The organism is Nonomuraea turcica (assembly GCF_030718205.1).
GTDB lineage: Bacteria > Actinomycetota > Actinomycetes > Streptosporangiales > Streptosporangiaceae > Nonomuraea.
Map to the genome: position 1 here is coordinate 885,038 of NZ_JAUZQF010000001.1, position 54,918 is coordinate 939,955.

Below are 54,918 nucleotides of genomic sequence, written 5' to 3' on the forward strand. Positions count from 1 at the left end.
CGGTGACGTCGGCGAGGATGCGCTCGTCTGGTGTGGTGCCGAGGACGGCGGCGGCCCCGAGGATCTCCTGCGCGGCGTCGTCGAGGGTGGACAGGCGCTGCAGCACGACGTCCCGCAGCACGGTGGGGACCGCCAGGTCGGCCAGCATGTCAGGGCGGCCGGGGATCTCGCCGGCGGGCAGGCGCTCCAGGAGCGTGCGGAGGACCTCCTCCACGACGAACGGGATGCCGCCGGTCTTCTCATACAGGGAGGCTGCGAAGGTACGGGGGAGCTCGGCCTGCAGGATGGTCGCGGCGAGCTCCTCCACCTCGGGCGGGCCGAGCGGGCTGAGGCTGACGAACCGCGACGTGGCCCGGGCGAGCGCCCCGCGAAGCGGGAGCCGGCCGTGGTCGGTACGGGCGGTGAGGATCACCGAGAGGTCGCGCGGCTGGTGGGAGGCCAGGAAGGCGAGGAAGTCATGGGTGCCGCCGTCGGCCCAGTGCACGTCCTCCAGGACGAGGACCAGTGGGCTCAGGTGCTCCAGCAGGGCCACCGCCGCACGGAACACCCGGTGCCGCTCGGCCCGCTGGTCGGGCAGCGCGGGAAGGGGCGGCGGCAGGTGCTCGGCGAGTTCCGGCAGCAGCGGCGCCAGCGCGCCGGTCACCGGGTTGAGCGGACCGGATCCGGCCAGCTCGTCCCCGGCCAGGCGGAAGGAGTCGAGCAGCGGCGACAGCGGCAGCGGCTCCTGGAGCTGCTCGCACTGGCCCACGAGCCGGCGCTTTCCCTCCAGGCCCGATAACAGCTCTTCGACCAGGCGGCTCTTGCCGATGCCCGCCTCGCCCTCGATCAGGGTGAGCGACGGCGGAGCGGCGATGACCGTATGGAGGAGCGCGAGCTCCGTTCGGCGGCCGATGAGCACGTCGTCACGTTATCGGATGTCCTCAAAAATCCGTATGGGGTACGGATGCCGCCCTAAATGCGCGCCCTTAGCCTCGGTGATCAACCGCGTGATCCGCGGCATGTGCGAAGGGGCGACATGGTTGTGGGTAAATCTCCTGGTAGACGATGGTCGGCGGCGTTAGCCCTGACCGGACTAATGGCGACCGGAATAGGCGCCCCGGCAGCCGCGGAGAGCGGTGCCGAGGAACAGAAAACTTACATAGTTCAAATGGCCCTGGACCCCGTTGTGACCTACGACGGCGACATGGCCGGGCTGACGGCGACCAAGCCGAAGCGGGGCGAGAAGATCGATCCCCGGTCCGCCGAGGTGAGCAAGTACGTCGAACACGTCAAGGGCCGGCACGACGCGGCGTTGAAGAAGGTGGGCGGCGGCAAGAAGCTGTACGAGTACGTCTACTCCTACGAGGGCTTCGCGGCCAAGCTGACCAAGTCCCAGGCCGTGCGGCTGCGGGCGATGCCCGACGTCGTGGCCGTGACCGAGGACAAGAAGGTGTCGGCCGCGACCGACTCGACGCCGGCTTTCCTGGGCCTCGACGCGCGCGGCGGCCTGTGGGACCAGCTCGGCGGCACCAAGGACGCAGGCGAGGACCTGGTCATCGGCGTCATCGACAGCGGCATCTGGCCGGGCGGCAAGAGCTTCGCCGCCCCCGACGTCGACGGCAAGAAGTACCACTCCGTCCGGGGCTTCCGAGGCACGTGTGAGGCGGGCGCGGACGACTCGTGGAGTGCCGGCGCGTGCAACGGGAAGCTGGTGGCGGCCCGGCACTACAACGCCGGGTTCGGCGGGGACGAGGCCATCAAGGAGGCCCTGCCGTGGGAGTTCCTGTCGCCGCGTGACTACAACGGGCACGGGACGCATGTGGCCGCGACGGCGGCCGGCAACCACGGCGTGCCCGTGACCGGGGCGGCCAGTGCGTTCGGCACGGTCAGCGGCATCGCACCGCGGGCCAGGATCGCCGCCTACAAGGCGCTCTGGTCCGAACAGGACGGGAGCACCGCGTACGGCAACAACTCCGACCTGGTCGCCGCCATCGACCAGGCCGTGGCGGACGGCGTGGACGTCATCAACTACTCCGTCTCCGGAACGACCAGCGACTTCCTCGACCCGGTGGAGGTGGCGTTCCTGGCCGCGGCCGAGGCCGGCGTCTTCGTCGCGGCGGCAGGCGGCAACGACGGCCCGACCGCCTCCACCGTGGCGCACCCGTCGCCGTGGATCACCACGGTCGCCGCCGGCACGCACAATCGGGTCGCGCAGGGAACGGTCACGCTCGGCAACGGCGCCGCGTACACCGGTACGTCGGTGAGCGCGACGAAGGCCGGTCCCGCGCCGCTCGTGGACGCCACCGCCGTGGGGGTGGCCGGCGCCGACCCGGTGAAGGTGACGCAGTGCTGGGCCGCCAAGGACAACAATGGCAAGGCGGTGCTCGACCCTGCCAAGGTGAAGGGCAAGATCGTCATCTGTGACCGTGGCCAGACGCCCCGGGTCAACAAGAGCGCCGCGGTCGCCGAGGCAGGCGGCATCGGCATGGTCATGACGAACGTCGACGAGAACACCGTCGACACCGACCTGCACTCCGTGCCCACCGTGCACCTCGCCGTCAAGGACCGCCAGGCCGTGAAGGACTACGCGGCCGCCGGCGATGCGACGGCGACGATCGAGCAGGCGAAGATCGTCACTGACGCCCCGGCGCCGTACGTCGCCACCTTCTCCTCGCGCGGGCCGCTGACCGCGGGCAACGGCGCCGTGCTGAAGCCCGATGTGACCGCCCCCGGCCAGGACATCCTGGCGGCGGTGGCGCCGCCCGGTCGCGGCGGGCACGAGTTCGGCCTCTCCAGCGGCACGTCGATGGCGTCCCCGCACGTCGCCGGGCTGGCCGCGCTGCTGAAGGACCGGCATCGGGACTGGTCGCCGATGGCCATCAAGTCGGCCCTGATGACGACCGCGCGGGACGTGCTCGCCGGTGCCCACCCGTTCGCACAGGGCGCCGGCCACGTCGCCCCGAACAGCGCCGCCGATCCCGGGCTGGTCTATGACAGCGACATCAACGACTGGATCGCCTTCCTGTGCGGGACCACCAAGGGCGTCAAGAAGGAGAACTGCGACACGCTCGCCGGCACGGGGCACTCGCTCGCCCCGGGCGACCTGAACATCCCCTCGATCACCGTCAGCAGGATGAACGGCCCGGCAAAGGTGACCCGCGAGGTCACCAACGTCGGCCGCTCGACCACCACCTACACCGCCTCTGTCAGCGGGCTGGACGGGATCACGGCCAAGGTCACGCCGAGCAAGCTCACCCTGCGGCCGGGCGAGACCAAGTCGTTCACGGGCGAGTTCACGCGGGCCGCCGCGCCCATGGGCGCCTACCAGAGCGGGCAGCTCACCTGGAAGGACGATCGCCACACCGTACGCGTCCCAGTCCTGGTGCGCCCGGTGCCGGAGAAGTGGGCGGCCACGTACGGCGTCGCCATGGGCCGGGACTCCGCCGAGCTCATCGCCCTCGACCCGAAGGGCAAGCGGGTCTACGTGACCGGAATGAGCTACGGGCAGTCACCCGGCCAGCTCAAGCCGGTGATCGCCACCGTCGCCTACGACGCGGGCACCGGCGAAGAGCTGTGGAGCAAGACGTACACGGCGGCGGGGATCTGGGAGGAGGCGCACGCGCTGGAGGTGAGCCCCGACGGCGGCAAGCTCTTCGTCATCGGTGACAGCACCGGCACGGAGACCGGCAACGACGCCGTCACGATCGCCTACGACACCGCGACGGGTGATGAGGTCTGGGTCGCCCGGCACACCGGTACCGCCGACGCCTCCTCCGCCGGCGACAGCGGCAACGCGGCCGCGGTCAGCCCGGACGGCAAGAGCATTTACGTGGCCGGCATGACCACTCTTGGCGAGTCCGCCGATTCGGACTACTTCACGGTCGCGTACGACGTGAACACCGGTCAGCGCCAGTGGCTGGCGCACTACGACGCCGCGGGTCCGCACGTCGATACCGCGGGGGTGATCGCGGTGACCCCGGACGGGTCCAAGGTCTTCGTCAGCGGCCAGAGCAGCGGCGAGGAAAGCACCGGTCTGTCCGACTGGGGCACCGTCGCCTACGACGCGAGCACCGGCCGGCAGCTCTGGACGGCCCGGCACGACGGCCCCGCGCATGGGGGCGACGTCCCCTCCGCCATGGCCGTGTCCGGCACGAGCGTCTTCATCACGGGGAGCAGCGTCGACCCCGGCACACAGACCGACATGACGACCATCGCCTACGACATCGCCACAGGAAAGGAGGTGTGGGCCGACCGCTACGACGGCCCGGCACACGGCAGTGACAACGCGCAGGACATCACCGTGGTGTCCGGCAAGGTGTACGTCACCGGCAACACCGAGGGCGTGGGCACGGGATCGGACTTCACCACCATCGCCTACGACGCCGCGACCGGCCAGAGATCCTGGACGCAGCGCCACAACGGCAAGGCCGGCAACGAGGACACCGCCTGGGACGTGGCCGTGACCCCGGACGGTGGCAAGGTCGTCATCACCGGCCACGTCGGAAACGAGATGGCCGTGGGCACCGACTACGTGACCATGGCCTACGACGCGGCGACCGGCACGCCGGTCTGGACGGGGAACTACGACGGCGCGATAGGGGCGGCGGACAGCCCGTCCGCCCTCGCTGTGGACGCGGATGCCGAGGCCGGGGTGCGGATCTTCGTGACCGGGTCGACCGCGACCGGCGGGTTCCCGCCGGACATGCTGGACATGGACTTCGGCACGGTGGCGTACTTCGAACCCTGGAAGACCCCCTGACGTGAAACCCGGCGCCCCCGGCCCGCTCGTCCGGGCCGGGGGCGTCTGCGTGCTGTCAAAGCCAGCCCCATACCCGTTTCAAAGGCGACTACAGCGGGTAAGGCCGACGTTAAAATTCTGAGCTGCCTGATACTCAGGAGCCACAGATGTCCCGTATCACGCTCACGCTCGCCGCTCGTGAAGCGCTGCACGACGACGAAGTGGTGTTCTTCGACTGGCACGTGACCGGCCTGTGCTGCGCGGACGCCGGCGAATTCTCCGTCAGGCCGTTGCGCCGCTCCCGGTTGCCCAAGCGGGCGCGCAGCCTCGAAACCGATCTGGTGTACGCCCATCCGACCGCCTGGGTGCATCTTGCCGAGCTTCCGGTCACGATCGACTGCCGTCCGCTCTGGCACTGGCGGCGCTTCACCACCGATCTGCCGCCGGACGCCGGACTGCGTTGCTGCCTCGGGCGCCCTCTATATGGCTCTCAGCACGGGAGGTAACCGGTGAAGTTGCGCTCGATCATCATCTGGACGGTGGTCGCCGTCGTGGGCGCCACCGGGTGGGCGGTGCTCGCCCTGTCCAGAGGCGAGAACGTCAACGCGGTGTGGTTGCTTTGCGCCGCGCTCGGCTCGTACGCCATCGCCTACCGGTTCTATGCCCGCTTCATCGTCCGCAAGGTGCTGCGGGCCGACGACCGCAGGGCCACTCCGGCCGAGCGGCTCGACAACGGCATCGACTACCAGCCGACGGACCGGCGGATCCTGTTCGGGCACCACTTCGCCGCCATCGCCGGGGCGGGGCCGCTGGTCGGGCCCGTGCTGGCCGCTCAGATGGGTTATCTGCCCGGGACCATCTGGATCATCGCGGGCGTGATCTTCGCCGGGGCCGTGCAGGACATGGTGATCCTGTTCTTCTCCATGCGCCGCAACGGCCGCAGCCTCGGCCAGATGGCCCGCGAGGAGATCGGTCCCGTCGGCGGGGCGGCGGCGCTCGTCGCGGTGTTCGCCATCATGATCATCTTGCTGGCGGTGCTGGCGCTGGTCGTGGTCAACGCGCTCGCGCAGTCGCCGTGGGGCGTTTTCTCCATCGCGATGACCATCCCCATCGCCCTGTTCATGGGCTTCTACCTGCGGGTGATCCGGCCCGGCCGGGTCGTCGAGACCACGGTGATCGGGGTCGGGCTGCTGCTGCTGTCGATCGTGGCGGGCGGCTGGGTGCAGGAGTCCAGCTGGGCGCCGTTCTTCACGCTGAGCCCGTCGGCGCTGGCCCTGTGGCTGATCGCGTACGGCTTCGTCGCCGCCGTGCTGCCGGTGTGGATGTTGCTGGCGCCACGTGACTACCTGTCCACCTTCATGAAGATCGGCACGATCGTGCTGATCGCGATCGGCATCGCCATCACGATGCCGCCGATGCAGACCACCGCGTTCACCGACTTCGCCTTCAGCGGCAAGGGGCCGGTCTTCGCGGGTTCGTTGTTCCCGTTCGTGTTCATCATCATCGCCTGCGGGGCGTTGTCGGGGTTCCACTCCCTGATCTCCTCCGGCACGACGCCCAAGATGATCCAGAAGGAGACCCAGGTCCGGATGATCGGGTACGGCTCCATGCTCATGGAGTCGTTCGTCGCCATCATGGCGATCACCGCGGCCTGTGTGCTGACCCCCGGGCTCTACTTCGCGATGAACTCCCCGGCCGGCGTCGTCGGGGCCACCGTGGAGACCGCCGCCCAGGCGGTCACGAACATGGGCTTCGTGATCACGCCCCAGGAGCTGCAGGCCGCGGCGGCGGCCGTACAGGAGGAGACACTGATCGCCCGGACGGGCGGCGCGCCCACGCTGGCCGTGGGCATCTCGCAGATCTTCTCCGGGTTCCTCGGGGGAGCAGCGCTGCAGGCGTTCTGGTACCACTTCGCGATCATGTTCGAGGCGCTGTTCATCCTCACCACCGTGGACGCCGGCACCCGGGTGGGGCGGTTCATGCTGCAGGACACGATCGGCAACCTGTGGAAGCCGATGGCGCGGGTGAGCTGGTGGCCGGGGCTGGTGGCCTCCAGCGCGGTGGTCGTGGCGGCCTGGGGATACTTCCTCTACCAGGGCGTCAACGACCCGCTCGGCGGCATCAACCAGCTGTTCCCACTCTTCGGCATCGCCAACCAACTGCTCGCGGCGGTCGCGCTCACCGTGGCCACGACCCTGCTGATCAAGAGCGGGCGGCTCAAATGGGCCTGGGTGACGGCGGTGCCGCTGGCATGGGACGTCGCCGTGACGCTGACGGCCAGCTACCAGAAGGTGTTCTCGCCCGACCCCGGGCTCGGCTTCTTCGCCCAGCGGGACCGCTATCAGGCGGCGCTCGACCAGGGACAGGTACTCGCGCCCGCCAAGTCCATGGGCGCGATGCAGCAGATCGTGATCAACTCCACCGTGGACGGCATCCTGGCCGCGTTGTTCGCCATCATGATCATCATCGTGATCCTGGACGCGGCCCGCGTATGGGTGAAGGCGATCAGGACGCGGGAGCCGCTGCCGACGACTGAAGCGCCGTTCGAGGAGTCGAAGCTCCTGGCGCCGTCCGGGCTCATCCCCACCCGCGAGGAACGCGAGCTGATGGCTAAAACTCCTGGATGATGCGGCTCAGCGTGGCGTGCAGCTCGGCGAGGCCGTCCTCGCCGAGCAACGCCGCCACCCGGCGCTCCACCTCGTCGATGGCGGCGTAGCCGATCTTCAGCGCGTCGTCGCCCCGCTCGGTGAAGACGATCAGCTTGGCGCGGCGGTCGGCCGGGTCGGGCATCCGGCGCAGGTAGCCCAGCCGCTCCAGGTCGTCCACCAGAGCCCCCATGGCCTGAGGGGTCATCTGGGCCTTCTCGGCGAGCCTGCTCAAGCGGATGCCCTCGTGCTCCATGTGGAAGAACACCGCCGAGTGCGCGGGCCGGATGTTCGCGTCGTACGCGTGGCCGGCCTCCTGCACGATGTTCTGCAGGCGCAGGTACGCCTCGTACAGAAGGGCCACGACGTGCGGCGGATGAGTGGCGGCCACGGGTCTTCTCCAAACTGCTAAGGGTGCCTTATATTAAGGCCACCTTAGCAATTGGGGGTGTGCGATGCACCAGGAAGAGATCTGGGCTGCCCTCGAGATCGAGCGGCGTGGCCTGGCCGACCTGCTCGACTCGCTGCCGGAGCAGGACTGGGAGCGGCCGTCGCTGTGTGCCGGGTGGCAGGTGCGTGACGTGGCCGCCCACCTGGCGCTCGCCACTCGGATAAAGCTCGCGTCGGCGCTGGTCGAGTTCGTCAGGGCGCGCGGCAACTTCGACCGCATGGTCCGCGACTCGGCGGTGCGGCACGCCAGGCTGCCAATCGGCGAAATCGTCGCGCAGGTGCGCGAGTCGGCCGGCTCGCGCCACCGGGCTCCCTCGACCAAGCCGCTCGACCCGCTGTTCGACGCGCTCGTCCACGGCCAGGACATCACGGTGCCGCTCGGCATCGAGCGCGCCATGCCGCTCGGTCCGGCGCGAACCTGCGCCACCCACGTCTGGGAGCGCGGCTTCCCCTTCTACCCGCAGCGGCGGCTGCGCGGGCTCCGGCTCGTGGCCACCGACGTGGACTGGGCGGTCGGGGCGGGCGAGGTGGTGGAGGGTCCCATCCAGGCGCTGCTCCTGCTGCTGAGCGGGCGTACGGCCGCGCTGCCGAGCCTCACCGGGGCGGGCACGGCGGCGCTGACAGCGCGCCTGCCGTAGCGGTCAGCGGGCGAGCCACTCCGCCGTCGGCCAGGTCTCGCGCCGCCAGGCGCTGTCCCAGAACATCCACTCGTACGCCGCCGCCGTGCAGTAGGCCTCGGTCATGGCCTGTCTGGTCGCCGGGTCCGTGGCGGCGGCCAGCCGGTCGGCGATGGTCTTGGCCTGCTCGACGGAGGCCGCGAACCCCGGGTCCGAATAGGTGTCGATCCACTTCCGGTACGGATGGTCCGGCACGTCACCGGTGCGCCCCAGCAGCGCCGTCCCGACGTCCTGGTAGATCCAGAAGCACGGCAGCACCGCCGCGGCCAGCACAGGATAGGGCGCGGCGAGCGCCGTGGCCTGCAGGAACGACGCGTACGCCAGGCAGGTCGGCGACGTGGCGATGCCGGCCGCGTCGGCGTCCAGCTCCTGGACGTAGCCGGCGTGCAGCAGGCGCTCGGCCGCCAGCGCGGTGTGCGCGCTCTGGGCGAAGAACGCCGCGTCCGCCGGGTCGGTGGCTCGCGCCGACGCCGTGGCCAGCGCCTTGGAGAACGCCTCCAGGTAGCGGCCGTCCTGCACGATGTAGAACGCGAACCGGTCCCGGTCGAGCGTGCCGTCGCCGAGCGCGACGTTGAAGGGGTGGTCGTGGATGGCCTTCGTCAGCTCGGCCGTGCGCAGCCACATGTCATCGCAGAACATGACGTCCCTCCGCTAGTGCGAACTAGATCAGGTTCGACGGGTGTGATCTCAGCCCGGACGTCCGGGCACCCCGCGTCAACGGGCCCACTGTAACAAGGGCTCACTCGCGCAGCTCGGGCGGGAAGCCGGTCCAGCGGAGCGCGGCGGGCAGGTGTCGCATGTCGTTGAAGACGAGCACCGAGGACGGGCGGTCGGGTGCGTACCTGATGACGGTGAGGGCGGCATTGCACTGGTTGATGCCGAGCCAGCGCCATTCCGGTGCGTCGAGCGCGGCGCGGACGAGCCAGCCGATGAGGAAGTTGTGCGTGACCACCAGTTCATGCCGGGTTCCCTCCGTCACCGGACCCGTGAACGAACGCACGGCCTCGGCGGCGAGGACCGGGCCGCGCTCGCGTTCGTCCGCGGGGAACTGGGCCAGGAAGCCGAGGAGGCGGTCGGCGTACTGCGGGGCGAGCTCCTCCTCGCGCGGCACGTACGGGATGTAGTCGCCGGCGGCCTCGCAGGCGCGCAGGGGGACGCCGGGAAGGTGCTCGCCGATCAGCCGGGCGGTCTGTGTCGTCCGGGGGAGCGGGCCGTGGTGGATGGCGGCGAAGGGGACCTCCCGCAGGCGCGCACCGAGCAGCGCGGCCTGGCGGCGGCCATCGTCGGTCAGGGCGTGGCCGTTCGGCGTGGCTTCGCCATGGCGCGCGAGATACAGGTAACGGGTCATGGTCTGGCCCATTCTTCCCCGATATGGTGAGGCGGGTGAGCAGCGATGAGACGCGCGACGGGGTGGCCCTGAGCAACCTCGACCAGCCGCTGTTCGACGGGGCGGGCGCGACCAAGCGTGACCTGGTCGATTACCTCGACGCGGTCGCCGACCGGATCATCCCGGTCCTGCGCGACCGCGCGCTCTCCGTCATCCGGGTACGCCCGGGGCAGGAGCCCTTCATGCAGAAGAACCTGCCCAAATACGCCCCCGCATGGGTGAAGCGGTTCTCGGTCTGGGCCGAGGCGTCGCGTCGGCAGGTGACCTATGCCGTGTGCGACGACCGCCGGACGCTGGTGTGGTTCGCCAACCAGCGGGCGGTCGAGTATCACCCGTCGCTGTTCGCCGGCGACCAGCCCACGCACATGGTGCTCGACCTCGACCCGCCCGAGGGCAGCGAGTCCTTCCAGCTGGCCGTGCGGGCCGCTTTCCTGGTCCGCCAGGCGCTGGAGGACTGCGGGCTGGCGGGCGCGGTGAAGACCAGCGGGGCCAAGGGCGTGCACGTGTTCGTGCCCGTGGTGCCGGGGACCGCAGTGGACGACCTGGCCGCGGCCACCCGCGCGCTGGGGGCCCGTGCCGAGCGGGTGGATCCGGCGCTGGCCACGACGGCGTTCATCCGCGAGGATCGCGCGGGCAAGGTGTTCATCGACTCCACCAGGGCGGGCGGCGCCACGGTCGTGGCCGCCTACAGCCCGCGGGTGCGTCCCGGCGTGCCGGTGTCCTTCCCGGTGCCCTGGTCGGACCTCGACCGGGTGACGCCGGGCGATTTCACCGTGCACACCGCGGCCGGGCTGCTCAAGGACGCCGACCCGTGGGCGGAGGCCATGCCCGCGCCGCAGCGGCTGCCCGCCGATCTGATCGAGGAGGGGCACACGATCCCGATCGCCCGGGTGCAGGCGATGCACGAGGGCAAGCGCCGCGCCGAGCTCCGTCGCGCCCGCCGGGATGCGGAGTAATAGTCCCTGATTTTGGTTTATTGGTAGGCATTCCCGGCGGTGCGAAGCCGGGATAACCTCGCGTTCGGGCGAGGCTCGGGGGGACATTACTCGCCTTTCTGTCCACAGGGAGTACCCCGCATGCGCAGAATCGTCATCGCACTCATCACCGCGCTCGCTTTGCCGCTCGCCCTGGCGGCGCCCGCTAATGCCGGCGGGCTGGACGACGCGTTCGCCACTCTGCTCGTCAAGCAGGTCAAGGGCACGAACGTGCACAAGCATCTCCAGGCCCTGCAGGACATCGGCACCGCCAACGGCGGCAACCGTGCGGCCGGCACCAAAGGCTACGACGCCTCCCGCGACTACGTGGCGGACAAGCTACGCAAGGCCGGATACAAGGTCACGCTGAACCCGATCAACTTCGTCGAGAGCTGGAGCGAGAACACGCCGCCCACGCTGAACTTGACCGCGCCCAGCGCCAAGACCTACGTCCCCAACGAGGACTTCTTCTCCTTCCAGCCCTCCCCGTCCGGTGACGTGACCGCGCAGGTCCAGGGTGTGGACCTGACGCTGCCGCCCACCCCCACGCCGAGCTCGACCAGCGGCTGCGAGGCGGCCGACTTCGCCGGGTTCGTGGCGGGTCGCATCGCGCTCATCCAGCGCGGCACGTGCGCGTTCGTCAACAAGGTCCAGAACGCGGCCGCGGCCGGCGCGACCGGCATCATCGTGTTCAACGAGGGCCAGCCGGGGCGTACCGACGCGTTCGCGCTGGACATCGGCGAGTGGCGGGCCGGGATTCCTATGGTGTTCGCCGACTTCGCCGTGGGCAACGAGCTCGCCGGCACGCCCGGCGCGACCGTACGGCTCAAGGTCGACGCCAACCTCGTGCTCGGCACCGACGAGAACGTGATCGCCGAGAGCCGCTTCGGCGACCCGCGCAACGTCGTCATGGTCGGCGCCCACCTCGACAGCGTGCCCGAGGGGCCCGGCATCAACGACAACGGCTCGGGTACCGCGGCGATCCTGGAGGTCGCCGAGGAGATGGGGCGCTACCCGATCAAGAACAAGGTCCGTTTCGCCTTCTGGGCCGCCGAGGAGATCGGGCTGCTGGGCTCCGACCAGTACGTCGGGTCGCTGTCCCAGGGGGAGCGGGACCGCATCAAGCTCTACCTCAACTTCGACATGGTGGCCTCCCCGAACTACGCCTACAAGTTGTATGACGGGGACAACTCCGACAACGTGGGTTCCCCGGCGGGTCCGCCCGGCTCGGCCGAGATCGAGAAGCAGCTCGCGGCGTTCTACGGCTCCCGCAACCTGCCCACCGTCGGCACCGACTTCGACGGCCGCTCCGACTACGGGCCGTTCATCCAGATCGGCATCCCGGCCGGCGGCATCTTCACCGGCGCCGAAGGCCTCAAGACGGCCGAGGAGGCGGCGTTGTTCGGCGGCACGGCCGGCGTCGCGTACGACGCGTGCTACCACCAGGCGTGCGACACGATCACCAACGTGAACGCGACCGCGCTGGACGTGGACTCCGACGCCATCGCCGACTCCGTCGCCCGTTACGCCTTCAACCTCCGCTCCATCCCACCGAGGACGGCCGCCGCGGCCGCCGCTTTGTCGGCGGAATCGGCCGGCTGACCACACCCGCCCGCTGAGGGCATCTCGCCGGGCAGGCCATCCACCGCCTGCCCGGCCCCGCCGGCTACGAACGCACGGGGCGATCGGATCGCAGGGCGGCCACCACCGGCTCCGGCTGGTCGGCGAAGAAGCTGATCGTGGTGGCCTCCGCACGGCGGCCGAGCGGGCGGACGAACGCGGCCGGCTCCGTCAGCTCGATCGTCACGTTGGTCCGGGACCCGACCGCCACCCTCAGGTGCCCGTTCTTGACCGAGACCATGCTGCCCTCGTTGTCGTTGCGGCTCGAGCGCACCGAGGCGATGAGGTCGCGGGGCACGCGCACGTCGAAGTACGCGGCGTAGCGGATGCGCAGCTCGTCGGCCGTGACGACGTGCGGCCGGGTGACGCATCCCGCGGCCAGCATGACCCCGAACAGCAGCCCGTACACGTCGGCGATCAGCACCGTGAACCTGATCCATTCCGGCACGCCGGTCGCGACCAGCAGCAGGTCGATGACCACGGTCTCGACCGCCATGGCGAACAACATCAGCCACAACGTGAACGTCTGCTCCTTCGCGTACGACACGACGGTCGCGCCCGCGGGCACGCCGTGCCGGCGGCGAACGATCCACAGGCCGATGCTGACCAGTCCTTTGAGCTCAAATCCCAGGATCCGTATCGCGGCTCTGACCATCCCGTTCCTCTCCCATGGCGCCGATCGCTCCCCATTGCACACGTTGACGTCGCGTCAAGGTCAAGCCGGATGTGGTGGCCGACCGTCATGCCGCCAACCGAACGAACAAACTAGACGAGACGGTCCGTCTTGACACGGCGAAGAGGAACCGATAACGTCACCATTCGAGACGAGACGGATCGTCTCGAATGGAGTTCGCAACCGATCGGAGTTCTGCAGAATGCGCACCCCGAATACCGTCCCTTCCCGCACCTGGTTCATCACGGGAGCCAGCCGCGGCCTGGGCCGTGCGTTCGCTCTCGCCGCTCTGGAGCGCGGCGATCAAGTGGTCGCCGCCGCCCGCACCATCACGCGACAGGACTTCGACGAGCAGTACGGAGATCGGCTCCTTGCCCTTCCCCTGGACGTGACCGACCGCGACGCGGTGTTCGCCGCCGTGAACACCGCCGTCGAGCACTTCGGCCGGCTCGACATTGTGGTGAACAATGCCGGGACCATGTCCTCGGGCATGGTCGAGGAGTTCACCGAGGCCCAGGCACGCGCCCAGCTGGAGGTCAATCTCTTCGGGGCGATGTGGGTCTGCCAGGCCGTCCTGCCGCACCTGCGTGCCCAGGGATCCGGTCACATCGTGCAGGTCTCCAGCATCGCCGCCCTGGGCGGCTTCCCGAGCACCGGGATGTACAGCGCGAGCAAGTTCGCGCTGGAGGGCATGAGCGAGGCCCTGGCGATGGAGGCCGCGCCGTTCGGCGTTAAGCTCAGCATCGTCCAGCCCGGCGGCTACTGGACCGATCTCTACACCAGCATCGCGATGACGTCGCCGTTGGAGGAGTACGGTCCGTTGCGCGCCGAGCTGGAGAAGCAGTGGGCCGAAGGCTCGATCGACAGTGAGCCGCGTCTGGCCGCCGAGGCACTGCTGAAGCTGGTCGACAGCGAAGACCCGCCGCTGCGGCTGCTGCTCGGCAGCATGGTCTACGACCTGGCCTTCGACATCTCCCGCCGGCGGATGGAGACCTGGGCCGCCTGGGAGCAGGTCAGCCGCGCCGCCGAACACGCCGTACCCGCCCCCGGCACGGCCGGTTGACGCTTATATGCGCATCGGTCATCCCTCGTCCGACGCCCAAGTCGGCCTTGCTCAAACCCACGCAAACGTTGCCGGCGATCGGGCCGTGCGCGGACGCGACGAAAACCCGCGAGAGGAGCGGATTATGACGGACGCCGATGTGATCATTGTGGGTGCCGGTCCGGCCGGCCTGATGCTGGCCGCTGAACTGCGCCTGGCCGGAGTGCGGCCGCTGGTGCTGGAGCGGCAGCCGCGGCGCCGCGACACCCCGAAGGCGGGTGGTCTCGGCGGGCAGATCCTGGAGCTGCTGCGCTATCGAGGCTTGCTGGAGCGCTTCGAAGCAGCCTGCACCGGCCCTGCCCCGGCTCCCCGGTTCCCGTTCGGCGGTGTGCATCTGGACTTCACCCAGCTGGCGGATCCCCCGCTGCACGCCCTGCCGCTCCCGCAACCACGGCTTGAGCAGCTGCTCGACGAACGCGCCGGCGAACTCGGCGTCGAAATCCGCCGCGGCCACCAGGTGGTCGGGGTGAGCCAGGACGATGCCGCGGTGAGCGTGGACGTGCGCGGCCCGGACGGGCCGTACCGGATCAGCGCCCGCTACCTTGTGGGCTGTGACGGCGCGCGCAGCCGGGTCCGTGACTGGGCCGGCATTGCGTTTCCCGGCACCACCTATCCGGAGGTCAACCGGCTGGCTCAGGTCACCCTGCCCGAGACGGTGACCATCCGCGGCAACGGCGATCTCGACGTCCCCGGCTTCGGCACGATCCGCGCGGGTTTCACCCGGACGGATCAGGGTCTCTTCGGCGTCGGCGCCTCGCCCGACTCCCAGGTGGTCTCGCTCTACACCATTGAGGACGAGAGCACCGAATACGACGACGACACCCCGATGACCGTGTCCGAACTCCAGGACAGCCTGCGCCGGGTGCTCGGCGTGCAGCTGCCCGTGGGAGAGGCGATGCGGCTGTCGCGGTTCACCTTCAAGGCCAGGCAGGCCGAACGCTACCGCCACGGGCGGATCCTGCTGGCCGGTGATGCGGCGCACCTGTTCCCCGCCACCGGTGTGGCCATCAACGCCGGCATGCTGGATGCGGTCAACCTGGCCTGGAAGCTGGCCGCCGACCTCCACGGCTGGGCGCCGGTCGGCCTGCTGGACACCTACCACGACGAACGCCACCTCGCCGGCGCCCGCACCATGCTGCACACCCGAGCCCAGGTGGCACTGCGGCGCGGGCACGATGCGGCCGCCGAAGCGCTGCGGGAGGTCTTCCAGGAACTGCTCGCCGACGAACAACCGCTGCGCCGCATGGGAGCCCTGGTCGCCGGCACCGACATCCGCTACCCGATGCCCGGCTCCCACCACCACCCGCTGGCCGGCACCTTCGCCCCCGACCTCACCCTGCACACCGACCAGGGCATGACCAGCGTCGCGGAGCTCCTGCACAGCGCACGGCCCATCTTCCTCGACCTCGCCGACCGCCCAGAACTGCGCGAGACCGCCCGCGATTGGGGGCAGCGTGTGGACATCCACACCGCCAAAACCGATCACCGGCCGGCCGACGCCCTGCTGATCCGCCCGGACGCCCACATCGCCTGGGCCGCGACCATCGACGAACCCGCCGACACCGCCGCGCCCGCGCTGCGACAAGCACTCTCCGGCTGGTTCGGCACACCCTGAACAGACGATTCAAGGACCCGCCGGTGCCGCCAGCTCGCCCCACAAGATCGCCACCGACGGCTCCATCGCCCCGGCCTCCGCGACCGGCCTGATCGGGCACGTGCTCGCCGGTCACCGGCACATCCAGCGGGCAATAGCTCGATCGATATTCGCGTACGGTCGCGGCCGGTGCGGTCGCGACCGTACGCATGACGGCTCGCTCGCGGAATGGTTGGATCACGTTCGCCGGCTTTCGCCTTTCAACGGGCGGGAGGTGCCGTGGTACGACCTGCCACCAGCGAGCCGGACACCGCCTGATGGTGATCCGGCGGTGTCTCGCCATCCAACAGGCGAACCAGGGCATCAACGGCACGGCTGCCGATGAGATCGATCGGCTGGCGCCAATGGGTCAATCCAATGAGGGATGTCGTAAGGTCACCGATGCCGTCGTAACCGGTAACCGACAGATCCCCGGGTACAGCGACATTGCGGAGGTGGAGTTGCTCCATCAGAGCCACCGCGTGGCGGTCGCTCGGCGCCATCACGGCGGTGATCTCCGGATGCCGGAGGATCTCCGTCGCCCACCTGCCGGCCGCGTCGCGAAGCGGACCGTCGATCTCCAGGACACGTGCGCCACGCTGCCGCAGCCGCTTCACCATGGCCGCTGTCCGCGGCGCCATCGTTATCGAGTCACTCGCCAGCACCTTGATCACAGCGACATGTCTGTGTCCCAGCTCGACGAGGTGATCGGCGAGCGCCGCGCCACCCTCCTCCTCGTCGCAGAACACGCTCGTGATGCTCTCGTGGGTCTCCGGACGCCCGGCGACGACCGTGGGCAGCCGCTCGGCGAACGGTACGATCTGCGCGGCCGGCAGGGCTCCACTGCCTACGATCAGCGCCTCGACCTGCAGCATCATCAACCCCTCCAGGGCGCGGCGCTCATCGGCGACGGCGAAGCGGCCGGATCCGGTCGCGGTCACCACCCGGTATCCGTGAAAGGCGGCGCGCTCCTGCATAGCGGTGAGCAGGTATCCGTAGAAGGGGGTTGAGGCGTCGCGCACGAACGCCCCGAGGGTGTAGGTGCGGTGGGCCACCATGGCGCGCGCGACCGCGTTGACGACGTAGCCGATCTCCTCGGCCGCGCTGAGCACCCGCTGCCGGGTCTCCTCCTTGACGCTGCCACGGCCGGAGAAGACTCGTGAGACCACCGACTTGGATACGCCCGCCCGGTTGGCCACGTCGATGATCGTCGGGTTTCGGGACCGCTCAACCATGGATTACCCCTTCACGGGCGAGCACCTCGAGCGCCTCGCCACAGCTGGTCCACACGTGTGCCCGCCAGCCGTGCGTGCGGGCCGCGGCAACGTTGCCGGGTCGATCGTCGAAGAACACGACGCCCGATGGCTGGGGACGCAACGCCGCGTCGGCAATTTTGTAGATCATCGCATCAGGTTTCAAGACCCCGACATCCGACGAGAAGATCAGCTTGTGGAAACAGGCACTCCAGGGCGACGCGCGCACCGCCGTCGCAAGTGACGCCGGCGCGTTGGACAGAACGGCGAGAGTCACTCCCCGGCCTGCCAATTCGGTGAGCAGGCTCCTCGTGTCGGCGGCGAGCGTCGCCCAGCTCGCGACGTCGACCTGGTCAAGGCGTTCGACGAGCCGGACGTCTATCGAGCGCCCCACCGCTTCGGACACACAGCCCCAGTAATCGTCGGCAGTGCCGCCGGCATCGTAGGCGTCTCGGTATGCCCAGTATGGGTCGGCCAGGATCTCCTCCGAAACGCCTAGCACCTCGGCGACGGCAGTGATCGCCGGGCTGGAAGGGGCCAGCACGCCGCCGAGGTCGAAGACAACCAACAACGAGCCTACGGATTGAGAACGTTCCACATACGGATCCTATCGCTCTGGCGCCTTCTGCTGTCCAGGGCCCGGTCCTCGGCGCTGTTTCCCGATGGCGCTTCGAGCGGCCGCGGCAGTCGGGGCTCGGGCCGTCAGGCCTACGTTTTGGCCGGTGAGGAGCGGTTCGGGTCGTGGTCCACCATACCCGCCCGTACGCCAGGCTGTGGCTTGCGACGGTGTTGTCGTCCCCTACACCTGGGCGCGTGATCCGGGTTTCTGTGCCGGTTGACCCCTTCCCATATCGGGGCAAACATGGGAACGTGTCCCCGTGATTGGGAACGTTCCCTCGCGTCGCCGACGCGGGTTTCGCCTGGCCGGACCCCTGATGGTCCTGCCCTGCGTAGTCCTCCTGGCCGTCTTCGCGTACTGGCCCCTCGTGCGCGGCGCGTTTCTGAGCATGCACGGCACCGACCTGTTGGGTAATCCCACCCGCTTCATCGGCGCCGGCAACTACATCGAACTGGTGACCGACCCCGCTCTGCGACGGGCTCTGCTGACCACCGGCGTCATCACCACACTCAGCGTGATCCTTGCCATAGCCGGGGCCTTGGCGGCGGCCCTGCCCCTGCGCCGGGCCGCCCGCCGCCCGCGGGCGGTGTTGTCGGTGCTGCTTTCGTTGCCCTTCGCCTACTCCGCCTCGGCGGCGTCCGCGGTCTTCGCCGGCTTGTTCGCCCCCGCCGTCGGGACGATCAACCAGGTGCTGGCCACGGTCGGCCTGCACGGACCGGGGTGGCTGGAGTCTCCTGCCTGGGCTGTCGCCAGCGTCTCGATCGCGACGGCGTGGTACGAGTTCGGGTTCGCGTTCCTGGTGGTGCTGGCGGCGCTGACGCAGGTGGATCAGGGGATCATCGAGGCGGCGGCACTCGACGGCGCCTCGGAGTTGCGTACGGCCTGGTCGGTGATCATCCCGGTCATCCGGCCCAGTCTGATCTTCCTGGTCGTGACCCAGACGATCAGCGGTCTGCAGGTGTTCACCCAGGTCCAGGTCCTCACCCGGGGTGGGCCCGCAGGTGCGACGTCAACGATGGTGTACGAGCTGTACCAGCGAGCCTTCGGTGAGGCACTGCCCCGCCTGGGTTCTGCTTCGACGCTTGCGCTGGCCCTGCTGGCACTCGTCCTCGCGGTCACCGCGGCGCAGTTCTTCGTCGTGCGGAGGTCGGCATGAGACGCGTACGGGCCGGTTCGGTCGTGCGTTGGTTGTGGCTCGCCGGGATTGGTGTGGTCATCGCCTTCCCCGTCTACGTCACCGTGGTGACCGCGCTGCTGCCGCAGAGCGACGTCGCCGCGGGCCGGCTCATCCCCGTGCCGACGCGGTTGACGTTGGACAACCTGAGCGAGGCGCTGCGGAGTGCCCCGCTGGCCCGGCAGTACGCCGTCAGCGTCGCGGTCATGGTGCTCCAGTCGTCGGCGCAGCTGATCACCGCGGCGTTGGCCGCGTACGCCTTGGTGTTCCCCCGCTGGCGCGGCCGCGCGGTCGTCTTCGCCATCGTGCTCGCGACGCTGGCCATTCCGGGAGAAAGCCTCGTCATCCCGAACTTCGAACTCGCCACGGCGCTCGGGCTACGCGACACCCTGCTCGGCGTCGTCGTCCCGTACCTGGCGGCCGGGTATGCCGTCTTCCTGCTGCGACAGGCGTTCCTCGCCCTGCCGAGAGAGGCGTGGGAGGCCGCTCGGCTGGACGGCTGCGGCGACCTGCGGGCGCTGCTGCATGTTGTGCTGCCCATGGCACGCCCGCAGCTCGTCACGGCGGCCATGTGGTGCGCCCTGTCGGCTTGGAACGGGTACTTCTGGCCGCTCCTGATCACGGACTCGCCTGACCGGCGCACCATTCAGGTCGGCCTGGCCCAACTCGTCGTCGAGGAAGCCACCACGCCGGCCGTCATCTACGCCGGCACGCTGCTCGTCATCCTGCCGACCCTCCTGCTCGTCCTGTTCGGCCAGCGCTTCCTGATCGGTGGACTGGCCAACCGGGTCACCGCCTGACCGGCCCGAGACCCCTCCTTGATTACCATGTCCGACGCATCCATCATCATGAGGAAAGAAGAGTCAGTGATGTCTGTACGACCGCGCCTCGCCGGCGCGCTCCTCGTCATGGCGACCATGGTCGCTGCCTGCGGCAGCCCAGCCGACCAGTCAGCCGGGTCCACGTCAGCGCCGGGACCGGCGGCGCTGAACGGGGCGTCCGGGCCGGTGAGCGTGACGCTCTGGCACGGGATGGGTGGCGCCGCAGGCGAGGCGCTCCAGGCCGAGATCGACGCCTTCAACACGGCCAACAAGGGCAAAATCGAGGCGAAGGCGGCGTTCCAGGGCAGCTACGCCGACGCCATCGCCAAATACACCTCCGCCATCCGCGACAAGAGCACGCCCAGCATCATGGTGTCCAACGACATCACCACAGGATTCCTCCGCGACGCCGGCCAGACCGTGCCGGCCGAGGCGATGGCGGCGGCCAACCCGGGCGACCTCGACCTCGGCCAACTGCGGCCGGCGGCGCGCAATTACTACACCGCCGAGGGAAAGCTGCTCGCCGTGCCGCTCGCCACCTCGATGCCGCTGCTGTACGTCAACGACGCCCTGCTGTCCCGCGCAGGCGTGGATCCGTCAACGCTCGGCACGCTCGACGGCGTCGCGGCAGCCGCGCGGAAGGTCTCCTCCGAGGTGCCTGACGTCAAGGGAATCGTCCAGCCCTTCGACGGCTGGTGGTTCGAGCAGCTCACCGCCGCATCAGGCGCGCTCTACTGCACTCCGTCCAACGGCCGGGCGGCCGGCGGAGCCACCGCCGCTTCGCTGACGAGCGAGCCGCAGCGACGGGCGATCGGCACCATGGCGAAGCTGTACACCGACGGGGCGGGGCTCGACGTCGGCGCTGACGGCAACGCCGCGGTGAAGGCGTTCAGCGGCGGCAAGGTCGCCATGATGTTCAACTCGAGCGGCGCCATCGGCGGTCTCAACGACATCGGCATGAAGGGGTACAGCGCGCTGCCGTACCCTCTGTCGGGCGACCGGGCGAGCTCCGGCGCCCTGATCGGCGGGGCGGCCATGTGGGTGAGCCGGGTCGGGCACACCGACGCCGAGGTGGTGGCGAGCTGGAAGCTCGTCAGCCATCTGGCCTCGGCGGCCGTACAGGAGCGGTTCGCGCAGGCGACCGGGTACGCCCCCATCAACACCGCGGTCGACACCTCGTCCTCTTGGCAGGCGTTCCTCACGAAGAATCCCGGCTCTGCCGTGCTGGCCAAGCAGTTCGCCGAGACAGCCGCCATCCCGGCCACCTCGGGCTGCCTGTCCGGTGCGATGCCGGGCATCCGCGCCGTCGTGGTCCCGGAAATGCAGCAGGCTTTCAGCGGAGCAAAGTCGGTGGACGACGCGTTGACGGCGGCGCAGAACGCCGCCACCGCCAAGATCAGCGACTACCGCAAGCAGGCCGGGCTATGACACAACGTTTCGCCCGCGCCACGGGTGACCCGTACCGCTACGGTGTCTACCTGCGCCCTGACCCCGTCACCTGCGCGGCGGTGACCGCGGTCACCGGGCAACTGCGCGCCCAGTACGGCTTCGTCTCCGCAGGAGCCTTCCCGCCGCACGCCACACTCGTCGGCAGCCGGCACATCACCGCGCCCGTGGACATCATCAAGGATGCGGTGACCGAGGGGCTCTCCGGCATTCGTGCGTTCACGGTGTACAACGCCGGTATCCGCCGGCAGGGAGTCGGCCTCGTCTACGACGTGCACCACCTCGCCGACGCCACGACGCCGAACCAGGCGTTCGTGGAACTCGCCGCCGCTGTGGACAAGGCCATCGTGCCTCTGATGACCCCGGCGCCGAACCCGGACGAACACCGTTTCGACCCGGCGACCTTTCAGGCCCACCTGTCGCTCGCGTCGCACGACCTGTACGAACGGCCCGATCTACGACAGGAGGTCGAGGAGTACGCGCGAGGGCTCCGCGTCGACCACCCGGACCGCTTCTCCGGCAACACGGTGAGCCTCTACCGCACCCACAGCGACGACTGGACCGGCCGCTGGTGGCACACCCTCACCTGGGAACACCTCCACACCTGGCAACTGCCGGGGTGAGCCCGATTTGCCGTTTGAATCTGGCTGTGTGACCAGAGAAGCAAAGTGCATGGTCGCCGCCCTCGCCGCTGGCTACAGTAAGAATCCCCATATCGGCGCGATATTTCACGATATCGGCAGTGCGAGGAGCCCGTCCCGCCGTGAATCGCCGCGTAACCGATGAAGCCATGGTCCGAGCCCTCTACCGCGAATACGGCGCCTCCCTGATGGCCTTCGCCATCCGGCTGACGGGGGGCGATCGGCGCTGGGCCGAGGACGTCGTGCAGGAGACCCTGGTCCGCGCCTGGCGCAACCTTCACGACCTCCGTACCGACTCGGGCTCGCTCATGCCCTGGCTGGCGACCGTCGCGCGCCGCGTCGTCATCGACGACCGCCGCCGAACCGGGACGCGCCCCCTGGACACCGTCGAGGAGATCCCCGAACGGGTCCAGCCCGTGGCCGCCGAGGACGAGCGCTTGTTACGCGAGATCGTCGTGACCGACGCGATGCTCTCGTTGTCCCCGGCCCATCGGCAGGTCCTCACGGAGACGTTCCTGCTCGACCGCTCGATGCAGGAGGCGGCGGAGGCGATCGGCGTGCCCGTGGGCACGGTGAAGTCCCGCGTGTACTACGCCATGCGTGCCTTGCGCGTCGCATTGGAGGAAAGGGGGGTGATGTTGCCGTGACGGAGGCGCGTCACCATGAGGAAAGGGGGGTGGTGCGACCATGACCGAGGTGCATCACGAAGACGTGGCCGCGTACGCGCTCGGCCTGCTCGACGAGCACGAGCGGGCCGCGTTCGAACGCCATCTGGCCGGCTGCGCCACCTGCGCCGGCGAGGTGGGGGCGTTCGCCGAGATGGGGCAGCTGATCAGGGGCGTGCACCCGGACGATCTGCTGCCGAGTCCGCCGGATCCGCAAGTCGAGTCCCTTCTGGTACGCCGCGCCGCCGCGGAACGCCGGCGCCGCCGCTTCCATCGCACGATCATGGCCGCCGCCGCGTGTGTCCTGATCGCGGCCGGCGTCTTCCTGGCCGTCAACTCTGTCGTCGGCGGCCCCAACCCCGACAGCATCCACGGTCCGGCCCGTGAGCTTCTCATGACCGGCAGCACCTACTCCGCCACCGACCGAGCCACCGGCACCACCGCCGTCGTCGGCCTGGAGGACAAGGGCTGGGGCACCCACGTCGCGCTGGAGCTCAAGGGCGTCAAGGGCCCGCTGCAGTGCCGCCTGCTCGCGGTCGGCGACGACGGCCGCTCCGAGGTCGTGGCCAGCTGGCGCGTTCCCGACAAGGGGTACGGCGTGCCCGGCTCCCCCGACCCCCTGGTGTTGCACGGCGGCACCAGCCTCCCGGAGGACGACCTCAACCACTTCACGATCGAGACCTTCGACGGCCGGACGCTGGCCACGGTCGCGGTGTAATGCCCGTATGCGCATCGACCTCCACAGCCACAGCAGTGACTCGGACGGCACGCAGCCCCCGGCCGACGTGGTGCGCCGGGCCCGCGAGCGGGGCCTCGACGTGCTCGCGCTGACCGACCACGACACCGTGGCCGGGCACCGCGCGGCGATCGAGGCGCTGCCTGCCGGGCTGACGTTCGTGCCGGGCATGGAGCTGTCGTGCCGCCGCGCCGGGCAGAGCATCCACCTGCTCGCATACCTGTTCGACCCGCTGGAGCCGGACTTGGCGGCCGAGTGCGTACGTATCAGGGAGGCCCGCGAGCTGCGCGGGCAGGAGACAGTGGAGCGGCTGGTGGAGCTGGGCGTGCCGGTCACCTGGGAGCAGGTGTCCGCGGTGGCCGCGGGTAGCCCGGTGGGGCGGCCGCACATCGCCCAGGCCATGGTCGCCGCCGGGGTGATCGCCGCGCCGGAGCTGGCGTTCACGCCGGAGTGGATCGGGACGGGCGGCCGCGCGTACGTCTCCCGTTACGCGCTGGACCCCGAGAGCGCGGTCCGCCTGGTACGCGCCGCAGGCGGGGTCCCGGTGCTGGCCCATCCGAAGGCGGCCAAGCGCGGCACGGTCGTGCCCGACGAGTGGATCGCCGAGTTGGCGAGGGCCGGGCTGTTCGGGATCGAGGCTGATCATCAGGACCACGAAGCGCCCGCCCGGGCCCACGTACGGAGACTGGCGGGGGAGCTGGGGCTGGCGGTGACCGGCTCGAGCGACGACCACGGCGAGCTGACCGGCCACCGGCTGGGCTGCGAGACGACGGCGCCGGAGGTCTACGAACGCCTGGTGGCCGAGGCGACGGGCGCGACGCCCGTCACGTCACCTCACTCCGGCTTCTGAGGCTCAGCCGGGCTTCTGAGGCTTAGACCGGCTTGAGACTCACTCCGGCTTCTGAGGCGCGGCGAAATGGGTGCTGAACCAGTCGCGGGCGTGCCCGGCCACCGCCTCCAGCGCCCCCGGCTCCTCGAACAGGTGGGTGGCGCCGGGCACGACGGTCAGCCGGCTCTCGGCCCGCAGGCGCTGCTGCGCCTCCTCGTTCAGCTCCACCACCACCGGGTCCCTGCCGCCCACGATGAGCAGCGTCGGCGCCCGTACGGCGGCCAGCCGCGGCCCGGCCAGGTCGGGACGCCCGCCACGCGAGACGATCGCGGCGATCGAATTGTCCGGCTCGGCGGCCGCCCACAGCGCCGCGGCGGCCCCGGTGCTCGCGCCGAAATACCCGACCGGCAGCCCCGCCGCCTCCGGCTGCTCCCGCACCCAGCTCGTCCGCTCCAGCAACCGCTCGGCCAGCAGCCCGATGTCGAACACGTTCGCCCGATCGGACTCCTCCTCCTCCGGCGTGAGCAGATCGAACAGCAGGGTGCCCAGCCCCGCCTGGTTGAGCGCGCCGGCCACGTAACGGTTGCGCGGGCTGAACCGGCTGCTCCCGCTGCCGTGCACGAACACCACGACCCCCTGAGCGGCATCAGGAATGATCAGATCGCCGGCCACGTGACACACCTCCCCACTGCCGTGCCGCTACCCCCGTAAGCCCAGATCTACCCTGGCCATATGCGCGTGGAACCGGAGCCCGACTGCTGGTCGCACCCGCACCTCGAGGTCAGGTCCTCACCCATCGCGGGCGACGGCCTGTTCGCCACCGCCGCGATCCCGGCCGGGACCGTCGTGTCGCGACTCGGCGGGCGGTTGGTCACGTGGCGCGAGCTGCAAGACCTGTTCGCCGACCCCGCAGTCCCGTATGTCGACACCATCGCGGCGCACGGCGACCTCCATCTGGTCCTGCCGCCGGGCCGGCCGATCGGCAAGAGCAACCACAGCTGCGACCCGAACCTGTGGTGGACCGGCCCGTACACCCTGGCCGCGCGCCGCGACCTCCGCCCGGGCGAGGAGGTCACGAACGACTACGCCACCAGCACCGTCGCACCCGAGTTCGCCATGGCGTGCCGGTGCGGCACGGCGCTCTGCCGGGGCCTGATCACCGGTGCCGACTGGCGGCGCGCCGATCTCCAGCGGCGATATGGCGACCACTGGACGCCGGCCCTGCTCGCACTCAGCCGAGCACCAGAGCCGTGACGAACTGCAGCACGTGCCAGGCCACGTAGGCGCCGGCCGACCAGAACGCCCACTCCTTGCTCCGCTGGATCCTGGACACCCAGCGAAGCCCGGCCACCGGCTCCTCCGGCGTCCGGACGGTTCTGGCCGCGAGGAGCGCGGACGCCAGCCAGGTGAGCGCCGAGGCGGCGACCAACCCGTACGACAGCCCGCGCAGAATGTCGCCGGGCGCCTCGTCGAAGGGCAGTTGCCGGGTCCAGAAGGCCACCACGCCGACGAGCAGCGCGACGGTGATCCGTCTGTCCTTGCGAGCCTGTCGCTTGAGCCACTTCAGATCTCGCCGTACTTGACTCTTGAGCATCCGGATCACCTCCGAGTGGATGAGCTGGTAGCACCAGCTAACGGGAGGATCCGGAGAAGATCTGCGACCTTACACCCGAAAATTCACGACTTTTAGCGGCGTTTCACGCCAATTCCCGTAGCTCTTCCGTCACCCGCTGCACCTCGACGATGTCGCCCACCTCTTCGAGCGTGCGCACCGCCTCGGTCAAATAGGTGACGGCCGCGCCCCGGTTGCCCAGCCTGGCCGAGATCAGCCCGAGCGCCCGCAGCGCGCACCCGAGGTCCCGCCTGGTCCCGCACTCCAGGTGCACGTCTCTGGCCTGCCGCGCGTAGACCAGCGCCTCCTCGACACGGTCCAGGTCCAGCAGCACCATGGCCAGCGTCGTGAGCGCCGCCGCCCACCGGTCCCTGGTGCCGGTCTCGTTCTGCAGCTCGACCGTCTCCCTGGCCGGCGCGAGCGCCGCGGCCGGTCGGCCCGCCGTGTGCAGCGCCTGCGCGATCGACAACAACGCGCTGGCCCGGTTGTCGCGCAGCTCCTCCCTGATCGCCAGCGACGCCTTCGCCGCCCGCAGGGCGGGCTTGTGCATCCCGAGCGACAGGTACGTGTACGCCAGCGTCTCCTGCACGTCCGCCTCGGCCCGCCGGTTGCCCATGCCCTGCACGATGTCGAGGGCCTCCAGCGCGTACACGAACGCCACCTGCAGCATCCCCTGCCGGCGCCGCACCCTGGCGAGCCTGTTGAGCATGCGGGCCTCGACGGGCTCGTCGTGGATCACCCGGCTGATCGTCAGCGCCTGGTTCAGGTAGTCGTCGGCACGCAGGTAGTCCGACAGCCTCCAGTGCACCAGGCCGATGTCGCCGAGCGTCTCGGCCTTGCCCTGCTCGTGGTGGAGCTCGACCTGCACGGCCAGGGCCTGCTCGTAGTAGGCGAGGGCCTCGTCGTACCGGGAGCCGTTGCGTGCGATGCGCCCAAGCGCGCACAGGGCCCTCCCGCAGCCGTGCTGGTCACCGGTGGCGGTGTAGCCGGCCAGCGCCCGCTCGGCGTCGCGCTGCGCGTCGTGCTGCAGCCGCAGCAGGTCGTAGATCTCGGCCAGGCAGAGCAGGGTCTCGGCCTCGGCGTGCTCGTCGCCCAGCTCGTGGCAGATCGACAGCGCCTCCAGGCCCTCCTCCAGGGCTGCATTGGGCTGGCCCAGGTTCTGCTGGACCCGGGCCAGAATGATCAGGCTCTGCGCGGTGCCCCTGCGGTCGCCGAGCTCCTCGCGTACGTCCAGAGCCTGGCCGGCGTAGTGCAGCGCCAGCTCGTACCGCTCCTGGGACAGGTGCAGCCGGGAGAGCGTGTGCAGGCAGCCGGCCACCCCGGTCAGGTCGCCGATCCCCCGGTAGAGCTCCAGCGCCTCGCCCGCGCAGTTGAGCGCCTCCTCGCTGTTGCCCGCGATGCCGTGGACCTCGGCCAGATCGTTGAGCGCGCGGGCGCGCCCCACGCTGTCGCCGAGCTCGGTGTAGTCGGCCAGTGCCTCGCCGATGAACCTGGCCGCCAGCGTCGACGGCCCGATGTCCCGGTGGATGGAGCCCAGGTTGCCGCGCATGAGCGCGATCGCCCGCCGGTTCCCGACCTGCATGGCCGAGGTCAGCCCGGCCTGCTGGATCTCCAGGTTGTTCTCGTAGAAACGCAGCCGCCTGAACGGCTCGAACACCGCCTCCGCCAGGCGCCAGGCCATCCCGTGCGCGCCGCTCTCCTCGGCCAGCCGCACCGCCGACACCAGCGAGCGCCGCTCGGCCTCGAACCACTCCCGCGGCGTCCCGGCGTCGGTCGCGACCGCCAGGTAGTGGTCGAGCAGCCGCGCCCTGGCCTCGCGCACGCCGGCCTCCGCGTGCCTGCCCAGCTCCCTGGCCAGCCGCTTGACCAGGTCGTGCACCCGGTAACGCGGCCCAGGCAGCGGCTCGACCAGGTAGGCGCGGTGCAGCCCCTCCACCGCGACCACGGCCTCGCTCACCGGCACGCCCAGGGCCGCGGCCAGCACCTCAGGGGCGAAGTCCCGCCCGGGCAGCAGCCCCACGTGCCGGAACGCCCGCCGCTGCCCCGGGCTCAGCGACTCGTACGCCAGGTCCAGCGCCGACCTGAACGCCTCCTCGGGATCGCCCACCAGCAGCCGGTCGGGCCTGCGCAGCTCCTGAACCCGCGACCGCACGCTGAGCCCGGGGTTCTCGGCCAGCTTGGCCGCCGAGATCCGCAGCGCGAACGGATGGTAGGAGCACACCCTGGCCAGCTCGGCCAGCGCGTCCCGGTCGGCGGCCCGCCGCGAGCCCTCCCCGAGCACCGCCACCAGCAGCGCCACCGCGTTGCCCGGATCGAGCACCGGCACGTCCATGAGGTCGGCGTGGCCGGTGGCCCGCAGCGGCGCCATCCGCGTTCGGCTGGTCACCAGCACCACGCAGTCCTTGCTGCCCGGCAGCAGCGGCCGCACCTGGCCGGGGTCGGCGGCGTTGTCGAGGATGAGCAGCAGCCTGCGCCCGGCGATCCTGCTGCGGTAAAGGAGCATCAGCTCGGCCTCGTCGGAGGCGGGCTCGCCGACGCCCAGCGAGCGCAGGATCTGGCCGAGGGCCTCGACGGTGTTCATCGGGGGCTGGCTCGGTGACTGGCCCCGCAGGTCGATCACGATCTGGCCGTCGGGGAACCGGTCGGCGTGCAGGTGGCCCCAGTGCGTCACCAGCGCGGTCTTGCCCACACCCGGTAAGCCCTGCACGACCATGGTGTTGGTCCTGCGGGGGCGGTCCAGCCAGGCGGTGAGCAGGTCGAGGCTCTGCTGCCGCCCGGTGAAGTCCGGCACGTCCGCAGGCAACTGGCGGGGTTTGGGCAGCTCGCCGATCGGCAGCGGGTCCGCCGGCGCGCCGGGCCGGGTGAGGAACGGCGTCACCCGGCCCGTCCAGGGCGCCGACAGCTGCTCCCAGTCGCCCGCGGCGGCACGCAGCGCGGGCGGGTCCTCGATGCGCAGGCGCCGGTAGCCGGGGCGTACCAGCAGGCTACGCTGGACCCACTGCTGGAGCTGGCGCTGCACCACGTCAGGAGAGCTGCCCACCAGGTCGGCCAGGGTCTCCATGGACAGCGGCGGCGCGGACTCCGCGGCCAGTCCGTACCGCTCGTCGAGGTGCAGCAGCCACACGGCCAGGCGGGCGGCGACGGGAGCGCGGGCGAGCGCCTCGTGCCTGCGGGCGGCCATGTTTCTGGCGAACAGCTCCTGCACCAGGGCCGTGGCCACAGCCGGGCTGGCCGAGGCGTGCTCGCGCAGCCGCCGCAGGTCGATGGGCCAGGCCCGCAGCTCGGTCAGCGCGTCCACCCTGACCCGATCGCTCGGGCTCCAGAAGGCCAGCTCGCCGATGAGGTCGCCGTCGCCGCGCAGGTCGTGGATGGCCTCGCGCTCGCCGGCCGGGGTGTACTCGCGGGCGTAGCCGTAGTCGATGACGTAAACACGGCTGGCCGGCCGCAATGGGGAGCAAATGGTCTCGTTACGCCGGAAAACGCGCGGGCGGGCGCCCTCATCCACCAGTGACCTGAACGAATCCACCCCGACACCATCCCCCTACGGACGGCGGTGTCCTCGACCTGACAGATGCCAAACGAACCGAACACCCAATGTGTCACATCGGCTCGGACCCTGCCAGATCAGAGATCAGACGTTGGCGGTGTCAGAGCGGTCGGGGACGAAGCGGTAGCCGACGTTGCGGACCGTTCCGATCAGGGACTCGTATTCGGTGCCGAGCTTGGCGCGCAGGCGCCGCACGTGCACGTCGACCGTCCTGGTGCCGCCGAAGTAGTCGTAGCCCCAGACCTCCTGCAGCAGCTGGGCGCGGGTGAAGACCCTGCCCGGGTGCTGGGCGAGGTATTTCAGCAGCTCGAACTCCTTGAACGTCAGGTCGAGCACCCGGCCGCGCAGCCTGGCGGTGTAGGTGGCCTCGTCGATCGCCAGGTCGCCGCTGCGGATCTCGTCGGGCACGTCCTCCGCGGCGGCCTGCGAGATGCGGCCGGTGGCCATCCGCAGCCGCGCCTCGACCTCGGCCGGCCCCGCGCTGTCGAGCAGCACGTCGTCGGCGCCCCACTCGGCGGTCAGCCCGGCCAGCCCGCCCTCGGTCACGATCACCAGCAGCGGGCAGTCGATGCCGGTCGTGCGGATCAACCGGCACAGGCTCTTGGCCTGCACGAGCTCTTTGCGCGCGTCAACGAGGACGGCGTCGGCGGGAGGTGCGTCGATCAGTGCGGACGCCTCCGCTGGAGCGACGCGGACCGAGTGGAGCAGCAACCCGAGCGCCGGCAGCACCTCGGCTGATGGCTCGAGGGCGTTGGTCAGCAGGAGCAGGTTGCTCATTACGGCCTCCTCAAACGCGCAAGGACCCGGGGGCTACGTCGCCCAGGTCCTGTAGGTGAGGATATCCCACGAGTACGTCGCGTCCATTGCGCGTCCAGCAGGTGAACAGCGCGTCTCCTGAAACATCATGGTTAAGGGCGACGCACAATGGACCAGGGAAGATGGTGAGGATCGCATGACCACAGGAAAAATACGGTATTGGGCCGCAGCCAAGGAAGCGGCGGGTGTCGCGGAGGAAGCGTACGAAGCGGTCACGCTTGGCGAACTAATGACCAAAATCACACAAAATCGTGCAGATCTGGCACGCGTGGTGCGGCGTTGCTCGTTCCTCGTGGACGGTTCCCCGGTCGGCAAACGCCCCCACGACGAGATCATCCTCGGTGACGGCGCGACCGTGGAAGTGCTCCCGCCGTTCGCCGGCGGGTGATCGGACGTCTTCCCGGGGAAGGAGTCGATAAGCTCTTGACCCCCTCCTAGACAGGGAGCTCCATGCGCAAGCTGATCGTTTTCCTGATCGTGCTGGTCATTCTCCTTGTCGTCGTGGACAGGGTCGCCGCGGCCGGAGTGGAACGCGACCTGGCCAACCGGATCGCCGCCGCCGCCGACCTGTCCGGAACGCCCACCGTGACCATTGAGGGCATCCCCTTTCTCACGCAGGCCGTCGCGGGGCGCTATCCGGAGGTACGGTTCAATCTCGGCACGTTCTCCTACGGCGGCGTGCCGGTCAAGAACCTGCGGGGCGCGGCCTACGACGTCACAGCACCCCTGGCCGACGTCCTCCAGAACAGAGCCACCGCCCGGGCCGGTCGGGTGACCATCAGCGGGACCCTCACCAGGGCCACGATCGACAAATACGCCCCCCGCGGCGTCAAGATCGGCGGCAACGGACAGAGACTCACGGCGTCGGGCGAGGTGACGGTAGGGGTGAGGAAAGTGCAGTTCAACGCGGAGATGCGGGTCGAGGTGGCCAACGGGGGCATCAGGCTCCAGGCCGAGAAGATCGAGGGCGTGCCCAGCCAGCTCGCGCAGTTCGTTTCCTACACGATCCCGTTCAAGGGGGAGCTGCCCTTCGACGTGAAGGTGACCGGGGTGAAGAGCGTGGCCGAAGGATTGGAGTTCTCGGCCGAAGCGTCTGACGTGCCGATTCGTGGATGAGGTTGAACCGGGGCGCCCGGGCGTACGTGATGGGGGTGTGAACTCAGCGGGCACCGCCGACGAGGAACTCGTGAGGACCCTCTTCGACGAGCACGCGGGGCCACTCTACGGATACGTGCTGCGACTGACCGGTGACTCGGGACGGGCGGAGGATGTCGTGCAGGAGACGCTGCTCCGGGCCTGGCGACACCCCGACGCGCTCTCCGATCGGCCGATCCGCGCGTGGCTGTTCACGGTGGCCCGCAACCTCGTCGTCGACCAGGCTCGCGCCAAGAAGGCCAGGCCGCCGGAGACCGGTGACGAGGCGCTGGCGGTCCTGCCCGCCGAGGACGATCTGGAACGCGCGGTCGAGTCGTGGGCGGTGGCCGAGGCGCTGGCCGCGCTGCGGCCGGAGCACCGCGAGGTGCTGTTGGAGGTCTACTACCGGGGGAGATCGGTGAAGGAGGCGTCGGCGACGCTGGGCATTCCGCCGGGGACGGTCAAGTCGCGCACCTACTACGCGCTACGCGCGCTCAAGCTCGCGCTCGAGGAGCGGGGGCTGGCGCCGTGATGACGTGTGAGGAGGTACGCCTGGCCCTGGGCGCGCACGCTCTGGGCGCGCTCGAGCCTGACGAGGCGCTGGAGATCGACACCCACCTGGCGACCTGTGAGGCGTGCGGCGCCGAGCTGCTGGAGCTGGACGGCGTGGCCTCGTTCCTGGGAAAAGTGTCAGAACGCGACGTCGAGCTGGTGGCCAGCCCCCCGCGCCAGGTGCTCGACCGGCTGCTCAACGACCGTGCCAAGCGGAGTAGGCGCGGCCGCCTGCTGCTGGTGGCCGCGGCCTCCGTCGCGCTGCTCGGGCTCGGCGGCACGGTCTGGACGGTCATTCAGGAGACTGCGCCCCAGCAGCAGACGTCGGCGGCCGAGGCCCCCTCGGTCACTCCGTCGCCGATGGAGAAGGCTGACTCTTTCATGGCCTCGGAAAGCGACCAGGCGCCCGACGCCCGGCGGGAAGCCAGCCCCGGACCCATGGCCAGCAAGGCTCCCGCGACACCCAGCAGGGCGGTCGCCGGCCGTGAGTTCACCGGCGAGAACGAGGCCAAGGCGTACTCCGCCATCGTGATGGCCTGGCCGCTCAGCGGCGGCGGCACGGAGCTCGGCATCCAGGTCATCGGCGTGCCCGTCGACACCACCTGCCGCGTCCGCGTCGTGGGCAAGGACGGGCGCGAGGACTTCACGGACAGCTGGACCATCAGTCGCGAGGCCTACGCGGACAACGCCCCGTTCAAGAGCACGACCACGCTGGCCATGAAGAACATCGCCAGGTTCGACGTCGTCGACCAGACGGGCAAGTTGCTCGTCAGAGTCAAGGTCGCCGGGAAGTAACCGCGGCCGTGGGCGGTTGCACCATGCGTGACGGGTTTGTGGGTTGCGCTGGTGACGCTGGCGCTCGGAACGGTGATCGGGGTGGTGTTCCTGCGCCGCAACGGACGAGTGCGTGACACGGGCTCCACGCAGGATCGGCTGTCCGCGGGCGATCTCGGAGTCGGGTTGGGAGAGCGGGCGACGCTGGTGCAGTTCTCGACCGCGTTCTGCCAGCCGTGCCGGGCGACCAGGCGGATCCTCGCCGACGTCAGTGAGCTCGTGCCCGGGGTGAGTCACATCGAGATCGACGCCGAGTCGCGGCTGGACCTGGTGCGCCGGCTGGACGTCATGCGCACGCCGACCGTCCTGGTGCTCGACGCCGCAGGGAATATCGTGAAAAGGGCCTCCGGCCAGCCGCGCAAGGCCGACGTGCTGGCGGCGCTCGCGGCGGCCGTACCAGCCTCGTGACGGCAACGGTTGTCTCACGAGTTGTCTCATCAATCGGACCAGATGTGACAGATGACGAGACGCCGAGTAGTGTCATCCGCATGAACCCAACGACAGAGCTGCTCACGAAGCGGCGCGCGGTTGATTTCTGCCGCGTGACCACCTCGCTCTGTCGCGCTGCCTGAGGACGATCTCGCGCGGACTGGATCCGCCCCAAATCGACCCCTTCAGGAGCATCCCACGATGCGTGCCGATCCCAGAGCGCTGCGCTTCGGCGCGGCCATCACAACCGTGGTCCTCGTCTTCGTCCTGGTGACCCAGAGTGCCTGGCTGCTCGCCGCCCAGGTGGTGGTCTTCGCGCTCGGAGTCGCGGGGCGCTCGCCGTACACGATGCTCTTCAAAGCGCTCGTCAAGAGTGCTCCGAAGGAGACCGAGGACGCCCGCCCGCCGCGGTTCGCGCAGGGGGTGGGGCTGGTCTTCGCGGTCGCGGGCCTGGCCGGATATGTCGCCGGGATCATGCCGCTGGCCCTCGTGGCCACGGCCGCGGCTCTCCTCGCCGCTTTCCTCAACGCAGCCTTCGGATTCTGCCTTGGCTGCGAGATGTACCTGCTCATTCGCCGACTACTGCCCGCTGCCAACATGGAGGTACCCAAATGAGCCGCTCCGCCGCCCTGGTGGACGCTGACTGGGTCGAGGCCAACCTCGACACGCCCGGCGTCGTTCTCGTCGAGGTCGACGAGGACGTCAGCGCCTACGACAAGGGCCACATCCGTGGCGCCGTGAAGGTTGACTGGCGGCAGGACCTGCAGGACCCGGTCCGCCGCGATTTCGTGGACAAGACCGGTTTCGAGGCCCTGCTGTCCGACCGCGGCATCTCCAACGAAGACACCGTCGTGCTCTACGGCGGCAACAACAACTGGTTCGCCTCTTATGCGTACTGGTACTTCAAGCTCTACGGCCACGAGAACGTGAAGCTGCTCGACGGCGGCCGCAAGAAGTGGGAGCTCGACTCCCGCGAGCTGGTCAAGGACGTGCCGCAGCGGCCCAAGACGCAGTATGTCGCCCAGGAGCAGGACCCGGCGATCCGCGCCTTCCGCGACGACGTGGTCGGCGCCATCGGCAAGCTCAACCTGGTCGACGTGCGCTCGCCCGACGAGTTCACCGGCAAGCTGCTCGCCCCCGCTCACCTGCCGCAGGAGCAGGCGCAGCGCGCGGGCCACGTGCCGACCGCCCGCAACATCCCGTGGTCCAAGGCGGCCAACGACGACGGGACGTTCAAGTCCGACGACGACCTGCGCACCCTCTACCAGGAGGCCGGGGTCGACTTCGGCAAGGACACCATCGCCTACTGCCGCATCGGCGAGCGCTCGGCGCACACGTGGTTCGTGCTGCACGAGCTGCTCGAGCAGGACAACGTGAAGAACTACGACGGTTCGTGGACCGAATACGGCTCGCTCGTGGGCGTGCCGATCGAGCTGGGGGAGGCCCGCTAATGACTGCACAGGGTTGCGGAGCGCCGGAGCAGACCATTGCGCTGCCGGCCGGGATCGATCTGTCCAACCAGGCCGTGATCCAGGGCGTGGTGACCGGCACGGGCACCGCCTACGCGCGGCTGCTCGACCACTCGGGCGAGTTCACCGGCGAGGTCGTGGTGTCCGAGGACGGCGTCTTCCGCTTCTTCGCCGCTCCCGGCGACTGGACCGTCCGCATCATCGCGGGCGGCGGCGTCACCAGGGACATCCAGGTGGAGGCCAAGCTGGGTGAGGTCGCCCAGCTCGCCGTCGCCGTCTGACCGCCACAGGCGTCGTGAGGGCCCGCGTTTTTCGGACGCGGGCCCTTTCGCGTGCAACCGATCGGGGCTGGGCGGTGTTGTACGTTACGTGAGCTCGATAGATCCGGTGTGCAAGGCGCTCCTCGACGACCTCGACGAGGGGTTCGCCGAGATGTACGCCGCTTACCGCACCCTCGTCTTCTCGACCGCGTTGCGGTTGAGCGGGCGGTGGGCCTGCGCCGAGGACCTCACGGCGGAGGCGTTCCTGCGGGCGTACCGGGCGCTGGCCGGCTACGACCGCGACCGCATCGCCGCGCTGCAGCCGCGGCCGTGGCTGATGACGGTGCTGATGAACCTCTGGCGTAACTGGGCGCGGACCAAGGCCCGTACGCCGCCGCCCGACCTGCGCGACGAGCCGGTGGAGGTCGTCGATCCCGGCCAGGACGTCGAGGCGGCCGCGGTGCGCCACGAGACCGGTGATGAGCTGGCCGAGTTGCTGCGTCAGTTGCCCGAGGAGCAGCGGGCCGCGGTGGTGCTCAGGCATGTCGTCGACCTGCCCGTCAGCGAGATCGCCACCGTGCTCAAGATCCCGCAGGGCACGGTCAAGTCGCACGTGTCGCGAGGGCTGCGGCGGCTGCGCGCCATGGGAGGTGCCCAATGAACGAGGACCGCATGTCCGTCGGCCCGTCGACCGAGGACCGCTTGCCCGTCGGCCCGTCGACCGAGGACCGCTTGCTGGCCGGGCTGGCGGCGCTGGCCGTCGATGCGCCGGACGGGCTGCTCGGCAGGATCGCCGCCCGCTGGGTGCGCGTGCCCGGTCCCCTGGGCGAGCTGAGCGTCGCGTTCACCGATCAGGGTGTCGCCTACGTGCACGCGGGCCCTGGCTTCGCGGAGGCATACAGAGCCCGGTTCGCGAGCTCCGCCCGGCCGCTGCTGCCTGCCGGAGTTCGCGGCAGGCCGCCTGCCGGGCTGCTGCCCGCGTTGCGTACCGGCCGTGCCTCCGGGGTGCGGCTGGATCTGCGCGGGGTGAGCGACTTCCAGCGCGACGTGCTGGAGGCGGCGCGCACGATCCCCCGGGGCGAGGTACGCCCCTACGCGTGGATCGCCGCACGAATCGGCCGGCCCAGGGCCGTGCGCGCGGTGGGCACGGCCCTGGCGACCAACCCGGTGCCGCTGCTGGTCCCGTGCCACCGGGTCACCAGGTCGGGCGGCGCGGCGGGCGACTACGTCTTCGGTGTGGCGGCCAAAGAACGGCTGCTGCTGGCCGAGGGCGTCGATCTGGAGCGGCTGCGGCGCCTGGCCGGGGAGCGGGTGTTCTATCTGGCCAGCGACACCACGGGCGTCGTCTGCTTCCCGACCTGCCACAACGCCAGGCGCATCACCCCCGCACACCGGCACGGCTTCCGCACCCTCGCCCAGGCCAGGGCCGCCGGCTACCGCCCCTGCCGCACCTGCCGGCCCGCCCAGGGGTTGGCGGAGTCTCAGGGTTTGGCGGGGTAACGCATCAGCAGCGTGGCGCGGACGATGTCGGGGCCGTGCGCGCGGTAGCCGTGCGGCACGTCGGAGCGCCACGAGATGTGATCCCCGGGCCCGGCCGTCAGCGGCTCCTTGATCGGGCCGGCGCTCAGCGTGCCGCTGAAGACCGTCACGTGCTCGGTCACGCCCTCGTGGTGCGCGGGCGAGGTCTGCGTGAGGCCGGGCGGGACGCGTACGCGGTAGAGCTCGTACGTGACCCTGTCGTCCTCGAACACCTCGAGCAGCTCGGCCTCCATCGCCGTGCCCAGCATGATCTGCGGCTCGGGCGGCGGTTCGAGAATGGCCCCGATCGGCACGCCGAGCTGAGCTGTGATCGCCCAGAGCGTCTCCAGGGTCGGGCTGAGCGTGCCCGTCTCGACCCCGGACAGGGTGACCTTGCCGATGCCGGCCCGCTTGGCGAGCTCGGACAGCGAGACCCCGCGCTCCTGCCGCAGCCGCCGCAGCCGGTCTCCCACCACGCGAGGGTCGGCGTCTAAGGCGGGCAGCGGCTCCATACCCGTCATGGTGCAACAGACGGCGCGCCGCGTCGCGGGCATTCTCCTCCAGATAATTCTTTTGTCACTGCTCAGGGACGTGGACGGTCCATACGGCTTTCTCGGGTTGCGGCTGCGACGCGAGGGACAGACCGATACGATTCCACAGATGTCCGGTTCGACAGGTGTGATGGCGCCGCCCCAACCAGGGCCCACGCCGGCTCAGCGGATGCCCTCGCCGTACTCGCTGCCCCTGCACGCACTACGCCTCGCGGGGAAGTGCGCGCTGCCGCTGATCCTGTGGTTCTCCGCGGGCGAGCTGACCCGCTGGGCGTTCCTCTACGCGGCCACGGAGATCTCGCACGGGAGCGCCAGGCAAGTCCGCCTGATCGTGACCCTGGCGCTGATGACCGTGGTGATCCTGATCTCCATGACCGTCATCACGGGCATGTTCCTGTCGCTGCGCCGGGCGCTCTGGGAGACGCGGGCGCGTCAGCAGGATGGGCAGGAGGACGAGCCGTTCTGGGTGTCACTCAACCGGATCGCCCCTTCCTTCGCGCTCGTCTACCTGGCCTGGGAGCTCTACCTCAAGGACGCTTCCGACTTCCTGGCGATGGACCAGTTCCACAACCTGGACGACAACTTCTACAAGCCCATCTTGAACAACCTGGCCAACGGGACAGACGAAGAGGTCACGTACGGCTTGGGACTGGTCGGCCTCGACTGGCGGGTCTCGCTCGGCGCCATGATCGTGACCTTCGGCCTGCGCATGCTCTTCGGTCACCTCGTCGAGAAGAGCAAGGGCAGGTTCTCCGGCATCGCCGCGGCGTTCGCGGAGTTCGCGTTCGTGTTCTGCGGCCTGAACGCCATCTTCACCGTCACCAAGGCACGCGAGGACTGGGCCTCCCATCGGGCGGTCGTGGGAGGCGCGAGCGAGGCGTGGGAGCACGCCAAGGAGAACGTGCCCGGCTGGGAAGCCTTCTGGAAATGGGTGGGCGAGGTCTGGCCGCACGTCATCGAGGCGCTGGCCGTGCCGCTCACCTGGCTGGCGATCGCGGTGCTGGTCTTCGGGGGCACGGTTGACGACACCCGCAGGGCGCTGCGCGGCACCCGGTTGGAGCGGGGCATGGACCGGCTGGAGGGCAGCCACGACCTCACCCAGCGGGCCACGGACCGGATGATCGGAGGTTTCCGTGACCGCTGGGTGCCCGTGGTCAACGCCTTCAGGATCACCGTCAAGGGCGGCATCACGCTGTTCGGGCTCATGTGCCTGCTGTATGTGGGGCTGCACGTGGGCGCGGACTACCTGGAGCGGGTGGTCAACACGCTCATCGGCTCCGACGTGCCGTACATGTGGCTCGTGGTCAGCCGGCCCGTCGAGTTCGTCAAGGATCTGGTGGTGACCGTCCTGGCCTACTCCGTGCTGGCCGCGACGTTCGACATCGCGGCCACCCGGGCGCGGCTGCAGGGCGAGGACATCACCGCTTGAACACCAGCACGTCCTTGTGCTTGGCCTTCTCCTCTTCCTCCGGCTTGATCTCCAGAAGCTTGTCCGTGGGGGTGTCGGAGCGGTAGGTGGTGTTCGGCCTCAGGTGCAGCTCCACCTCGCCGGCCACCGTTTTGGGCACGACGGCCCCTGCTGTGTACGAGTACGGCTTGCCGACCACACCGTCCTCACCCACCGGGGTGTTGTCCTCCATGACCTCCACCTGCCAAGTGCGCTCCTGCTTGTCCCGCAGGAACAGCTCCGGCTTGGCGGTGAGCACCTTGCCGGTGTCGTCGAGGGCCTTCCTGGTGATGGTGATCTTGAGCCACTGCTTGTCGGGCGTGGTGTTGCTCGGCGCGGGCACCATGGGCTCGATCGAGGTCTTCCATGACACGTGCTCGAAGGCCTTCTCCTGACCCTTGGGGACCTCGTGCACGATGTCGTCGGGCTGGCCGCTCTTGAAGAAGAGATACTGGTCGCCGGTCGGTATGCCCAAGGCCAGCACGAAGGCCACGAGCGCGCTCACGCCGAGGAGCAGGGTGCGCGGCTTGCGCGGTGCGGCCTCTGGCGCGGCCGGAGAGGGGGCTTCCGGCGGCTGCGGCGGCGTGAACGCGGGGGACGGCACAGTTGGGGGCGCGCCTCCGCCAGGCGCGGCTGAGGGGTGCGCTGTCCCGCCGGAGGCGGAGGGTGGATTCGCGGGCCCGCCGGGGGCGGCGAACGGATTCCCGGGTCCACCGGGGACGACAGGCAAGGGCTGCGTGGCGCTGCCGACGGGCTCGGACTGCGACGCCGGGGGCCACACCTGCTGGTCCGGGAAGGCCTCCGGGCCACGGCGCGGCGGCATCCTGGGGCCGGGAGCCGGCGGCTGCCGGTGTTGGCCGTGGCGCGGCTGAGGGTGTGAGGGGCTGCCACCCTGCGGCCACTGTCCGTGCTGGGGAGCCTGGCCGTACTGGGCCGGCTGTCCAGGCTGGCCGTACTGGGCCTGCCCGTGCTGCTGAGGCTCCCCCTGCTGTGGCGGCTGGCCGTACTGGGGCGGCTGCCCGTGCTGCGGTGGCTGGCCGTACTGGGGCGGCTCTCCGGGCTGCGGCGGCTGGCCGTACTGCGGCTCCCGCGCATGCTCTGGTGGCTGGCCGTACTGCGGTGGCCATGCATGCTGCGGTGGCTGGCCGTGCTGGGCGGGTTGCCCGTATTGCGGTGGCTGGCCGTATTGGGGCGGCCGCCCCTGCTGTGAAGGTTGCCCGTACTGCGGGTGTTGCCCATGCTGCGAGGGCTGGCCGTATTGCGGCGGATGCCCATGGTCGTCGTGCTGGGATGGCGGCCCCGCTGGGGGAGGCTGGCCGTGGCTCGGTTGTTGCTCAGAGTGCGCCGACCGGCCGTACGGCGGCGGTGCCTGCTGGCTGTGCCGGCCGGAGTCGGCCGGTCGGTCGGGCTGCGGCGGTTGGTCGGGCTCGGGCGGTTGGTCGGGCTGGCCGGGAGGTGGGGCGAACCAGTCGCGGCTCGGGTCGTTCCTGGTCATGGCCTTACTTCTTCTTCTCGTCCAGGTCGAAGACGGCTGCGGGTGCGGTCGTGAGCTGTTTGGCGGTGGCGTCGTCGATGCCGAGGTCGATCTGCGCCTCCGGAGGCAGCGGCTCGCTGTAGAGGCCGGAGACCGGGAGCTGGAACACGGCCTGCGCGCCCGGCAGAGCCGAGGCCGGCACCTCGAACACGAATCGGCCCGTGGTCCACCAGCCCGGCTGGATCCACGGGTTGGCTAGCGTCTTGGATTTGTCGATCTTGTCGCTCGCGGCGTACACCTTGCCGTCGGCCGCGAGCAGGTTCGGCATGCCCAGGTGCACGGGTTCGACGGGCACCGTGGCCGCGGCCTCCACCACCAGGAACAGCTGCTCGGTGGGGACGTTCTTGTTCTCGACCTTGAGCGCCTTGGCCGTGGAGACCTTCTGCACGCGCACGGAGAACCGCCCCGCGTCCACGTCCTGGCCCTTGGCGCCGGTGTAGGTGAGCGGCATGCCCATGTCCTCCGCCGACAGCGCCAGCGACTGGATGGCCACCGCCCCGGCGACCAGGATCAGGCCCGCGACGATGTGCACGACACGGGAGCCCGAGCCGCCGCGACGAGCGCCCTGCCTGCGGTTGTGGTTGCGGCGCGGGGCCGCGGCGCGCTGCTGGGTGGCCGTCATCACGCCCCCTGCGGCTCGACGGACAGGGTGATCTTGGCGACCACCTTTGTCTCTAGCTTGTTGGTGAGCAACTCCGGCTCGCTGATCAGGAACCAATTGCTGACGCCGGTGAGCGGGTTCTCGTGGTGCTCCATGGCGCCCATGTCATAGCTCACCTGCTTCGGCGGTTGCGTGGCCGCGTCGAGTTCGTAGCGGGCGACCACCGTGGATTGAATGCCCGGATGCAGCTGGCGGGAGGTGACGCCCTTGGACAGGACGAACAAGTCGGGGCCGAACTTGGTCTTGATCTGCGGGGTCATCTTCAGCAACGTGCTGCCGAAAAAGAAGCCGCTGCTCTTGTCGTGGGGCAGGGCGCCCACGCTGACGGTCTGGTCGGTCTTGTTCGTCACTTTGAACACCACGTCGAGGTAGCGCTTGTCCTCGGCGAACTGGTTCTCCGCCTTTTCCACGATGACCTTCGACTCCACGACCTGGGTGTCGAACTGCCCCTGGTCGAGCGTCTGCCCTGGATTGAGCGCTTTTGGTGGGGGATCGGGTCGTTCGTTGAGTCCGCCCAGCAGAGCGGTGATGCCGACGGCCGTGAGCGCCACCAGAGCCAGTGCGGGCACCACTACCGGGCGTCTTGGCTTGTCAGTGCTGCCGCCGGAGGGTTCCGTCATGGCAAAGGATGGTAGTAGGTATCGCTTGTCCCATCTGCCGCAATGCTCCCATCGGGCTGGTCAAAATTGCCGATAACCCTGCCGCTTCAGGGCTTGAAGCTCATACGCTGTCACGGAGCGGATAAGGGCTGGCCCCTACACCTAACGACATATCGCGGCCGGAGGGTCACGTGACAGACGTGCATCCCGATCATGCCCAGCTGCAGGCGGACCGCATCTACCTGGGCTGGCAGTACATCTTGCTGCACGCCGACCCGGGACCGCCGCCCAAACGCCCCTCACCGGCCGAGGAGCCGGCCACCGCCGAGCCCGACCCCGCCGAGATCGAGCTGATGCGCCGCGAGCGGCTCCAGGAAGATCTGCTCAACCGGCCGGTACGGATCTTCCGGCTGTTCATGCTGGGGCTGAGCGTGCTCATCCTGGCCGCGGCCGTCGCCGGCTACCTCGCCTGGCCGTTCGCGCTCGTCGCGCTGGCCGCGGCCGGTGGGGTGGCGGGGATCTGCAGTTATGCGCTGCTGCAGGGCGATCGGGCGGTCAAATACCGGGTGCTGGAGCAGCAGGCCAGGGATCAGCGCCAGCGCCAGGAACGTGACAAAGAGCTGTTCCGCGCCCAGGAGGAGCACGCCAAGCGCTACCGCGAGTGGCAGGAGTCCAAGGATCGTTACGACAAGCAGCTCACGTGGTACGCGGTGGCCGTACCGCACGAGATCGACCGCATCGACGTGGCCGGCGGCACGTTGCCCGGCTGGTCGGCGCTGGTCACCCTGCTCGGCGCCACGCGGCTCTACAGCGGCGGGCACCTGACTGTGCTGGACCTGTCCGAGGGGGCGATCGCCAAGGACCTGATCGAGCTGGCCCGCAAGGGCGGTGACGATCCGCTGGTCTGGGTGCTGCCGGTCGACTTACCCCGGCTCGACCTGGGCGCCACGCTGAAGCCTGAGGCGTTCGCGGACGTGCTGGCGCATGTGGTGAGCGTGAGTGAGGAACACCGCACGACCCGCGACCTCAGCTTCGACAACGCCATCCTGGAGCGGGTCCTGGAGGTCCTCGGGGACAACGCCACGATCAGCCAGGTCACGGCCGCGCTGCGGGCGCTGGCGCAGGTGGGCGACCCGCGGGACGACCTGCGGTTCGGGCTGATCACCGCGACCCAGCTCGAGCGCATCGGGACGTTGTTCGGGCGCGGGGTGAGCGACCGGGTGGTGATCGAGCGAGCCTGGGCGCTGGAGTCCCAGCTGCGCAAGCTGGAAACGCTCGGCACGCAGGCCGTACGCCTGCCGCCCGCGCGGCTGCGGGTGGTGAGCATGGACCGGCAGGCGGGCGTGTTCGGCAACCGCGTGCTCGGCACGTACGTGGCCACCGCGCTCACCCACATCCTGCGCCAGTCACCGGCCTCCGACCGGCCCTGGTATCACACGATCATCGTGGCGGGCGCGGACAAGCTCAGGGGCGACGTGCTCGACCGGCTGATGGATGCCTGCGAGACCTCCCGTACCGGACTTGTCCTGACCTATCGGTCGCTCACCCCCACCGTCCGGGAGCGTCTGGGCCGGGGGCACGCGGCGGTGGCGTTCATGCGGCTGGGCAACGCCGAGGACGCACGGGTCGCCAGCGAGCACGTCGGGACCGAGCACCGGCTGGAGCTGGCCCAGCTCACCGAGACGATCAGCGACTCGCTGCCGGGCCTCGACGGCGGCTACACCTCGACGATCTCGCAGGTGGACGATGCCAGGGAGGAGCGGGAGGAGGGCAGCGCCGACCTCGCCGAGGACATCACGGCGTCCACCGAGTGGGGCAGGAGCGCCGACAAGATCGCGGAGAAGGAGCGGGTGCTGCAGCGCTCGCGCGAGTTCCTCGTCGAGCCGCACCAGCTCCAGCAGCTGCCCACCACCTCGGTGATCGTCACGGACGCCACGGCCCAGGGCAGGCGCGTCCGCCTCGCCGACGCCAACCCCGCCATCCTCACCTTCCCCAAGACCACGCTGGGCGAGCTCGAGGACGTACGCGAGGCGGTGCTGGCGCTCGACCCCGACGCGCGGGACGCCGACGGGGAGCCGCCGCCGAACCTCGGGCCACCACCGCCACGCCTGGACTGGCGAAAGGACAGGTAATGACATGGTCAATGACGACGTGGCGAGCTGACGGTTGGCGGAGTTTGACAAAGAAACCGTCTGTGGGGGATTGAAATATGCAGCCGAGCGTCTCGCTGAGCGGGCCCTGGTACCGGATCCAGTCCATCGCCGCGCCCTCGCGAAGCTCGTCGGCGGAGTGGGATTTCGTCACCGTGCTGCCCGCCGTGTTGTCGGCGGCGCAGCGCGACCGGCCGTTCGTCATCGGCTGGCTGTCACGGGGTTCCGGGGCGCCGCTCGAGCTCATCACCAACGCGGGCCCGCTGTCGCCGCCGCGCCAGCCGCGCCGGGCCACCGACACGCCAGGCAACCCGAGCGGGCCGCAGCCGCTGCTGTTCCCCGGCGGGGCCCGGGGCGTGCAGCTGTCGGACGAATACCTGGCCGACCTCGCCGACCTGGTGTGGACGCCGTGCCCGGGGCGCCAGGCGCCGCCGCTGGGCAGCCGGGAGAAGGGCGACCCCGACGAGCTGACGCGGCCGACGCTCTTCGAGGCGACGCTGGTCACGCTCATGTCCCGGCCGTTCGCGTGGCTGGTGGTGGCCGAGCCGACGGACCTGCTGGACGCCGAGGTGGCGCACCTGCGTACCCAGCTCAACGTGCTCAGGCAGTACGGCGACGCCTCCGAGCGCTCCCGCTTCGACGCCGAGCGGGCCGAGCGGCGCATGCAGGAGCTGGACGCGTTCAGGGAGGCGGGGCTCTGGAACGTACGGGTGCTGGCCGGCGGGGCCACCGCCGACGAGCTGCGGCAGATCGCGCCCGTGCTGGTCGGCTCGGTGGAGATGAGCCACCACCCCTACCGGCTGCGGAGCTCGCACGGCGCGGTCTACTCGCTGTCGGAGGCTCTCGCGATCACCATGCAGGACCCCGCCGACGGCGCCGCCGCCCCGTTCGCCGCCACCGCGGGAGCGCTCGCGGCGCTGGCCGGGCTGCCCAGGCGGGAGGTGCCCGGCGTACGCGTCCTCGACTCGGGCTTCTTCGACGTGACCTCCGAGGCCGAGGGCGGCGAGCTGGAGCTGGGGGAGATCCTCGACGGGCAGGACCGGGGCGTCGGGACGTTCCGGGTGCCGCTGGCCACGCTCAACAGGCACGCGTTCGTCACCGGGGCGACCGGCTCGGGCAAGTCGCAGACGGTCAGGCACCTGCTGGAGCAGCTCAGCAGGGCACGCATCCCGTGGCTGGCCATCGAGCCGGCCAAGTCCGAGTACGCCGCCATGGCCGGCCGCGTCGAAGAGCCGGTCACGGTGATCAACCCGTCGGCGCCGGACGGCGTGCCGTTCAGCATCAACCCGCTCGAACCCGAGCCCGGTTACCCGGTCCAGGCCCACATCGACATGGTGAGGGCATTGTTCATGGCCGCCTTCGACGCCGAGGAACCCTTCCCGCAGATCATGTCGCTGGCCCTGCAGCGCGTCTACGAGGCCACCGGCTGGGACGTCGTCACCGGCGGCGCGATCCCCGGCTCCAACGTCCCGCCCAGCATCCCCACCCTCGAACAGCTCCAGCAGCACGCCATGGACGTGATCAAGGAGATCGGGTACGGCCGCGAGGTCCAGGCCGACGTCGAGGGCTTCATCTCGCTCCGGCTCCGGTCTTTGAGAGTCGGCTCGGCCGGGCGCTTCTTCGAGGGCGGCCACCCCGCCGACATCGGCGGACTGCTCGAACGCGACGTCGTGCTCGCCATCGAGGACGTGGCCAACGACGAGGACAAGGCGTTCCTCATGGGCACGCTGATCATCCGGATCGTCGAGCACCTGCGCATGCGGGCGCGTACGGAGAAGTCCCACGAGCTGCGCCACGTCATCGTGATCGAGGAGGCCCACCGGCTGCTGCGCGACCGCGGTCAGGGGCGAGCCTCCACGCACGCCGTGGAGCTGCTGGCCGGGCTGCTCGCGGAGATCAGGGCGTACGGGGAGGGCATCGTCGTGGCCGAGCAGATCCCCACCAAGCTCGTCTCCGACGTGGTCAAGAACACCGCCCTCAAGGTCGTGCACCGGTTGCCCGCCGAGGACGACAGGAAGCTCGTCGGCGCCGCCATGAACCTGAGCGAGGAGCAGTCCCGGCACGTGGTCTCGCTCCAGCCCGGCTCGGCCGCGGTCTTCGCCGACGGGATGGACCGGCCGCTGCGGGTCCGCGTACCGCTCGGCGAGTCCAGGGAGAAGGTCCTGCCCGGCCCGCCGCCGCCCATCCGGGGCCGCCGGTCGGCGGCGTGCGGCGCGCAGTGCCACACCGGGCAGGCGTGCACGCTCGTCGAGCTGCGCGAGGCGGACGTGCTCGCGGACGCCCCGGACTGGGCGTGGCTGCGCATCTGGTGCGACACCGTCGTCCTCGCCTACGTCAGCAACCGGCCGCTCCCCGGAGTGCCCCGCGCCCTGTCCGCTGCCTGGTCCGACCTGCCGGCGCGGCGGCGCGAATGCCTCCTGGCCACCCTGATCGAACGTGCGGTGCAGCGCCGCGCCTGGTCGCTGCGCACCTGGTTCAACCCCGCACTGCTCACCGAGAAGGCCGCGGAGACGGCCACACGCCTGCTCGCGGGCCTCGACGGCGGGGGCGAACGTCCCGGGGCGTCGTGGGTCATCCCCCAGGTGCGGTGGCTGCACGAGGTGGACAGGCTCTTCCCACACGACCGGCCCGCCCCGAACCTGCGTGACCCCGCCCCGCCCATGGAGTACACCCTCTTCCGCTCGCCCAACGGCAACGGCTCCGCCTCGGTGGATCGGGTGCACACGGAGCTGCTCGGCCATCGGGCCAAGGCGCTGCGGCACCACCCGCTGTCGATGGAGGTGGATCGCAACCGGGCGCTGGCGTGGCGGGTCATCTTGGGGGACGACGAGAACGAGAGCGTGCAGCGGGACATCACGACCGTCGCGATCGGCATCGAGTCGTCGGCCCGGATCCGGCACGTGGGGCAGACCATGGGGGCCGGGTGGCTGGAAGGCGTGCTGTCCTGGCCGCGGCGCTTCGTCCTGCCGTTCGACCACGGCGGCGTCCCAGAGATCACCTTCGCCGAGCCCTCCCCGACGCTGCCGTAACGGGTCGGTGCCCCGCCGGCACCGGTGCGAGCGTTCGGCCCGGGGCTGCCAAACGGGACCGTGTTTACGCGCGCGTCTCCAGAGTTGGGGCCAACGCCGACTAGGATCCATGGGCATGACCCAGCTTCCTCTGCGGGCTCAGCTCGCCAGCGCCCTGGGACGCAGTGCCGCCACGCTGTCCAGGATGACCGGGCGCGGCGACGGCTCGGTGATCGGCGGGCGGGTCGGCCTGCTGCTCGAGCCCGACCTCCTGCGCAAGCTGGCCCACGACCGCAAGCTGGCCCTGGTCAGCGCCACCAACGGCAAGACCACCACCACCAGGCTGATCACCTCGGCGCTGCTCGAGCTCGGCGAGGTGGCGACCAACGCGTTCGGCGCCAACATGCCGGCCGGCCACGTCTCAGCGCTGTCCCAGCACAAGGCCGCCCCCTACGGCGTGCTGGAGGTGGACGAGAAATATCTGCCCGAGGTCCTCGACACGACCGGCGCAGGCGTCGTGTGCCTCATGAACCTCAGCCGCGACCAGATGGACCGCGCAGCCGAGATCTGGCTGCTGGCCCAGAAGTGGCGCAGGGCGCTGTCGGGCAAGCCCACCCACGTCATCGCCAACTGCGACGACCCGCTCGTCACCTGGGGCGCCTCCACGGCCGCCAAGGTCACCTGGGTCGCCGGCGGGCAGCGGTGGAAGGAAGACTCCTGGTGCTGCCCCGAGTGCGGCGGCCCGCTCGACCGCAAGGACGCCTTCTGGGCCTGCCGCGAGTGCACCTTCCACCGGCCGGAGCCGCAGTGGGCGCTGGACGACGAGGTGGCCGTCGACCCGCGCGGGCAGCGGTGGCAACTGGACATCCAGCTTCCCGGCCTGGCCAACCGCTCCAACGCGGTGATGGCGCTGGCGGTCGCGGAGGCGTTCGGGGTGCCGGTGGAGCGGGCGCTGCCCCGGCTGCGCGAGGTCACCTCGGTGGCCGGCCGCTACACGACGGTCGAGCGCGAAGGGCGCCACGCCCGGCTCCTGCTGGCGAAAAACCCGGCAGGCTGGCTGGAGGCGTTCGACGTCGCCGACCCGCAGCTGCCGATCATCCTCTCGGTCAACGCGCAGGGCCCTGACGGCCGCGACACGTCCTGGTTGTGGGACGTCGACTACCGCATCCTGCGTGGCCGTCCCGTCTTCGTCACCGGCCAACGCCGCCTCGACCTGGCCCTCCGGCTCGACGTGGCGGACGTGCCGTTCACACTGTGCAACACGTTCTCGGAGGCGCTGGCCATGCAGCCGCCCGGCCGGGTCGACGTGATCGCCAACTACACCGCCTTCCAGCAGATCCGATCGGAGTTCGGTCGTGCCGTCTGACAGCGTCCTGCGCATCGTCTGGATCTATCCCGACCTGCTGAGCACGTACGGGGACCAGGGCAACGTCCTCGTCCTGGAGCAGCGGGCGCAGCGCCGGGGGATCCAGACGGAGACGATTCACGTACGGTCGGCGGACCCGGTCCCGGAGAGCGGCGACATCTACCTGATCGGCGGCGGCGAGGACCGGCCCCAGATCCTGGCCGCCCAGCGCCTGCGCAAGGACGGCGGCCTCCACCGCGCCGTCGCCTCCGGGGCCGCCCTGCTGGCGGTGTGCGCCGGTTACCAGATCATGGGAAGCACGTTCGGCGGCGAAGAAGGCCAGCCCGTGGACGGGATCAGCCTCCTCGACATCGCCAGCTCCCGCGGCCCCGCCCGGGCGGTGGGCGAGCTGGTCGCCGAGGTGGACGCCACGCTCAACCTGCCGACGCTGACCGGCTTCGAAAACCACATGGGTGTCACCCACCTGGGACCCGGCGTCAGGCCGCTGTCCAGGACGATCAAGGGCGTCGGGAACGGTGACGGCTTCGAGGGTTGCTACGCGGGCCACGTGGTCGGCACATACCTGCACGGGCCGGCGCTGGCCCGCAACCCCGCGCTGGCTGACCTGCTGCTGTCGTGGCGGGCCGGGCAGCTGGCCCCGCTCGACGACTCCCGCTACGAGGCCCTCCGCCAGGAACGCCTGGCAACCGTCCTGCAGGACTGACCTTCGCGCTCGGGCCATGACCTGTGTGCCATGGCCCGAGCCCGCCAACTGTGCATGATCGTCCGTCGGCGCGAGGTTCGAAGCCGCCTCGCTGACGTCATCGATCGCGCTCGTCGGGAGGAAAGCCCGACGATCATCACTCGGCCGCAAGCAGGAAGCTATCGTGATCGACATGGGTGAAGATCAGCGCCTGCGACAGATCGCGGAAGGCGTCGAGGAGGCATGGCTCAAGCAACTGGCCGACGAAGCCGAGTCTGAGGGCACTGAAGGTTCCATCACTCTCGAAGAGATGGCCGCCTTGCTCCGCGCTCCACAGGACTAACCGTCATGGGGGTTCACGCCGCACGCCCACCGCGGCGTTCGATATCAGGGCCCTTCAAGGGCACAGTGCCCGCTGGCGCCTCAGGATCGGCGACTACCGCGTCGTCTAAACCGTCGAGGACGGTCAACTGATTGTGTGGGTCCTGGCCGTTGGCAATCGCCGCGACATCTACCGCAATGTTCAGTAGGCCCCCACGGCGGAGGTCGGCGTCGACCGTTCGCCGCAGGATAGGAGTGCGCTGGCCCGACGTTGCCCGACGATTCCGCTGGTCGATGGCCGTCCCGGCGTCACCGAGGATGATGGACACGCCGATCCGGTACGTCGCCACATGACCCGCCGACAGGACGAGCATCGGAGCGTGCCTCGCCGCCTTGCCGGCCTCCTCCAGCATGCTGAGTGCGCTGCGCCGGATCCGTGTGTGTTGGCCGCGATGTCCTCGTGGCCGTTGCCGAGGGTGCGGGTCAGGTACGCCAAGAGATCACGTTGCTGCCCCCTGTTGTGGTGTCGGGTCACATGGGCGGTGGGCCGAGGATCTCGTGGCCGTAGCGCTGGCCGGCCTCGATCAGGCGGGGGATGTCGGGCGGGGTGGGGGCGGGGAGGCCGGGATGCTCGGCGGGGCGGCCGAGTTCGGCGATGAACTGCTCGAATCCCGACGGCGTGGTGATCTGCAGGCCGCGTACCGGTCCGTCGGTGACGATGAAGGAGTGCGGGATGCGGCGAGGCAGGAAGGCGAAGTCGCCGGGTCCGGCGGTCCAGTGGTGGTCGCCGCAGTCGATGGCGATCTTTCCCTCGAGGATGTAGAACGCTTCGTCCTCGCGGTCGTGGATGTGCTGGGGCGGTCCGAAGCCGGCCGGTGCGGACCACTCGATGAGGGTGAAGGCGCCGCCGGTCTGGTCGGCGCCGGCCTTCACCGCCATCCGGGTGTCCAGGAACCACAGGTGCGGCCCGTCGGTGGAGGTGAGCAGGTAGCCGCTGGGATCGAAGCTCATCGGGCGTCCTCGGGCTGGCTGTCGGCGGGGTGGTAGAAGCGGATCTCGATGCCGTCGGGATCGTGTAGGCCGACCAGCACCTGGCCGACGTGGCCCGTGATGATGCCGTCGTGCGGCTCGGCCAGGTCGTCCAGGCGCTGCTGCCAGGCCTTCAGGTCGCGCAGGGTGGGTACGCGCAGGGCCATCGGGTCGAATCCGGCCATCGCGGCGGCTCGTACCGGGTCGTGGCGTAGTGCCACATCAAGGGTGTTGTTGGCATCGCGGAGGGCGACGCCCATGAGTGTGCCGTCTTCGACGAACTCGATGTACAGGCGCAGGCCTAACACGCGCTCGTACCAGTCGCGGCTGCGCCGGACGTCCGTCACCGGGAGTTTGACGTGGTGGAAGCCGTTGAGTGCCGGGTCCATGAATCCTCCAGAGGATCTCACTAGAGCAGACTCTAGCGAATTTCTTTGTAGTAGGCTCTAGCGAATGAGTGATCCTGTCAAGAGCGCGACTGGGCGCGGCACCCGCCGCTCCGCCCAGGCGCGGGCCACCCGGAGACGGATCATCGACGGCGCGCGGGAGCTGTTCCTGCGGCAGGGATATTCCTCGACCACCCTGGATCAGATCGCCGCCGCGGCTGGTGTCGCGGTGCAGACGGTGTACTTCCACTTCGGCAACAAGGCCACGGTCCTCAAAGAGATCATCGACGTGCTGTCGGTCGGCGACGACGAGCCGATACCGGTGCTGGACCGGCCCTGGGTGGAGCAGGTGCGCGACGAGCCCGACGGCCACCGCGCGCTGGCCATCTGGCTGGCCAACAGCCGCGTCATCTTCGGCCGGGTGGCGCCGATCATGAAGATCGTCCGCGACGCCGCCGGCTCCGATGCCGAAATGGCCGCCCAGTGGGAGACCAACCAGGGCCAGCGCTACACCGCCCACCGCACCCTCGCCGGGCAACTCGCCGACAAGCAGGCCCTGCGCCCGGACCTTTCGACCGAGGAGGCGGCCGACATCATCTTCACCCTGGTCAGCTTCGAGGTCTACCTGTTGCTCACCGGCGTACGCGGGTGGACACCCGGGCAGTGGGAACGCTGGATCCACACGATCATCGCCGCCGCGATCCTGCGATGAAGGCGGCCCGGGTCCGTCGGACGCCCTCCAGTGCGCGCACCTTGCCGGTGATGGTCAGGCGTCGGCGTCGGCGTCGGGGGCGGGTACGGCGGTGCCGCGCAGGTCGACCAGGTGGAGCCGGTTGACCGTGGGCTCGCTCACGCCGGTGAGGCCGAGTTCGGCGAAGGTGGCGTGGACCGCGGGATGGATGCGCTCGTCGAAGGCCTTGGCGCACAGTTCTTCGGATTCCCACACGTCGATGTGGCGGAGCGTTCCATCGGGCTGGGTGGCGGCCATGTGCACGATGAGCCCCTTCAAGGGCTCGTCGCCGAACCGTTGGATGATCTTCTGGTAGATGTCCGCGTTGATCGGCACGTCCTGCTCCGCGATCGCCGCCGACGCCGAGGTCGCCCAGGACACCGTCTACGCCGCGGCCGGCCGCAAACCCCAGATCTTCCAGCTGCTGCTGGAGACCGCCATCTCCGGCAGCGACCAGGCCGTGCCCGCCGAGGAACGCGACTACGTCCGCCGGATCAGAGCCGCCACCACCGCCGCGAGAAGATCGACCTCTACGCCCACGTCATCCGCGAGATCGGCGAGCGGATGGCCCCGCTGCGCCGCATCCTGCGCGAGGCCGCCGGCCAGTCTCCCGAGCTCGCTGAGATCCGCGACATGATCGCCCAGCGGCGCGCCGCCAACATGCGGCTGTTCGCCCAGGACCTGGCCGCCACCGGAGACCTGCGCGACGACCTGGACCTCGACCAGATCGCCGATGTGGTGTGGAGCACCAGCTCAGCCGAGTTCTACGGCCTGCTCGTGCTCGAACGCGGCTGGACGCCGGACGCCTTTCAGCAATGGCTGGCCGACACCTGGCGCCGCCTCTTCTTCCCCTAAGGGCCTTGAGCCCCTTGTGGCGGGCGCGACCGCGATCGGCCGTTACCCTTCAGGCGGGGTCCGGGGATGCCGCCCCCGCGTCGCCCTCCACCGGGACCACCGTGCCGCCACCCTACGTTCCGCTGTCCATGATTGACAGGCAGCCGTTTGGCTGCCTATTGTGATTATGCAGTCAAACGGCTGCATGTTGGGATGGCGGTAGATGGACGAGGTTTTCAAGGCGCTGGCCGACCCCAGTCGCCGCAGGTTGCTGGACAGCCTGAACGCCCGCAATGGGCAGACCCTGCGCGAGCTGTGCTCGGGCCTGGACATGGCCAGGCAGTCGGTCAGCAAGCATCTGGCCGTGCTCGAGGCGGCCAACCTAGTGACCACGGTGTGGCGCGGGCGGGAGAAGCTGCACTACCTGAACGCCGTGCCGATCAACGCCATCGCCGAACGCTGGATCAACCAGTACGACCGCCGGCGGGCCGGCGCGCTGGCCGATCTCAAGACCGCATTGGAGGGTACGCACGTGGATGGCACCGACTTCGTCTACACGACGTACATCAACACCACGCCCGAACGCCTCTGGCAGGCACTGACCGACCCGGCCTTCACCGAGCGCTACTGGGGGGCCGTCCTGGAGTCCGACTGGAAGGTCGGCTCGACGGTGACCTATAAGCAGGGCGGCGTCACGATCGAGGACCCCGAGCAGGTCGTGCTGGAGGCCGAGCCCGGCCGCCGCCTGGCCTACACCTGGCACTCCTTCACGCCGGACTTCGCCAAGGTCTTCGGCTTCGACGCCGACGACGTCGCTAAGTGGGCCGCGGAGCCGCGATCCACGGTGACGTTCGACATCGAACCGCAAGGCCAGATGGTCAAGCTGACCATCGTGCACCACGGCTTCGAGCCCGGCAGTGCGGTCAGGGAGTCGATCAGCCAGGGCTGGCCGGCGATCCTGTCCAACCTCAAGACCCTGCTGGAGACCGGCGAGACCCTGCCTATGGAGGACGAGAAGGGGGCATGACCCGCACAGTCCGGCTGGTCGTTTGTGTTCCCCCCACAACAAGCGGCCGCCCTGCTGTGGCGGCGCAACCTTGGACAGGGAGCCCCCAACGGCGATAGTCGTCATCATGCCGACTCCAACCAGCGGATGTGTCCGTGCGGCACAACGCTGACTATCTGCTCGACGACGACCGGCGGATCCGGGCCCTTGTCCGGGACAACCCCTGGGCCACGCTCGTCAGTGCCACCTCCCGAAGCGGGCTCATCGGCTCCCATCTGCCGATCCTGCTCGAGAACGGCCCGGGACTTTCGGTCGTGGGCCACCTCGGGCGGCCCGACGAGGAGCTGCACGAGCTCGGCGAGCACGAGGTGCTGCTGATCGTCGCGGGGCCGCACGGCTACATCTCGCCGGGATGGTACGGCGGCGCGGTGGCCGTACCCACCTACAACTACCTGGTCGCCCATCTCTACGGCCGCCCTGAGATACTCGGCCCTGAGGAGGCCTTCCAGGTGCTCACGGACACGGTCGACCGCTTCGAAGGCGCCATGACGTCGCCGCACAAGGTCGACGACGACTACGCGCGGCGGGTCGCCAAGGGTGTCGCGGCATTTCGTGTGCGGGCGACGCGCGTGGTGGCCAAGGCGAAGCTCAGCCAGGACAAGCCTGCGGAGACGGCGCACCGGGTCATCCACGCGCTGGAAGGCCACAACCCCGAACTCGCCGGTGAAATGCGCAAGGTCTGGACTCCTGAGGAGAGCAAATGAACGACACCTTGATCCGTTCCGCCCGGCTCGGCCGGGACGGCGTGCTCGGCGACGTGCTGCTCTCGGATGGGCGGGTGGCGCGCGTCGGCGGGCGCATTCCTGCCGAGCCCGGCTGGGAGGTGGTGGACGTCGACGGGCGGATGGTGCTGCCCGGTCTCTGGGACCACCACGTGCACTTCGACCAGTGGACCATGGCCAGGCAACGCCTCGACCTTTCCGGGGCGCAGTCGGCGGCCGAGGCCGTCCGGCTGGTGGCGGAACGGCTGCGCGCCAAACCGCCAGAGGCAGGCCTTCCGCTGGTGGGCTACGGGTTCCGGGACGCGTTGTGGCCGGACACGCCCCATCGTGACCTGTTGGACGCCGTGACCCCGTCGGACGTCGCCGTGGTTCTGGTCAGCGGAGACCTGCACTGCTGCTGGGTGAACTCCGCCGCGGCCCGGCGGTACGGTCACGCCGATCATCCGACCGGCATCCTGCGGGAAACGGAGTGGCAACCGATCGGCGAGGAACTCGCCGACCTGCCCGCCCCGCTGCTCGACGGGTGGGCGAGGGAAGCCACCGCCGCGGCGGCCGCGCGTGGCGTCGTCGGCGTCGTCGAGCTGGAGGCGCCCTGGTCTCTGGACGCGTGGGTACGCCGGGTGCGCGACGGTAACCGGATGTTGCGGGTGGCCTGTGGCGTCTGGCCGGGGCGCCTGGATGAGGCGATCAGCCGAGGGCTGCGCACCGGTGACGTGATCCCCGGCACTGACGGGCTGGTCGAGATGGGGCCGTTCAAGGTGATCACGGACGGGTCGCTCAACACGCGAACGGCCTACTGCCACCACCCTTACCCGGGGCTGGACAAGGGCGAGCACCCGTACGGCATGCTCCTCGTCCCGCCGGACGACCTCGTGAAGCTGATGACCAAGGCTTGGTCGCACGGACTGCGGCCGGCCGTGCACGCGATCGGAGACCATGCCAACACGCTCGCGCTCGACGCGTTCGAGCAGGTCGGCGCGCGTGGCAGCATCGAGCACGCGCAGTTGCTGAGCCGCTCGGACCTGGACCGGTTCGCCGCGCTCGGTGTGGTTGCGAGTGTCCAGCCCGAGCACGCGATGGACGACCGTGACGTGGCCGACCATCACTGGGCAGGGCGGACCGACCGGGCGTTCCCGTTCCGTGCGTTGCACGCTGCCGGTGCTCGTCTGACTCTGGGGTCCGATGCCCCTGTGGCCCCGCTGGACCCGTGGGTCTCGATCGCCGCGGCCGTGCACCGGAGCCGGGACGGGCGGGAGCGGTGGCACGCGGAGCAGGAGATCCCGGTCGCGCAGGCCCTGGCGGCCTCCACCCGCACGGGCAGGGCGTGGCTCGCGGAGGAAGATCCCGCGGATCTCATCGTGGTCGACGCCGATCCCTACACCGCCTCGCCCGACGCGCTCCGGGAGATGTCCGTCGCCGGCACCATGCTCGACGGCCGCTGGACCTGGCGGAAGGGGATCTGACTCGGATCACCCGTTGAGCAGCCGGACCCGGCACGCCATCTGCAGGGCGAAGCGCGTGTCCGGGTCGGTCAGATCCGCTCCGAGCGCCTCGGTGATCCAGCGCAGACGGTAGGCGACCGCGTTCGGGTGCAGGTGC

Annotated in this window: 59 protein-coding genes and 1 riboswitch (2 of these 60 only partly in view); of the genes, 39 read left to right on the top strand and 20 right to left on the bottom strand. The window is 69.9% G+C overall.

Annotated features, from left to right (window positions below; translation table 11 throughout):
- Positions 1-898 carry the start of an ATP-binding protein gene (locus Q9G87_RS04735; RefSeq protein WP_305914914.1) on the bottom strand. It extends 1,928 nt beyond the left edge of the window, so only the first 898 of its 2,826 coding nucleotides appear in the window; the start codon lies at positions 896-898; its stop codon lies beyond the left edge, outside the window.
- 177 nt (positions 899-1,075) lie between these two features.
- Between Q9G87_RS04735 and Q9G87_RS04740 the strand changes: the two genes are divergently transcribed.
- From Q9G87_RS04740 to Q9G87_RS04750, 3 genes are all read left to right on the top strand, one after another.
- Complete coding sequence (locus tag Q9G87_RS04740) at positions 1,076-4,738, top strand: S8 family serine peptidase (RefSeq protein ID WP_305914915.1); 3,663 nt, start codon at positions 1,076-1,078, stop codon at positions 4,736-4,738.
- A 146-nt stretch (positions 4,739-4,884) separates the two neighbouring features.
- On the top strand, positions 4,885-5,223 hold the full coding sequence (locus Q9G87_RS04745) for a hypothetical protein (protein ID WP_305914916.1): 339 nt from the start codon (positions 4,885-4,887) through the stop codon (positions 5,221-5,223).
- A 3-nt stretch (positions 5,224-5,226) separates the two neighbouring features.
- Positions 5,227-7,344, top strand: coding sequence for a carbon starvation CstA family protein (locus Q9G87_RS04750; RefSeq protein ID WP_305914917.1), 2,118 nt, complete (start codon positions 5,227-5,229; stop codon positions 7,342-7,344).
- Here Q9G87_RS04750 and Q9G87_RS04755 read toward each other — a convergent pair.
- Positions 7,328-7,753 carry a MarR family winged helix-turn-helix transcriptional regulator gene (locus tag Q9G87_RS04755; protein WP_305914918.1) on the bottom strand — a complete coding sequence of 142 codons (426 nt, stop codon included), beginning with the start codon at positions 7,751-7,753 and terminating at the stop codon, positions 7,328-7,330. The two genes, Q9G87_RS04750 and Q9G87_RS04755, sit on opposite strands and share 17 nt — an antisense overlap.
- 64 nt (positions 7,754-7,817) lie before the next feature.
- Here Q9G87_RS04755 and Q9G87_RS04760 point away from each other — a divergent pair, with 64 nt between their 5' ends.
- Positions 7,818-8,450 carry a maleylpyruvate isomerase family mycothiol-dependent enzyme gene (locus tag Q9G87_RS04760; RefSeq protein ID WP_305914919.1) on the top strand — a complete coding sequence of 211 codons (633 nt, stop codon included), beginning with the start codon at positions 7,818-7,820 and terminating at the stop codon, positions 8,448-8,450.
- A gap of 3 nt (positions 8,451-8,453) precedes the next feature.
- On the opposite strand, the gene Q9G87_RS04765 is transcribed toward Q9G87_RS04760, so the two are convergent.
- Together Q9G87_RS04765 and Q9G87_RS04770 are read right to left on the bottom strand one after the other, a co-directional pair.
- Positions 8,454-9,128: a TenA family protein gene (locus tag Q9G87_RS04765; RefSeq protein ID WP_305914920.1), complete on the bottom strand. Its 675-nt coding sequence runs from the start codon at positions 9,126-9,128 to the stop codon at positions 8,454-8,456.
- A riboswitch (TPP riboswitch) is annotated at positions 9,116-9,211 on the bottom strand. Its footprint overlaps the gene before it by 13 nt.
- Before the next feature lie 17 nt (positions 9,212-9,228).
- A complete protein-coding gene (locus Q9G87_RS04770) occupies positions 9,229-9,837 on the bottom strand; it encodes a histidine phosphatase family protein (protein ID WP_305914921.1) in 609 nt (202 codons plus the stop codon).
- Positions 9,838-9,872: 35 nt separating this feature from the next.
- Here Q9G87_RS04770 and Q9G87_RS04775 point away from each other — a divergent pair, with 35 nt between their 5' ends.
- A complete protein-coding gene (locus Q9G87_RS04775) occupies positions 9,873-10,832 on the top strand; it encodes a DNA polymerase domain-containing protein (protein ID WP_305914922.1) in 960 nt (319 codons plus the stop codon).
- A 120-nt stretch (positions 10,833-10,952) separates the two neighbouring features.
- Positions 10,953-12,452: a M20/M25/M40 family metallo-hydrolase gene (locus tag Q9G87_RS04780; RefSeq protein WP_305914923.1), complete on the top strand. Its 1,500-nt coding sequence runs from the start codon at positions 10,953-10,955 to the stop codon at positions 12,450-12,452.
- 64 nt (positions 12,453-12,516) lie between these two features.
- On the opposite strand, the gene Q9G87_RS04785 is transcribed toward Q9G87_RS04780, so the two are convergent.
- Positions 12,517-13,125, bottom strand: a complete 609-nt coding sequence (locus Q9G87_RS04785; protein WP_305914924.1) for a hypothetical protein — start codon at positions 13,123-13,125, stop codon at positions 12,517-12,519.
- Positions 13,126-13,345: 220 nt separating this feature from the next.
- Here Q9G87_RS04785 and Q9G87_RS04790 point away from each other — a divergent pair, with 220 nt between their 5' ends.
- Entirely contained in the window at positions 13,346-14,206 is an 861-nt protein-coding gene (locus tag Q9G87_RS04790) for an SDR family oxidoreductase (protein ID WP_305914925.1), read from the top strand.
- 124 nt (positions 14,207-14,330) lie between these two features.
- Positions 14,331-15,860: an FAD-dependent monooxygenase gene (locus tag Q9G87_RS04795; protein WP_305914926.1), complete on the top strand. Its 1,530-nt coding sequence runs from the start codon at positions 14,331-14,333 to the stop codon at positions 15,858-15,860.
- A 239-nt stretch (positions 15,861-16,099) separates the two neighbouring features.
- Here Q9G87_RS04795 and Q9G87_RS04800 read toward each other — a convergent pair whose 3' ends face one another.
- Together Q9G87_RS04800 and Q9G87_RS04805 are read right to left on the bottom strand one after the other, a co-directional pair.
- Positions 16,100-17,113, bottom strand: coding sequence for a LacI family DNA-binding transcriptional regulator (locus Q9G87_RS04800; RefSeq protein WP_305914927.1), 1,014 nt, complete (start codon positions 17,111-17,113; stop codon positions 16,100-16,102).
- The gene (locus tag Q9G87_RS04805; protein ID WP_305914928.1) at positions 17,106-17,729 is read right to left on the bottom strand and encodes an HAD family hydrolase; all 624 of its coding nucleotides are present in this window, start codon (positions 17,727-17,729) and stop codon (positions 17,106-17,108) included. Before Q9G87_RS04805 ends, Q9G87_RS04800 begins: the two co-directional genes overlap by 8 nt.
- A 337-nt stretch (positions 17,730-18,066) precedes the next feature.
- Between Q9G87_RS04805 and Q9G87_RS04810 the strand changes: the two genes are divergently transcribed.
- The 7 genes from Q9G87_RS04810 (at position 18,067) to Q9G87_RS04840 (ending at position 24,083) form a co-directional block, all read left to right on the top strand.
- A complete protein-coding gene (locus Q9G87_RS04810) occupies positions 18,067-18,906 on the top strand; it encodes a carbohydrate ABC transporter permease (RefSeq protein ID WP_305914929.1) in 840 nt (279 codons plus the stop codon).
- Positions 18,903-19,724, top strand: coding sequence for a carbohydrate ABC transporter permease (locus Q9G87_RS04815; RefSeq protein WP_305914930.1), 822 nt, complete (start codon positions 18,903-18,905; stop codon positions 19,722-19,724). Before Q9G87_RS04810 ends, Q9G87_RS04815 begins: the two co-directional genes overlap by 4 nt.
- Before the next feature lie 69 nt (positions 19,725-19,793).
- Positions 19,794-21,173 (top strand): extracellular solute-binding protein, encoded by a 1,380-nt coding sequence (locus Q9G87_RS04820; RefSeq protein WP_305914931.1) that lies wholly within the window; start codon positions 19,794-19,796, stop codon positions 21,171-21,173.
- Positions 21,170-21,814: a 2'-5' RNA ligase family protein gene (locus tag Q9G87_RS04825; protein WP_305914932.1), complete on the top strand. Its 645-nt coding sequence runs from the start codon at positions 21,170-21,172 to the stop codon at positions 21,812-21,814. Before Q9G87_RS04820 ends, Q9G87_RS04825 begins: the two co-directional genes overlap by 4 nt.
- A 140-nt stretch (positions 21,815-21,954) precedes the next feature.
- On the top strand, positions 21,955-22,479 hold the full coding sequence (locus Q9G87_RS04830; RefSeq protein ID WP_442942042.1) for a sigma-70 family RNA polymerase sigma factor: 525 nt from the start codon (positions 21,955-21,957) through the stop codon (positions 22,477-22,479).
- A 40-nt stretch (positions 22,480-22,519) separates the two neighbouring features.
- Entirely contained in the window at positions 22,520-23,215 is a 696-nt protein-coding gene (locus Q9G87_RS04835) for an anti-sigma factor family protein (RefSeq protein WP_305914933.1), read from the top strand.
- Positions 23,216-23,222: 7 nt separating this feature from the next.
- Positions 23,223-24,083: a PHP domain-containing protein gene (locus Q9G87_RS04840; protein WP_305914934.1), complete on the top strand. Its 861-nt coding sequence runs from the start codon at positions 23,223-23,225 to the stop codon at positions 24,081-24,083.
- 39 nt (positions 24,084-24,122) lie between these two features.
- Here the strand turns inward: Q9G87_RS04840 and Q9G87_RS04845 are convergent, their stop codons facing one another.
- A complete protein-coding gene (locus tag Q9G87_RS04845) occupies positions 24,123-24,734 on the bottom strand; it encodes a dienelactone hydrolase family protein (RefSeq protein ID WP_305914935.1) in 612 nt (203 codons plus the stop codon).
- A 60-nt stretch (positions 24,735-24,794) separates the two neighbouring features.
- Between Q9G87_RS04845 and Q9G87_RS04850 the strand changes: the two genes are divergently transcribed.
- Entirely contained in the window at positions 24,795-25,316 is a 522-nt protein-coding gene (locus tag Q9G87_RS04850) for an SET domain-containing protein (RefSeq protein ID WP_305914936.1), read from the top strand.
- On the opposite strand, the gene Q9G87_RS04855 is transcribed toward Q9G87_RS04850, so the two are convergent.
- The 3 genes from Q9G87_RS04855 to Q9G87_RS04865 form a co-directional block, all read right to left on the bottom strand.
- Positions 25,294-25,656, bottom strand: a complete 363-nt coding sequence (locus tag Q9G87_RS04855) for a hypothetical protein (RefSeq protein ID WP_305914937.1) — start codon at positions 25,654-25,656, stop codon at positions 25,294-25,296. The two genes, Q9G87_RS04850 and Q9G87_RS04855, sit on opposite strands and share 23 nt — an antisense overlap.
- 103 nt (positions 25,657-25,759) lie before the next feature.
- Positions 25,760-29,200: a tetratricopeptide repeat protein gene (locus Q9G87_RS04860; RefSeq protein WP_305914938.1), complete on the bottom strand. Its 3,441-nt coding sequence runs from the start codon at positions 29,198-29,200 to the stop codon at positions 25,760-25,762.
- Positions 29,201-29,305: 105 nt separating this feature from the next.
- The gene (locus Q9G87_RS04865) at positions 29,306-29,998 is read right to left on the bottom strand and encodes a response regulator transcription factor (RefSeq protein ID WP_305914939.1); all 693 of its coding nucleotides are present in this window, start codon (positions 29,996-29,998) and stop codon (positions 29,306-29,308) included.
- A gap of 175 nt (positions 29,999-30,173) precedes the next feature.
- Here Q9G87_RS04865 and Q9G87_RS04870 point away from each other — a divergent pair, with 175 nt between their 5' ends.
- From Q9G87_RS04870 to Q9G87_RS04915, 10 genes are all read left to right on the top strand, one after another.
- Complete coding sequence (locus Q9G87_RS04870) at positions 30,174-30,425, top strand: MoaD/ThiS family protein (protein ID WP_305914940.1); 252 nt, start codon at positions 30,174-30,176, stop codon at positions 30,423-30,425.
- A 62-nt stretch (positions 30,426-30,487) separates the two neighbouring features.
- Positions 30,488-31,153 carry an LmeA family phospholipid-binding protein gene (locus Q9G87_RS04875; protein WP_305914941.1) on the top strand — a complete coding sequence of 222 codons (666 nt, stop codon included), beginning with the start codon at positions 30,488-30,490 and terminating at the stop codon, positions 31,151-31,153.
- A 37-nt stretch (positions 31,154-31,190) separates the two neighbouring features.
- A complete protein-coding gene (locus Q9G87_RS04880) occupies positions 31,191-31,703 on the top strand; it encodes a sigma-70 family RNA polymerase sigma factor (RefSeq protein ID WP_305914942.1) in 513 nt (170 codons plus the stop codon).
- The gene (locus Q9G87_RS04885) at positions 31,703-32,518 is read left to right on the top strand and encodes an anti-sigma factor family protein (RefSeq protein WP_305915135.1); all 816 of its coding nucleotides are present in this window, start codon (positions 31,703-31,705) and stop codon (positions 32,516-32,518) included. Before Q9G87_RS04880 ends, Q9G87_RS04885 begins: the two co-directional genes overlap by 1 nt.
- A 27-nt stretch (positions 32,519-32,545) precedes the next feature.
- Positions 32,546-32,965, top strand: coding sequence for a thioredoxin family protein (locus tag Q9G87_RS04890; protein WP_305914943.1), 420 nt, complete (start codon positions 32,546-32,548; stop codon positions 32,963-32,965).
- Between the two features lie 222 nt (positions 32,966-33,187).
- A complete protein-coding gene (locus Q9G87_RS04895; RefSeq protein WP_305914944.1) occupies positions 33,188-33,601 on the top strand; it encodes a DUF4395 domain-containing protein in 414 nt (137 codons plus the stop codon).
- Positions 33,598-34,437, top strand: a complete 840-nt coding sequence (locus tag Q9G87_RS04900; RefSeq protein ID WP_305914945.1) for a sulfurtransferase — start codon at positions 33,598-33,600, stop codon at positions 34,435-34,437. Before Q9G87_RS04895 ends, Q9G87_RS04900 begins: the two co-directional genes overlap by 4 nt.
- On the top strand, positions 34,437-34,736 hold the full coding sequence (locus Q9G87_RS04905; protein ID WP_305914946.1) for a DUF1416 domain-containing protein: 300 nt from the start codon (positions 34,437-34,439) through the stop codon (positions 34,734-34,736). Before Q9G87_RS04900 ends, Q9G87_RS04905 begins: the two co-directional genes overlap by 1 nt.
- An 88-nt stretch (positions 34,737-34,824) precedes the next feature.
- Positions 34,825-35,376 carry an RNA polymerase sigma factor gene (locus Q9G87_RS04910; RefSeq protein ID WP_305914947.1) on the top strand — a complete coding sequence of 184 codons (552 nt, stop codon included), beginning with the start codon at positions 34,825-34,827 and terminating at the stop codon, positions 35,374-35,376.
- Positions 35,373-36,215, top strand: coding sequence for a methylated-DNA--[protein]-cysteine S-methyltransferase (locus tag Q9G87_RS04915; RefSeq protein ID WP_305914948.1), 843 nt, complete (start codon positions 35,373-35,375; stop codon positions 36,213-36,215). The genes Q9G87_RS04910 and Q9G87_RS04915 overlap by 4 nt, the downstream gene beginning before the upstream one ends.
- Here Q9G87_RS04915 and Q9G87_RS04920 read toward each other — a convergent pair.
- On the bottom strand, positions 36,197-36,745 hold the full coding sequence (locus Q9G87_RS04920) for a helix-turn-helix domain-containing protein (protein ID WP_305914949.1): 549 nt from the start codon (positions 36,743-36,745) through the stop codon (positions 36,197-36,199). The genes Q9G87_RS04915 and Q9G87_RS04920 overlap by 19 nt on opposite strands.
- A gap of 148 nt (positions 36,746-36,893) precedes the next feature.
- Here Q9G87_RS04920 and Q9G87_RS04925 point away from each other — a divergent pair, with 148 nt between their 5' ends.
- Complete coding sequence (locus tag Q9G87_RS04925; RefSeq protein ID WP_305914950.1) at positions 36,894-38,213, top strand: hypothetical protein; 1,320 nt, start codon at positions 36,894-36,896, stop codon at positions 38,211-38,213.
- Here Q9G87_RS04925 and Q9G87_RS04930 read toward each other — a convergent pair.
- Positions 38,203-38,835, bottom strand: coding sequence for a hypothetical protein (locus Q9G87_RS04930; protein WP_305914951.1), 633 nt, complete (start codon positions 38,833-38,835; stop codon positions 38,203-38,205). The two genes, Q9G87_RS04925 and Q9G87_RS04930, sit on opposite strands and share 11 nt — an antisense overlap.
- Positions 38,836-39,138: 303 nt before the next feature.
- Between Q9G87_RS04930 and Q9G87_RS04935 the strand changes: the two genes are divergently transcribed.
- Positions 39,139-39,441 (top strand): hypothetical protein, encoded by a 303-nt coding sequence (locus Q9G87_RS04935; protein WP_305914952.1) that lies wholly within the window; start codon positions 39,139-39,141, stop codon positions 39,439-39,441.
- A 289-nt stretch (positions 39,442-39,730) separates the two neighbouring features.
- Here Q9G87_RS04935 and Q9G87_RS04940 read toward each other — a convergent pair whose 3' ends face one another.
- Together Q9G87_RS04940 and Q9G87_RS04945 are read right to left on the bottom strand one after the other, a co-directional pair.
- Positions 39,731-40,387, bottom strand: a complete 657-nt coding sequence (locus Q9G87_RS04940; protein WP_305914953.1) for a hypothetical protein — start codon at positions 40,385-40,387, stop codon at positions 39,731-39,733.
- Positions 40,387-41,046 (bottom strand): hypothetical protein, encoded by a 660-nt coding sequence (locus Q9G87_RS04945; RefSeq protein WP_305914954.1) that lies wholly within the window; start codon positions 41,044-41,046, stop codon positions 40,387-40,389. The genes Q9G87_RS04940 and Q9G87_RS04945 overlap by 1 nt, the downstream gene beginning before the upstream one ends.
- A 170-nt stretch (positions 41,047-41,216) precedes the next feature.
- On the opposite strand from Q9G87_RS04945, the gene Q9G87_RS04950 reads away from it, so the two are divergent.
- From Q9G87_RS04950 to Q9G87_RS60560, 5 genes are all read left to right on the top strand, one after another.
- On the top strand, positions 41,217-43,157 hold the full coding sequence (locus Q9G87_RS04950) for a hypothetical protein (RefSeq protein ID WP_305914955.1): 1,941 nt from the start codon (positions 41,217-41,219) through the stop codon (positions 43,155-43,157).
- Between the two features lie 77 nt (positions 43,158-43,234).
- On the top strand, positions 43,235-46,204 hold the full coding sequence (locus Q9G87_RS04955; RefSeq protein WP_305914956.1) for an ATP-binding protein: 2,970 nt from the start codon (positions 43,235-43,237) through the stop codon (positions 46,202-46,204).
- Between the two features lie 115 nt (positions 46,205-46,319).
- Positions 46,320-47,549, top strand: coding sequence for a Mur ligase family protein (locus Q9G87_RS04960; RefSeq protein ID WP_305914957.1), 1,230 nt, complete (start codon positions 46,320-46,322; stop codon positions 47,547-47,549).
- Positions 47,539-48,252 carry a type 1 glutamine amidotransferase gene (locus Q9G87_RS04965; protein ID WP_305914958.1) on the top strand — a complete coding sequence of 238 codons (714 nt, stop codon included), beginning with the start codon at positions 47,539-47,541 and terminating at the stop codon, positions 48,250-48,252. The genes Q9G87_RS04960 and Q9G87_RS04965 overlap by 11 nt, the downstream gene beginning before the upstream one ends.
- Before the next feature lie 163 nt (positions 48,253-48,415).
- Entirely contained in the window at positions 48,416-48,574 is a 159-nt protein-coding gene (locus Q9G87_RS60560; RefSeq protein ID WP_371825725.1) for a hypothetical protein, read from the top strand.
- 13 nt (positions 48,575-48,587) lie between these two features.
- Here Q9G87_RS60560 and Q9G87_RS04975 read toward each other — a convergent pair whose 3' ends face one another.
- The 3 genes from Q9G87_RS04975 to Q9G87_RS04985 all read right to left on the bottom strand — a co-directional run bounded on the left by Q9G87_RS04975 (position 48,588) and on the right by Q9G87_RS04985 (position 49,970).
- The gene (locus Q9G87_RS04975; RefSeq protein ID WP_305914959.1) at positions 48,588-48,965 is read right to left on the bottom strand and encodes a hypothetical protein; all 378 of its coding nucleotides are present in this window, start codon (positions 48,963-48,965) and stop codon (positions 48,588-48,590) included.
- Between the two features lie 118 nt (positions 48,966-49,083).
- Entirely contained in the window at positions 49,084-49,563 is a 480-nt protein-coding gene (locus Q9G87_RS04980) for a quercetin 2,3-dioxygenase (RefSeq protein ID WP_305914960.1), read from the bottom strand.
- Complete coding sequence (locus Q9G87_RS04985; RefSeq protein WP_305914961.1) at positions 49,560-49,970, bottom strand: VOC family protein; 411 nt, start codon at positions 49,968-49,970, stop codon at positions 49,560-49,562. The genes Q9G87_RS04980 and Q9G87_RS04985 overlap by 4 nt, the downstream gene beginning before the upstream one ends.
- Before the next feature lie 64 nt (positions 49,971-50,034).
- Here Q9G87_RS04985 and Q9G87_RS04990 point away from each other — a divergent pair, with 64 nt between their 5' ends.
- Positions 50,035-50,679: a TetR/AcrR family transcriptional regulator gene (locus tag Q9G87_RS04990; RefSeq protein WP_305914962.1), complete on the top strand. Its 645-nt coding sequence runs from the start codon at positions 50,035-50,037 to the stop codon at positions 50,677-50,679.
- A gap of 54 nt (positions 50,680-50,733) precedes the next feature.
- On the opposite strand, the gene Q9G87_RS04995 is transcribed toward Q9G87_RS04990, so the two are convergent.
- Positions 50,734-51,033 carry a hypothetical protein gene (locus Q9G87_RS04995; RefSeq protein WP_305914963.1) on the bottom strand — a complete coding sequence of 100 codons (300 nt, stop codon included), beginning with the start codon at positions 51,031-51,033 and terminating at the stop codon, positions 50,734-50,736.
- On the opposite strand from Q9G87_RS04995, the gene Q9G87_RS05000 reads away from it, so the two are divergent.
- The 5 genes from Q9G87_RS05000 (at position 51,014) to Q9G87_RS05020 (ending at position 54,782) form a co-directional block, all read left to right on the top strand.
- Positions 51,014-51,334 carry a hypothetical protein gene (locus tag Q9G87_RS05000; RefSeq protein WP_305914964.1) on the top strand — a complete coding sequence of 107 codons (321 nt, stop codon included), beginning with the start codon at positions 51,014-51,016 and terminating at the stop codon, positions 51,332-51,334. The genes Q9G87_RS04995 and Q9G87_RS05000 overlap by 20 nt on opposite strands.
- Positions 51,331-51,552, top strand: a complete 222-nt coding sequence (locus Q9G87_RS05005; RefSeq protein ID WP_305914965.1) for a hypothetical protein — start codon at positions 51,331-51,333, stop codon at positions 51,550-51,552. Before Q9G87_RS05000 ends, Q9G87_RS05005 begins: the two co-directional genes overlap by 4 nt.
- Positions 51,553-51,754: 202 nt before the next feature.
- Positions 51,755-52,558 carry an ArsR/SmtB family transcription factor gene (locus Q9G87_RS05010; protein ID WP_305914966.1) on the top strand — a complete coding sequence of 268 codons (804 nt, stop codon included), beginning with the start codon at positions 51,755-51,757 and terminating at the stop codon, positions 52,556-52,558.
- A 134-nt stretch (positions 52,559-52,692) separates the two neighbouring features.
- Positions 52,693-53,301, top strand: a complete 609-nt coding sequence (locus Q9G87_RS05015; protein WP_305914967.1) for an FMN-binding negative transcriptional regulator — start codon at positions 52,693-52,695, stop codon at positions 53,299-53,301.
- Positions 53,298-54,782, top strand: coding sequence for an amidohydrolase (locus tag Q9G87_RS05020; RefSeq protein ID WP_305914968.1), 1,485 nt, complete (start codon positions 53,298-53,300; stop codon positions 54,780-54,782). The genes Q9G87_RS05015 and Q9G87_RS05020 overlap by 4 nt, the downstream gene beginning before the upstream one ends.
- Positions 54,783-54,788: 6 nt before the next feature.
- On the opposite strand, the gene Q9G87_RS05025 is transcribed toward Q9G87_RS05020, so the two are convergent.
- A protein-coding gene (locus Q9G87_RS05025; RefSeq protein WP_305915136.1) for a helix-turn-helix domain-containing protein crosses the window boundary here: on the bottom strand, positions 54,789-54,918 show its 3' portion. The gene runs 1,346 nt beyond the window's last position; only the last 130 of its 1,476 coding nucleotides appear in the window; the start codon falls outside the window, past its right edge; its stop codon occupies positions 54,789-54,791.

Excerpts from the sequence above, each read along its gene's own strand:
- Q9G87_RS04810 (WP_305914929.1), top strand. The coding sequence starts at position 18,067 with ATGGTCCTGCCCTGCGTAGTCCTCCTGGCCGTCTTCGCGTACTGGCCC.
- Q9G87_RS04945 (WP_305914954.1), bottom strand. The coding sequence starts at position 41,046 with ATGACGGAACCCTCCGGCGGCAGCACTGACAAGCCAAGACGCCCGGTA.
- Q9G87_RS04835 (WP_305914933.1), top strand. The coding sequence starts at position 22,520 with ATGACCGAGGTGCATCACGAAGACGTGGCCGCGTACGCGCTCGGCCTG.
- Q9G87_RS04815 (WP_305914930.1), top strand. The coding sequence starts at position 18,903 with ATGAGACGCGTACGGGCCGGTTCGGTCGTGCGTTGGTTGTGGCTCGCC.
- Q9G87_RS05020 (WP_305914968.1), top strand. The coding sequence starts at position 53,298 with ATGAACGACACCTTGATCCGTTCCGCCCGGCTCGGCCGGGACGGCGTG.
- Q9G87_RS05000 (WP_305914964.1), top strand. The coding sequence starts at position 51,014 with ATGTCCGCGTTGATCGGCACGTCCTGCTCCGCGATCGCCGCCGACGCC.
- Q9G87_RS04920 (WP_305914949.1), bottom strand. The coding sequence starts at position 36,745 with ATGGAGCCGCTGCCCGCCTTAGACGCCGACCCTCGCGTGGTGGGAGAC.
- Q9G87_RS04855 (WP_305914937.1), bottom strand. The coding sequence starts at position 25,656 with ATGCTCAAGAGTCAAGTACGGCGAGATCTGAAGTGGCTCAAGCGACAG.
- Q9G87_RS04785 (WP_305914924.1), bottom strand. The coding sequence starts at position 13,125 with ATGGTCAGAGCCGCGATACGGATCCTGGGATTTGAGCTCAAAGGACTG.
- Q9G87_RS04900 (WP_305914945.1), top strand. The coding sequence starts at position 33,598 with ATGAGCCGCTCCGCCGCCCTGGTGGACGCTGACTGGGTCGAGGCCAAC.
- Q9G87_RS04765 (WP_305914920.1), bottom strand. The coding sequence starts at position 9,128 with ATGTTCTGCGATGACATGTGGCTGCGCACGGCCGAGCTGACGAAGGCC.
- Q9G87_RS04955 (WP_305914956.1), top strand. The coding sequence starts at position 43,235 with ATGCAGCCGAGCGTCTCGCTGAGCGGGCCCTGGTACCGGATCCAGTCC.
- Q9G87_RS04820 (WP_305914931.1), top strand. The coding sequence starts at position 19,794 with ATGTCTGTACGACCGCGCCTCGCCGGCGCGCTCCTCGTCATGGCGACC.
- Q9G87_RS04985 (WP_305914961.1), bottom strand. The coding sequence starts at position 49,970 with ATGGACCCGGCACTCAACGGCTTCCACCACGTCAAACTCCCGGTGACG.
- Q9G87_RS04770 (WP_305914921.1), bottom strand. The coding sequence starts at position 9,837 with ATGACCCGTTACCTGTATCTCGCGCGCCATGGCGAAGCCACGCCGAAC.
- Q9G87_RS04780 (WP_305914923.1), top strand. The coding sequence starts at position 10,953 with ATGCGCAGAATCGTCATCGCACTCATCACCGCGCTCGCTTTGCCGCTC.
- Q9G87_RS04980 (WP_305914960.1), bottom strand. The coding sequence starts at position 49,563 with ATGAGCTTCGATCCCAGCGGCTACCTGCTCACCTCCACCGACGGGCCG.
- Q9G87_RS04840 (WP_305914934.1), top strand. The coding sequence starts at position 23,223 with ATGCGCATCGACCTCCACAGCCACAGCAGTGACTCGGACGGCACGCAG.
- Q9G87_RS04865 (WP_305914939.1), bottom strand. The coding sequence starts at position 29,998 with ATGAGCAACCTGCTCCTGCTGACCAACGCCCTCGAGCCATCAGCCGAG.
- Q9G87_RS04790 (WP_305914925.1), top strand. The coding sequence starts at position 13,346 with ATGCGCACCCCGAATACCGTCCCTTCCCGCACCTGGTTCATCACGGGA.
- Q9G87_RS04925 (WP_305914950.1), top strand. The coding sequence starts at position 36,894 with ATGTCCGGTTCGACAGGTGTGATGGCGCCGCCCCAACCAGGGCCCACG.
- Q9G87_RS04740 (WP_305914915.1), top strand. The coding sequence starts at position 1,076 with ATGGCGACCGGAATAGGCGCCCCGGCAGCCGCGGAGAGCGGTGCCGAG.
- Q9G87_RS04885 (WP_305915135.1), top strand. The coding sequence starts at position 31,703 with ATGACGTGTGAGGAGGTACGCCTGGCCCTGGGCGCGCACGCTCTGGGC.
- Q9G87_RS04760 (WP_305914919.1), top strand. The coding sequence starts at position 7,818 with ATGCACCAGGAAGAGATCTGGGCTGCCCTCGAGATCGAGCGGCGTGGC.
- Q9G87_RS04990 (WP_305914962.1), top strand. The coding sequence starts at position 50,035 with ATGAGTGATCCTGTCAAGAGCGCGACTGGGCGCGGCACCCGCCGCTCC.
- Q9G87_RS04940 (WP_305914953.1), bottom strand. The coding sequence starts at position 40,387 with ATGACGGCCACCCAGCAGCGCGCCGCGGCCCCGCGCCGCAACCACAAC.
- Q9G87_RS04960 (WP_305914957.1), top strand. The coding sequence starts at position 46,320 with ATGACCCAGCTTCCTCTGCGGGCTCAGCTCGCCAGCGCCCTGGGACGC.
- Q9G87_RS04905 (WP_305914946.1), top strand. The coding sequence starts at position 34,437 with ATGACTGCACAGGGTTGCGGAGCGCCGGAGCAGACCATTGCGCTGCCG.
- Q9G87_RS04745 (WP_305914916.1), top strand. The coding sequence starts at position 4,885 with ATGTCCCGTATCACGCTCACGCTCGCCGCTCGTGAAGCGCTGCACGAC.
- Q9G87_RS04795 (WP_305914926.1), top strand. The coding sequence starts at position 14,331 with ATGACGGACGCCGATGTGATCATTGTGGGTGCCGGTCCGGCCGGCCTG.
- Q9G87_RS04825 (WP_305914932.1), top strand. The coding sequence starts at position 21,170 with ATGACACAACGTTTCGCCCGCGCCACGGGTGACCCGTACCGCTACGGT.
- Q9G87_RS05010 (WP_305914966.1), top strand. The coding sequence starts at position 51,755 with ATGGACGAGGTTTTCAAGGCGCTGGCCGACCCCAGTCGCCGCAGGTTG.
- Q9G87_RS04800 (WP_305914927.1), bottom strand. The coding sequence starts at position 17,113 with ATGGTTGAGCGGTCCCGAAACCCGACGATCATCGACGTGGCCAACCGG.
- Q9G87_RS04915 (WP_305914948.1), top strand. The coding sequence starts at position 35,373 with ATGAACGAGGACCGCATGTCCGTCGGCCCGTCGACCGAGGACCGCTTG.
- Q9G87_RS04895 (WP_305914944.1), top strand. The coding sequence starts at position 33,188 with ATGCGTGCCGATCCCAGAGCGCTGCGCTTCGGCGCGGCCATCACAACC.
- Q9G87_RS04870 (WP_305914940.1), top strand. The coding sequence starts at position 30,174 with ATGACCACAGGAAAAATACGGTATTGGGCCGCAGCCAAGGAAGCGGCG.
- Q9G87_RS05005 (WP_305914965.1), top strand. The coding sequence starts at position 51,331 with ATGATCGCCCAGCGGCGCGCCGCCAACATGCGGCTGTTCGCCCAGGAC.
- Q9G87_RS04975 (WP_305914959.1), bottom strand. The coding sequence starts at position 48,965 with ATGCTGGAGGAGGCCGGCAAGGCGGCGAGGCACGCTCCGATGCTCGTC.
- Q9G87_RS04850 (WP_305914936.1), top strand. The coding sequence starts at position 24,795 with ATGCGCGTGGAACCGGAGCCCGACTGCTGGTCGCACCCGCACCTCGAG.
- Q9G87_RS04875 (WP_305914941.1), top strand. The coding sequence starts at position 30,488 with ATGCGCAAGCTGATCGTTTTCCTGATCGTGCTGGTCATTCTCCTTGTC.